General features: G+C 59.8%; 52 protein-coding genes (2 of these 52 running past the window's edge). 18 read left to right on the top strand and 34 right to left on the bottom strand.

What is annotated here, in order from left to right; all coding sequences use genetic code 11:
* Both AC13C0_RS14890 and AC13C0_RS14885 read right to left on the bottom strand, forming a co-directional pair.
* Positions 1–820: the 5' portion of a magnesium transporter gene (locus tag AC13C0_RS14890; RefSeq protein ID WP_227539296.1), read on the bottom strand. Its footprint begins 359 nt before the window's first position; 820 of the gene's 1,179 nt are visible here — the first part of the coding sequence; its start codon is at positions 818–820; the stop codon falls past the left edge of the window.
* Between the two features lie 64 nt (positions 821–884).
* Positions 885–3,479, bottom strand: a complete 2,595-nt coding sequence (locus tag AC13C0_RS14885) for an EAL domain-containing protein (protein WP_341580999.1) — start codon at positions 3,477–3,479, stop codon at positions 885–887.
* Positions 3,480–3,839: 360 nt separating this feature from the next.
* On the opposite strand from AC13C0_RS14885, the gene ahpC reads away from it, so the two are divergent.
* Positions 3,840–4,403 carry an alkyl hydroperoxide reductase subunit C gene (ahpC, locus tag AC13C0_RS14880; RefSeq protein ID WP_117618994.1) on the top strand — a complete coding sequence of 188 codons (564 nt, stop codon included), beginning with the start codon at positions 3,840–3,842 and terminating at the stop codon, positions 4,401–4,403.
* A 78-nt stretch (positions 4,404–4,481) separates the two neighbouring features.
* Here ahpC and AC13C0_RS14875 read toward each other — a convergent pair whose 3' ends face one another.
* Positions 4,482–4,958 carry a peroxiredoxin gene (locus tag AC13C0_RS14875; protein ID WP_117618995.1) on the bottom strand — a complete coding sequence of 159 codons (477 nt, stop codon included), beginning with the start codon at positions 4,956–4,958 and terminating at the stop codon, positions 4,482–4,484.
* Positions 4,939–5,694 (bottom strand): DUF3581 domain-containing protein, encoded by a 756-nt coding sequence (locus AC13C0_RS14870; RefSeq protein ID WP_341581001.1) that lies wholly within the window; start codon positions 5,692–5,694, stop codon positions 4,939–4,941. Before AC13C0_RS14870 ends, AC13C0_RS14875 begins: the two co-directional genes overlap by 20 nt.
* A 259-nt stretch (positions 5,695–5,953) precedes the next feature.
* Between AC13C0_RS14870 and ahpF the strand changes: the two genes are divergently transcribed.
* Together ahpF and AC13C0_RS14860 are read left to right on the top strand one after the other, a co-directional pair.
* Positions 5,954–7,540 (top strand): alkyl hydroperoxide reductase subunit F, encoded by a 1,587-nt coding sequence (gene ahpF / locus AC13C0_RS14865; RefSeq protein WP_341581003.1) that lies wholly within the window; start codon positions 5,954–5,956, stop codon positions 7,538–7,540.
* A gap of 100 nt (positions 7,541–7,640) precedes the next feature.
* Positions 7,641–8,813: an ABC transporter substrate-binding protein gene (locus AC13C0_RS14860; RefSeq protein ID WP_227539297.1), complete on the top strand. Its 1,173-nt coding sequence runs from the start codon at positions 7,641–7,643 to the stop codon at positions 8,811–8,813.
* On the opposite strand, the gene AC13C0_RS14855 is transcribed toward AC13C0_RS14860, so the two are convergent.
* The 3 genes from AC13C0_RS14855 to AC13C0_RS14845 all read right to left on the bottom strand — a co-directional run bounded on the left by AC13C0_RS14855 (position 8,814) and on the right by AC13C0_RS14845 (position 11,965).
* Complete coding sequence (locus AC13C0_RS14855; RefSeq protein WP_341581004.1) at positions 8,814–9,485, bottom strand: transglutaminase-like domain-containing protein; 672 nt, start codon at positions 9,483–9,485, stop codon at positions 8,814–8,816.
* 117 nt (positions 9,486–9,602) lie between these two features.
* Complete coding sequence (locus AC13C0_RS14850) at positions 9,603–10,331, bottom strand: TrmH family RNA methyltransferase (RefSeq protein ID WP_341581005.1); 729 nt, start codon at positions 10,329–10,331, stop codon at positions 9,603–9,605.
* A complete protein-coding gene (locus AC13C0_RS14845; protein WP_341581006.1) occupies positions 10,328–11,965 on the bottom strand; it encodes an NAD(P)/FAD-dependent oxidoreductase in 1,638 nt (545 codons plus the stop codon). Before AC13C0_RS14845 ends, AC13C0_RS14850 begins: the two co-directional genes overlap by 4 nt.
* Positions 11,966–12,134: 169 nt before the next feature.
* On the opposite strand from AC13C0_RS14845, the gene rlmE reads away from it, so the two are divergent.
* The 5 genes from rlmE (at position 12,135) to AC13C0_RS14820 (ending at position 16,242) form a co-directional block, all read left to right on the top strand.
* A complete protein-coding gene (gene rlmE / locus AC13C0_RS14840; RefSeq protein ID WP_341581007.1) occupies positions 12,135–12,755 on the top strand; it encodes a 23S rRNA (uridine(2552)-2'-O)-methyltransferase RlmE in 621 nt (206 codons plus the stop codon).
* A 134-nt stretch (positions 12,756–12,889) separates the two neighbouring features.
* A complete protein-coding gene (locus AC13C0_RS14835) occupies positions 12,890–13,927 on the top strand; it encodes an NAD(P)H-dependent flavin oxidoreductase (RefSeq protein ID WP_117620403.1) in 1,038 nt (345 codons plus the stop codon).
* On the top strand, positions 13,924–14,055 hold the full coding sequence (locus tag AC13C0_RS14830; RefSeq protein WP_341581008.1) for a hypothetical protein: 132 nt from the start codon (positions 13,924–13,926) through the stop codon (positions 14,053–14,055). The genes AC13C0_RS14835 and AC13C0_RS14830 overlap by 4 nt, the downstream gene beginning before the upstream one ends.
* Positions 14,056–14,171: 116 nt before the next feature.
* Positions 14,172–15,698: a flavin-containing monooxygenase gene (locus AC13C0_RS14825; RefSeq protein WP_117619002.1), complete on the top strand. Its 1,527-nt coding sequence runs from the start codon at positions 14,172–14,174 to the stop codon at positions 15,696–15,698.
* 88 nt (positions 15,699–15,786) lie between these two features.
* Positions 15,787–16,242, top strand: a complete 456-nt coding sequence (locus tag AC13C0_RS14820; protein ID WP_117619003.1) for a DUF302 domain-containing protein — start codon at positions 15,787–15,789, stop codon at positions 16,240–16,242.
* A gap of 58 nt (positions 16,243–16,300) precedes the next feature.
* Here AC13C0_RS14820 and AC13C0_RS14815 read toward each other — a convergent pair whose 3' ends face one another.
* Positions 16,301–16,615 carry a hypothetical protein gene (locus AC13C0_RS14815; protein WP_341581010.1) on the bottom strand — a complete coding sequence of 105 codons (315 nt, stop codon included), beginning with the start codon at positions 16,613–16,615 and terminating at the stop codon, positions 16,301–16,303.
* Between the two features lie 436 nt (positions 16,616–17,051).
* Between AC13C0_RS14815 and AC13C0_RS14810 the strand changes: the two genes are divergently transcribed.
* The gene (locus AC13C0_RS14810; protein WP_117619005.1) at positions 17,052–18,374 is read left to right on the top strand and encodes a DEAD/DEAH box helicase; all 1,323 of its coding nucleotides are present in this window, start codon (positions 17,052–17,054) and stop codon (positions 18,372–18,374) included.
* Positions 18,375–18,523: 149 nt separating this feature from the next.
* Here the strand turns inward: AC13C0_RS14810 and AC13C0_RS14805 are convergent, their stop codons facing one another.
* Together AC13C0_RS14805 and AC13C0_RS14800 are read right to left on the bottom strand one after the other, a co-directional pair.
* Positions 18,524–19,171, bottom strand: coding sequence for an OmpW/AlkL family protein (locus tag AC13C0_RS14805; protein WP_341582809.1), 648 nt, complete (start codon positions 19,169–19,171; stop codon positions 18,524–18,526).
* Positions 19,172–19,316: 145 nt separating this feature from the next.
* Entirely contained in the window at positions 19,317–19,799 is a 483-nt protein-coding gene (locus AC13C0_RS14800) for a winged helix-turn-helix transcriptional regulator (RefSeq protein ID WP_117619007.1), read from the bottom strand.
* A gap of 89 nt (positions 19,800–19,888) precedes the next feature.
* Between AC13C0_RS14800 and AC13C0_RS14795 the strand changes: the two genes are divergently transcribed.
* Positions 19,889–21,001, top strand: a complete 1,113-nt coding sequence (locus tag AC13C0_RS14795; protein ID WP_341581012.1) for an NADH:flavin oxidoreductase — start codon at positions 19,889–19,891, stop codon at positions 20,999–21,001.
* Between the two features lie 149 nt (positions 21,002–21,150).
* Positions 21,151–21,456, top strand: coding sequence for an outer membrane protein assembly factor BamE domain-containing protein (bamE, locus tag AC13C0_RS14790; RefSeq protein ID WP_341582810.1), 306 nt, complete (start codon positions 21,151–21,153; stop codon positions 21,454–21,456).
* A gap of 30 nt (positions 21,457–21,486) precedes the next feature.
* On the opposite strand, the gene pntB is transcribed toward bamE, so the two are convergent.
* Both pntB and AC13C0_RS14780 read right to left on the bottom strand, forming a co-directional pair.
* Positions 21,487–22,881 carry a Re/Si-specific NAD(P)(+) transhydrogenase subunit beta gene (gene pntB / locus AC13C0_RS14785; protein WP_341581014.1) on the bottom strand — a complete coding sequence of 465 codons (1,395 nt, stop codon included), beginning with the start codon at positions 22,879–22,881 and terminating at the stop codon, positions 21,487–21,489.
* 12 nt (positions 22,882–22,893) lie between these two features.
* Positions 22,894–24,471 carry a Re/Si-specific NAD(P)(+) transhydrogenase subunit alpha gene (locus tag AC13C0_RS14780; RefSeq protein ID WP_341581015.1) on the bottom strand — a complete coding sequence of 526 codons (1,578 nt, stop codon included), beginning with the start codon at positions 24,469–24,471 and terminating at the stop codon, positions 22,894–22,896.
* Positions 24,472–24,738: 267 nt separating this feature from the next.
* Here AC13C0_RS14780 and AC13C0_RS14775 point away from each other — a divergent pair, with 267 nt between their 5' ends.
* Positions 24,739–25,362, top strand: a complete 624-nt coding sequence (locus AC13C0_RS14775; RefSeq protein WP_117619011.1) for a MarC family protein — start codon at positions 24,739–24,741, stop codon at positions 25,360–25,362.
* A 36-nt stretch (positions 25,363–25,398) separates the two neighbouring features.
* Positions 25,399–26,007 carry a gamma-glutamylcyclotransferase gene (locus AC13C0_RS14770; RefSeq protein ID WP_341581017.1) on the top strand — a complete coding sequence of 203 codons (609 nt, stop codon included), beginning with the start codon at positions 25,399–25,401 and terminating at the stop codon, positions 26,005–26,007.
* Here AC13C0_RS14770 and AC13C0_RS14765 read toward each other — a convergent pair.
* Complete coding sequence (locus AC13C0_RS14765) at positions 25,980–26,921, bottom strand: DMT family transporter (RefSeq protein ID WP_482954642.1); 942 nt, start codon at positions 26,919–26,921, stop codon at positions 25,980–25,982. The genes AC13C0_RS14770 and AC13C0_RS14765 overlap by 28 nt on opposite strands.
* 228 nt (positions 26,922–27,149) lie before the next feature.
* On the opposite strand from AC13C0_RS14765, the gene AC13C0_RS14760 reads away from it, so the two are divergent.
* Positions 27,150–28,097, top strand: a complete 948-nt coding sequence (locus AC13C0_RS14760; protein ID WP_482954641.1) for a LysR family transcriptional regulator — start codon at positions 27,150–27,152, stop codon at positions 28,095–28,097.
* Here AC13C0_RS14760 and lhpI read toward each other — a convergent pair.
* From lhpI to AC13C0_RS14700, 12 genes are all read right to left on the bottom strand, one after another.
* Positions 28,094–29,032 (bottom strand): bifunctional Delta(1)-pyrroline-2-carboxylate/Delta(1)-piperideine-2-carboxylate reductase, encoded by a 939-nt coding sequence (gene lhpI, locus AC13C0_RS14755; RefSeq protein WP_482954640.1) that lies wholly within the window; start codon positions 29,030–29,032, stop codon positions 28,094–28,096. The genes AC13C0_RS14760 and lhpI overlap by 4 nt on opposite strands.
* A gap of 5 nt (positions 29,033–29,037) precedes the next feature.
* A complete protein-coding gene (locus AC13C0_RS14750) occupies positions 29,038–29,958 on the bottom strand; it encodes a branched-chain amino acid ABC transporter permease (RefSeq protein WP_303287557.1) in 921 nt (306 codons plus the stop codon).
* Positions 29,959–29,963: 5 nt separating this feature from the next.
* Entirely contained in the window at positions 29,964–30,854 is an 891-nt protein-coding gene (locus AC13C0_RS14745; protein ID WP_162893788.1) for a branched-chain amino acid ABC transporter permease, read from the bottom strand.
* A gap of 45 nt (positions 30,855–30,899) precedes the next feature.
* A complete protein-coding gene (locus AC13C0_RS14740; protein ID WP_341581021.1) occupies positions 30,900–32,117 on the bottom strand; it encodes an ABC transporter substrate-binding protein in 1,218 nt (405 codons plus the stop codon).
* 64 nt (positions 32,118–32,181) lie between these two features.
* Positions 32,182–32,901: an ABC transporter ATP-binding protein gene (locus AC13C0_RS14735; protein WP_341581022.1), complete on the bottom strand. Its 720-nt coding sequence runs from the start codon at positions 32,899–32,901 to the stop codon at positions 32,182–32,184.
* Positions 32,891–33,679: an ABC transporter ATP-binding protein gene (locus AC13C0_RS14730; RefSeq protein ID WP_205422204.1), complete on the bottom strand. Its 789-nt coding sequence runs from the start codon at positions 33,677–33,679 to the stop codon at positions 32,891–32,893. The genes AC13C0_RS14735 and AC13C0_RS14730 overlap by 11 nt, the downstream gene beginning before the upstream one ends.
* A gap of 191 nt (positions 33,680–33,870) precedes the next feature.
* Complete coding sequence (locus AC13C0_RS14725) at positions 33,871–34,641, bottom strand: ABC transporter permease (RefSeq protein ID WP_117619019.1); 771 nt, start codon at positions 34,639–34,641, stop codon at positions 33,871–33,873.
* A 2-nt stretch (positions 34,642–34,643) separates the two neighbouring features.
* Entirely contained in the window at positions 34,644–35,627 is a 984-nt protein-coding gene (locus AC13C0_RS14720; RefSeq protein ID WP_482954639.1) for an ABC transporter substrate-binding protein, read from the bottom strand.
* Entirely contained in the window at positions 35,624–36,394 is a 771-nt protein-coding gene (locus AC13C0_RS14715; protein WP_117619021.1) for an ABC transporter ATP-binding protein, read from the bottom strand. Before AC13C0_RS14715 ends, AC13C0_RS14720 begins: the two co-directional genes overlap by 4 nt.
* A 214-nt stretch (positions 36,395–36,608) precedes the next feature.
* Positions 36,609–39,110 carry an acyl-CoA dehydrogenase gene (locus AC13C0_RS14710; RefSeq protein WP_482954638.1) on the bottom strand — a complete coding sequence of 834 codons (2,502 nt, stop codon included), beginning with the start codon at positions 39,108–39,110 and terminating at the stop codon, positions 36,609–36,611.
* A gap of 118 nt (positions 39,111–39,228) precedes the next feature.
* Positions 39,229–40,119 (bottom strand): prenyltransferase, encoded by an 891-nt coding sequence (locus AC13C0_RS14705; RefSeq protein WP_482954637.1) that lies wholly within the window; start codon positions 40,117–40,119, stop codon positions 39,229–39,231.
* 42 nt (positions 40,120–40,161) lie between these two features.
* Positions 40,162–41,049 carry an AEC family transporter gene (locus AC13C0_RS14700; RefSeq protein ID WP_482954636.1) on the bottom strand — a complete coding sequence of 296 codons (888 nt, stop codon included), beginning with the start codon at positions 41,047–41,049 and terminating at the stop codon, positions 40,162–40,164.
* Between the two features lie 203 nt (positions 41,050–41,252).
* Here AC13C0_RS14700 and AC13C0_RS14695 point away from each other — a divergent pair, with 203 nt between their 5' ends.
* Positions 41,253–42,458, top strand: a complete 1,206-nt coding sequence (locus tag AC13C0_RS14695; RefSeq protein ID WP_341581028.1) for a MalY/PatB family protein — start codon at positions 41,253–41,255, stop codon at positions 42,456–42,458.
* Here AC13C0_RS14695 and AC13C0_RS14690 read toward each other — a convergent pair.
* The 4 genes from AC13C0_RS14690 to AC13C0_RS14675 all read right to left on the bottom strand — a co-directional run bounded on the left by AC13C0_RS14690 (position 42,452) and on the right by AC13C0_RS14675 (position 47,262).
* Complete coding sequence (locus tag AC13C0_RS14690) at positions 42,452–42,994, bottom strand: carbohydrate-binding protein (protein WP_117619026.1); 543 nt, start codon at positions 42,992–42,994, stop codon at positions 42,452–42,454. The genes AC13C0_RS14695 and AC13C0_RS14690 overlap by 7 nt on opposite strands.
* The gene (locus AC13C0_RS14685) at positions 42,987–43,955 is read right to left on the bottom strand and encodes a DMT family transporter (RefSeq protein ID WP_117619027.1); all 969 of its coding nucleotides are present in this window, start codon (positions 43,953–43,955) and stop codon (positions 42,987–42,989) included. The genes AC13C0_RS14690 and AC13C0_RS14685 overlap by 8 nt, the downstream gene beginning before the upstream one ends.
* Positions 43,956–44,001: 46 nt before the next feature.
* Entirely contained in the window at positions 44,002–45,387 is a 1,386-nt protein-coding gene (locus AC13C0_RS14680) for a succinylglutamate desuccinylase/aspartoacylase family protein (RefSeq protein ID WP_117619028.1), read from the bottom strand.
* 237 nt (positions 45,388–45,624) lie between these two features.
* Complete coding sequence (locus tag AC13C0_RS14675; RefSeq protein WP_341581030.1) at positions 45,625–47,262, bottom strand: MBL fold metallo-hydrolase; 1,638 nt, start codon at positions 47,260–47,262, stop codon at positions 45,625–45,627.
* A gap of 293 nt (positions 47,263–47,555) precedes the next feature.
* Between AC13C0_RS14675 and AC13C0_RS14670 the strand changes: the two genes are divergently transcribed.
* Complete coding sequence (locus AC13C0_RS14670; protein ID WP_117619030.1) at positions 47,556–47,981, top strand: thioesterase family protein; 426 nt, start codon at positions 47,556–47,558, stop codon at positions 47,979–47,981.
* A 39-nt stretch (positions 47,982–48,020) separates the two neighbouring features.
* Here the strand turns inward: AC13C0_RS14670 and AC13C0_RS14665 are convergent, their stop codons facing one another.
* From AC13C0_RS14665 to AC13C0_RS14650, 4 genes are all read right to left on the bottom strand, one after another.
* The gene (locus AC13C0_RS14665) at positions 48,021–49,313 is read right to left on the bottom strand and encodes an MATE family efflux transporter (RefSeq protein WP_482954646.1); all 1,293 of its coding nucleotides are present in this window, start codon (positions 49,311–49,313) and stop codon (positions 48,021–48,023) included.
* Between the two features lie 277 nt (positions 49,314–49,590).
* The gene (gene tpx, locus AC13C0_RS14660; RefSeq protein WP_117619031.1) at positions 49,591–50,088 is read right to left on the bottom strand and encodes a thiol peroxidase; all 498 of its coding nucleotides are present in this window, start codon (positions 50,086–50,088) and stop codon (positions 49,591–49,593) included.
* A 240-nt stretch (positions 50,089–50,328) separates the two neighbouring features.
* Positions 50,329–51,549 (bottom strand): Bcr/CflA family multidrug efflux MFS transporter, encoded by a 1,221-nt coding sequence (locus tag AC13C0_RS14655; protein ID WP_117619032.1) that lies wholly within the window; start codon positions 51,547–51,549, stop codon positions 50,329–50,331.
* A 225-nt stretch (positions 51,550–51,774) separates the two neighbouring features.
* Positions 51,775–52,686 carry a LysR family transcriptional regulator gene (locus tag AC13C0_RS14650; RefSeq protein ID WP_117619033.1) on the bottom strand — a complete coding sequence of 304 codons (912 nt, stop codon included), beginning with the start codon at positions 52,684–52,686 and terminating at the stop codon, positions 51,775–51,777.
* Between the two features lie 143 nt (positions 52,687–52,829).
* On the opposite strand from AC13C0_RS14650, the gene AC13C0_RS14645 reads away from it, so the two are divergent.
* Both AC13C0_RS14645 and AC13C0_RS14640 read left to right on the top strand, forming a co-directional pair.
* Entirely contained in the window at positions 52,830–53,507 is a 678-nt protein-coding gene (locus AC13C0_RS14645; RefSeq protein ID WP_482954635.1) for a haloacid dehalogenase type II, read from the top strand.
* A 280-nt stretch (positions 53,508–53,787) separates the two neighbouring features.
* The gene (locus tag AC13C0_RS14640) at positions 53,788–54,681 is read left to right on the top strand and encodes an acyltransferase (protein WP_117619035.1); all 894 of its coding nucleotides are present in this window, start codon (positions 53,788–53,790) and stop codon (positions 54,679–54,681) included.
* A 76-nt stretch (positions 54,682–54,757) separates the two neighbouring features.
* Here the strand turns inward: AC13C0_RS14640 and AC13C0_RS14635 are convergent, their stop codons facing one another.
* On the bottom strand, positions 54,758–56,438 hold the 3' portion of the coding sequence (locus AC13C0_RS14635; RefSeq protein ID WP_341581034.1) for a ribonuclease R family protein. It continues 305 nt past the right edge of the window; 1,681 of the gene's 1,986 nt are visible here — the last part of the coding sequence; the start codon falls outside the window, past its right edge — the gene reads right to left on this strand; the stop codon is at positions 54,758–54,760.

Raw genomic sequence — 56,438 nt, 5'->3', positions numbered from 1 at the left:
TCGCCAGCGCTTGACAACCGGTATTTCCGCTCTGACCGGCAAGTACGGGCAGGAAGGCGGCGAGGGCGACGATCTGGGCGATAGTGTTCTCAAACATGCCTACCACGAAGGCTGCGGCAAAGGCGGTGATCAGATTCACCTGCAGCCAGGGGTGGCGCATGCGAAAGGCGGCAAGCACGGGTGTGTTTATCTGCTCTTCTTTCGCGACACCATACTGGGAGCCGGCCTGGGCGCTCAGTTCCGAGGCCATGCGTTCATACAGTTTCCAGCCGCGCACCTCACCCACCACGTGCTGTGCGTCGTCCACCACCGGGTACATTCGGTAGTGCCGGTAAAGCACTTCGCTAATCGCTGCTTCGATCCGTGTGTCCTGTTGAAAGGCGAAGGGCTCGCGCACCATGATGCTGGACAAGGCTTCGGAGGGCTTGGCAAGAATGAGGTCGCGCATGCCCACGACACCGACCAGGCGGTGATTTTCAGTCACAAAGATGTAACTGATCTCGGAAACATCCGCGCTCTTGACCATAAAGGTCAGCGCTTCTGCGACGGTATAGCTGTGCGGTAACGTCGCTGTAACCGGTGTCATCAGTTCACCGATGGTGTCCTCCATACCTGAGAGCACCGCACGGGTGGCCGCGTTGTTCGGCGCCGCTACCTCTCCGAGGTGAGAGGCGATAGTCAGAGCCTGTTCCGTGGGCAACCCCGAGAGAATGAACTGGATATCGTCCGCCGGCAGCGGAAACAGCTCTTCGGCGGCAGCCAGGGGGGTGAGTTCGCGGATGTGTTCAATCCGCTCGGTCAGTTCCATACTCTGCGACATGTCACGCTTCCGTATCCGTGTTGGAGTTCTGACTATAACAGGGGGTGGCGAGCGCGGGGAGAGACTAGTCTGTGTGCTGGAGGCGGGGAGACTGTCTTTCAATCACCAACCAGTTGCTTAACTCGCTGAGGGCTATGGGGCGACAGAGCCAGTAGCCTTGTAACAGGCCAGCACCCATGCCCTGTAGCAGACGGGCCGTCTGCTCTGTTTCCACGCCTTCCGCCACTACCTGAAAGCCCAGGCCGCGGCCCATATTGATCGCCGTTTCCACAATCATTCGGGAGCTTTCACTGGAATCGATATCCTGCACCAATGCCCGGTCCAGTTTGATTTCCGTGGCCGGTAGCCGTTTAAGGTAAGACAGGGAAGAGTAGCCGGCACCGAAGTCATCAATCGAGATTTTCAGTCCGGTATTGGCCAGCCCTTCCAGCGCCGCGAGCCCTTTCTCGGGGTCATCCATGGCTGCGGTTTCGGTGAGCTCCACGGTAATCTGATCGGGGCGCAGCTGGTAACGCTTCATCCGGGTTTCGAACAGGCCTTTCAGCTCCGACGAGATCAGATCCCGGGCGGATACGTTGACTGACACGGTCAGTGCCGGATCAACCTGGTGGAGGGTTTTGAGGTCGTTCAGGGCCTGGTCCACAACCCATCGGGTCAGATGTTTGATAACGCCGGTTTTTTCGGCCAGTGGAATAAACTCGATGGGAGGTACCCAGCCCCTTTCAGGGTGGTGCCAGCGGATCAGGGCTTCCACACCCACGACCTGCCCGGTTTTGAGGTCCAGTTTGGGCTGATAATGCAACTGGGTCCGGTTGTGGTGAAGGGCGCCCCGAAGATCAGACATCAGGGTCAGCCGGCTCTCACTGTAGATGTCGTTCTTGCTGGAGTAAACGCCGGTTTCGAAGGAGCCGTGGGGTGTCATTTCCATGCCGACATGGGCATTCCGGATCAGCATTGCGGCCTTTCTGCCATGCTCCGGGTAGCTGGCGGCCCCGAATTTCAGGTTGGGTTCGATGGCAAGATGATCCAGTAACACCGGGTCGGCCAGCCGTTTGAGTGCCTCGTTCAGGGTCTGGAAGTCGCCACCGGCTTTGCTGACATTGACGAGCAAGCCGAAACTGTCTCCCGAGAGCTGGTACACGCGTTCCTGCCGGCCCTGATTGTCACGGGTTGCGTGGACCATCGGCAGGCTTTCGGCCAGTTCGGTCATTTGCTCCGCCTTGCGCTTTAGCAAGCGCTCACTTCGCTCCAGGCCGAGCGTGCGGTTGATTTCCTTCAGCCGTGACACCCGGGCCACGCCGACCATGTAGCGCCCATCGGGGTTGCGTTCCAGTTGCTCGTCGACCATCCGTTCGAATCGGTTCCGGTTGGGCAGGCCGGTAACCGGATCATGGGTGAGTGCCTCATTCAGTCGGTCCTGGATCTCGCTGCGGGCTTTTTCTTTTTGAAGGTTATCGGCCTGGGCCTGTATTTTCTGTTCCCGCTCACGGTAAAGCCGATCAGCAAGTGCGAGGGTCAGTATGAATGCCTCAAGCCCCGAGCCGATCTGCATGGCGTATTCGGTGAAGAAATTCTCCGGCAACAGACCAAGCGCCAGGCCGGCGGTTGCAGAAACGCCCAAGGCAAGTGGCGACCAGGCGATGGTGAAAAAGACACCTGCCCGAACACCGGCCGCCCAGGCGATGGGCCCGGCCACCAACAACAGTGAGAAAAAGATAAAAGCGGAGACCGCTGCGATTCGGACTCCAGTCTCATAGTCGAGCAAGGGCGCGCTCAGGAAAAACACAATCTCGAAGGCCAGCATTCCCAGTAACACCCGTCGCAAACGTGGGCTGTGGGAGCGTATTTTCAGGAACTCCATGCAGAAGAGAATCGAGAATATGGCCAGGAAGGGTATGGACAGCAACAGCACATGGGTATGGAGAAATGGGGCGTTCGGGTAGAGATGCTGAAGGGTGAAACCCCGGAAGGAGGCAAAGAACACGAGGTAGCCGAAAATGGCCAGAGCGTAGAACAGGTACAGCTTTTCCTGCAGTGTGAGGAACACGGCCAGATTGATCAGGATAATGACCGTCAGGCTGCCGTAGTAGAAGAAATGCAGTTTCTCTTCAATGGCAACGGCTTCATAGAAGTCCTTTTGGCGCCAGAGTCGCAGGGGCACTACCATGGAGCCCGCAGTGGCTACGCGGATATAGAGGGTTTTGGTGGTGTCCTGCGCAAGCTGGAATCGCAGCAGCATATTGGGGTGGTCGACATCCCTCGGATAAAACGGGCGGGTATCGCCGGTTCGGAATTCGCGGAGCAGGGTGTTTCCGGAGAACTCGTGGAACACGACGTCATCGAGTAGGGGGTAGGCAAGCTCGGCGATCAGAAGCTGGTCCTGGCCGGTCTGGTTCTGTACCGATAGCCGAAGCCAGTAGGCGGAGCCGGTAATACCGAATGAGGCCTTGCCCGAGGGTTTGAGCTGCCATTCTGACTCGGGAATTGTCAGGACTTCGTCTATCCCTGCATCGGCGCCTGGGTCTTCCCAGTACTGAAAATGGCTTTCGATGGGCGCATCCGGGGTAATAGTGATCGTGCCTGAGTTTGCGCTGGCAAGTTGCAGGGCGCAGGAAGCCAGAATCGGAATAAAGATACGCAGAGCTTTGTTAAGGATCACGAACAGCAAACCCCGTTTGGTGGCCGTCAGACTTTTCTTGCTATCGCATAATTCAGCTTACTCGCCTTTCCCCGGCAAGAAAGCCGGAATCCGATATTTAACGTCGTGATTTGCGCCACATCACCAAGTTTCTGGTGCCCTTCCTTTGTTAAGACTCCATAGAGGGGCGGCGGCCGGTTCAGCGGATAGGAACCGCTGCCTTGGCGCCCGGCAGGGACTGTGTCTACGCCAGGACGACCCTGATAGGCACAGCCTATCTTTGGCTTGGAAATTATCAATTTTATTCGGTCGTCAAATCTCCGTATTGTTCGCGGCGTATATTCAGTAACGTATGAATCCATCAACAAGGAGTTAGCTTTAATGGGCATCATTAACAGCGAGATCAAGCCGTTCAACGCCACCGCCTTTAAGCAGGGCGAGTTTGTTGAGATCAGTGAAGCAGACGTCAAAGGCAAGTGGGCTGTATTTTTCTTCTACCCGGCAGACTTTACGTTCGTTTGCCCGACCGAGCTGGGCGACGTTGCAGACAAGTACGAAGAGCTGCAGAAGCTGGGCGTTGAAGTGTTCTCCGTGTCTACCGACACCCACTTCACCCACAAGGCGTGGCACGACAGCTCCGAGACCATCGGCAAGATCAACTACTACATGGTGGGCGACCAGACCGGCACCATCACCAACAACTTCGGTGTGATGCGTGAAGGCCAGGGCCTGGCAGACCGCGCGACCTTCCTGGTCGACCCGGATGGCGTTATCCAGGCCATGGAAATCACTGCCGAAGGTATCGGCCGTGACGCTGACGACCTGATGCGCAAGGTTAAAGCGGCCCAGTACGTTCGCAACCATCCCGGCGAAGTGTGCCCGGCCAAGTGGAAAGAAGGCGAAGCAACTCTGGCGCCGTCCCTGGACCTGGTTGGCAAGATCTGAGTTTCTCCCTCAAGGGAAGCTTACGGACAAAAAACCCCGGATTTTTCCGGGGTTTTTTGTATCTGGAAAAAGGTTTGCTCAGAGCGCGTCGAGAATGGTTTCGGCGCTGGTCTGGTCCAGGCCCTGGGCATCGATGTTGAGCAGTTCCACCTTGCCATCATTGACAATCATGGCGTAACGCTGGCTGCGGATGCCCATCTGGCTCGCGGTCCGGTCCTGGGTCAGGCCGATGGCCCTGGCGAACTCTCCCAGGCCATCGGCCAGCATGGTGATGTCGTCTGCGTTATGGGCTTTACCCCAAGCGTCCATCACGAAGGTGTCGTTGACGGACGTGCAAATGATGCTGTCGACGCCTTTGGTGCGAAGCTTGTCGGCGTTTACTACGAAGCCGGGCAGATGGGCCGCCGAACAGGTGGGCGTGAAGGCTCCTGGTACGGCGAACAGCACCACTTTTTTGCCGGCAAAGAGGTCACCGGTGCGAATCTTCTCGGGGCCACTGGTACCCATCACCTGAAGCTCGATGTCTGGCAGGGTATCACCGGGCTGGATCGGCATTGCTCACACCTCCGTTGTTGTCGTTATTGAAGTAGTTCGCGCCACGGGCTTTGAGGCGATAGAACTCCTCAATGACGCCGGCCATGGCCTCCGCGCAATAAGGCCGAAGGCCGCTGAGAACCAGGCGTTTGGTGACTTCGCCCACGGTTTTGCCGTCTGCGGTCAGCTGGTACTCAAGGAGAACGTTGCCCCGCTTTCCGGCTGCATCCAGGGTCGCGTTGTGCAGCTCAAGGCCCGGCGACGGCAGATCCAGGTTGTCCAGGGCCACGCTCATGCTCTCGTACATCACCATCGGGCGGTCGGGATTGAACATCACCCCATTAGACTCCATTAACGGCTTCAGGGTATGGGGGAAGTTCTTGCCGGAGGCCGCCACGTAGGCGCGGGTGATGTCTTTAATCAGTTGCTCGTCCTGGGTCCGGGCGCCACTGCGGGCCACTTCAATGTAGACTTTTCCCGCATCATCGCAGACCTCAATGGCGTCCTCGGTCTCCACGAACTTGAGCGGTACACCCTCGCCGAGCAGGCTGCGGAACCGGAAGGTCATGTTTTCCGAGAGCCCGAAGCGCGCCAGAATAAGGGCGAAGAGCAGGTCCCCGGGGACGCAGAAGCGGCGGGCATCCGGATCGTGGATGGGGTTGAAGTCCCCGGCGACCTCCTTGGCGAACTGACTGGCCTGCAGGGCCGAGATGATTACGTGTCCGTCCTGGACGGAGTGGAAACGGTCTAGAAACATGCGTTGCCTATTCTGGTGCCTGAGAGTGATGTTGCGACGTCCTTGTAACATGATACGTCGACAGGCTTCGGGTGGATATGCGCTATTGGTCAAGCCCCAGGAGACCTTCAATAAATCAGCATAGCAAAGTTCTATCAAACAGTTTGTGGCAATTAATTTGAGCGTACGCTTGCCACGCCGTATTGTTGCGCCATCTTCGCTTGGCGACCCGTTTTAAATTCAGATGCTTAGTTTCAACCTCTAAAGGAGAAGCAGGAATATGTTGGATGCCAATATCAAGGAACAACTGACGGCGTACATGGACAAACTGCAGCAGCCGATCGAGCTGGTGGCAGCTTACGACGACAGCAAGAAGTCCCAGGAACTTCGGGAGCTGCTGGAAGAGCTGGAACCGATGTCTTCCAAAATCAGCCTGCGCACCGAAGAATCCGATGGTGTGCGTCGTCCTTCCTTCACCATCAACCGTGTAGGTACCGATATTGGCGTTCGCTTTGCCGGCATTCCCATGGGCCACGAGTTTACCTCGCTGGTGCTGGCGCTGCTGCAGGTGGGTGGGCACCCGTCCAAGGCTTCCCAGGAGGTGATTGAGCAGATTCAGTCACTGGAAGGCAAGTTCGAGTTTGAAACCTATTTCTCCCTGTCTTGCCAGAACTGCCCGGATGTGGTTCAGGCCCTGAACCTGATGAGCGTGCTGAACCCGGATATCAAGCACACCTCCATCGACGGTGCCCTGTTCCAGGACGAAGTGGAGCAGCGGGAAGTGATGGCGGTGCCCAGCGTTTACCTGAATGGTGAGCCCTGGGGTCAGGGCCGGATGACGCTGGAAGAGATCGTTGCCAGGCTGGACACCAGCTCCAGCGAAAAAGAGGCCGAAAAAATCAATCAGAAAGACACCTTTGAGGTTCTGGTGATTGGTGGTGGCCCTGCCGGTGCCTCTGCCGCCATTTACGCTGCCCGCAAAGGCATCTCTACCGGTATTGCCGCCGAGCGTTTTGGTGGCCAGGTGGCCGACACCATGGGCATCGAAAACCTGATCTCCGTGCCTTACACCGAGGGCCCGAAGCTGGTGGCGGCCATGGAGCAGCACGTGAAAGAGTATGACGTCGATATCATGAACATGCAGCGCGCCGAGAAGCTGATCCCGGCCTCACGCCCGGGCATGCCCCACGAGATTCGACTGGAAAATGGCGCGACCCTCAAGGCACGCAGCCTGGTGCTGTCCACCGGTGCCCGCTGGCGCCAGATGGGCGTGCCGGGCGAAGCGGAATACCGCAACAAGGGCGTCGCCTATTGCCCGCACTGTGACGGCCCCCTGTTCAAGGGCAAGCGTGTTGCCGTGATCGGTGGTGGTAATTCCGGTGTAGAGGCAGCCATCGACCTGGCCGGTATCGTTGGCCACGTGACTCTGATCGAGTTCGGTTCCGGGATGCGCGCGGATGACGTATTGCAGAAGAAACTGCGCAGCCTGAAGAATGTGGAAATCATCACTTCCGGACAGACCACTGAAATTACTGGTGAGAACGGTAAGGTCAACGGCCTGAACTATACGGATCGCAACTCCGGCGAGCAGCACCACGTCGCGTTGGAAGGTGTGTTCGTGCAAATCGGCCTGGTTCCGAACACCGAGTGGCTGAAGGGGGACATCGAGCTGAGCCAGCATGGCGAGATTATTGTCAATGATCGCAACGAGACCTCCATTCCGGGGATCTTTGCCGCCGGCGATGTCACCACTGTGCCCTACAAGCAGATCGTGATTTCCATGGGCGAGGGTTCCAAGGCAGCTCTGAGCGCCTTCGACTTCCTGATCCGCAATTCCGTGGATGACAGCGAGAGCGAAGCGGCGTAAACGAAAACTGAGATGTCGGTTTCTCTTCCCTGCTTGCCTGTGAGCTGGCTGCCAGGTAGCTTATCCTCCTGAACGCCAGTCATGCCGGATCATCCAGGGGATGAGTAACTATATGATGTTCCGTACAGCCCTGATTCTGCTCAGCCTGCTTTTGCTATCGGGATTTCGTGTAGCAGATGCCGGGCCTCGTCCCAGCGTTGTTTTCCTCTCGCCGGATGACTCCCGGTTCTGGCAAATGGTGTCGGAGTTCATGGCCGAGGTGGCAACTGATCTGGATATGGACCTTGAAGTCCGGGTCGATCAGGACAGCCACCGCTTCAGTTACCTGAGAATGGCCGAACAGGTTCTCCGCCGTGAGGACAGGCCAGACTACCTGCTGTTCATTTGCAGGGAGCTTGTCACCACCCAAATGCTGACACGTGCGAATGATCTGGGAGTAAAAGTTTTCACCTTCAATACCGATGTGCCTGCCGATACCAGGGTTGCGGTCGGCCTGCCCAGAGAGACCTTGCCAAACTGGATCGGGCATATGGCGCCAGATAACGTCGGTGCCGGTCGCACCCTGACAGCACTCCTTGAGCAACGAGCCGAGCGACTGGATTTAGGCGAGCCGGGGCAGCCGTTGCCAATGATCGCCCTGTCCGGAACCCTGGATTCATCTGCAGCAAAGGACCGGAACCGGGGGCTCGAAGCCGCTGTAGATGACAAGAGTAGCGAGATTCTGCAACTGGTGTATGCCGATTGGAGCGATCGGCTGGCGAAAGAAAAATCGTTGGTACTGCTGAAACGATACCCACAGGTTGCCTCCATCTGGAGTGCCAGTGACGGCATGGCCATGGGGGCCATTGAAGCGGCAAAAATGCACGGCAAGCAACCAGGACAAGACGTTGTAGTCGGTGGGGTGGATTGGGAGCCCCGGGCTCTGGATGCAATACGCCGTGGAGAGCTTGCCACCAGTCTGGGGCGCCACTTCATGGGGGGAGGTCTGGCTCTGCTGTTACTGCACGATTTTCATCATGGTTACGACTTCGCGAAGGGGGTGTCTTCCGCTTCTTTGAGCTACCAGCTTAAGCCGGCCACTGAGGATAATATTCACAAGGTTGAACGGATTTTGGATCCGGAAAACTGGCGGCAGTTGGATTTCCGGCGTTTCAGCCGTGCCCATAGTCTGGCAGAGCCCGAACTATCCCTGAATGCTGATCAGCTTATGGATCGCTTCACATCGGTGCTCTCGGAGGAGAAGGGCGGCGGGCAGGTCGTTAGCAACCGATAGCTACTCCAGATCCGCTTCCAGACTACCTGCTTCAGAAAGAGAAGGTTCTTCCCCTCCCGATTCCGTAAAAAGATGGGGGTAGGCGTTCCGTATACCCGCCACGATAAAGGCGTGGGGCACGTCCTCGAACAGGCCGTGGTCGTTGACGTATTCCATGTGGGCCTCACCGGATTCTGTGTACTCCTGGAAGATCGAATCGTGAAGGCCATCAAACTCCAGAGGCTCCACATTCATCAGTTCACAGAGTTGCCGGTTGAAGGCCGGGGTGGCCTTCAACCATTTACCGTTCAGGTATAACTCGATAAACCCGTGCATGCGGAAAATGTCCGACTGCAGCCATTCGATCAGCCTGGGGCTGGACAGATGGTTGCGCACATCCGCCAGGCCCAGCCGGCTGGGGATGCCAATGGAGCGGGCAGCGGCACCCAGCAGAACCGCCTTGGGAATGCAGTAGGATTCGCCGGCTTCCAGGGCGTAGCTGGCGCTGAAGGTGTTCGGAGCGGTCTGGAACACGTAGGGGTTGTAGCTGATACTGTCCCGTACCGAGAGGTAGAGTGCCTTGATCTGCGCCAGCGGGTCGTCAGGCGCTCCCTCCAGCTGTGCTTCAATCCAGGCCTTCAGCTGGGGCTGGTCGTAGTCAAAGAAGGTGGTTGGCTGGAGATAGGGTTCCATAATCAAAAGTCCGGTATCGGTATCAGCCCCTGATCGTCACCAAATCCCCGCCGACAGGCAATGGCGGTATCCGCCAGAACGATTGCCGAAATAGCTCATTGCTCTGGTGCTGGCGGTTTACTGGCCGCGCATTAGTTCGTAGGTGCACATGTTTACCGCCGAGGCCAGGTTCAGGGAGTCGATCTGGCCCCGACCGTGAATGGTATAGGGCGCCGCCTGAAGCTCAGCCAGTGCGTCCCGTGGCACGCCCCGAGCTTCGTTGCCAAACAGGTAACAGTCGTGCTGCCGGAAGGCTTCCGACATCATCGAGTCGCCATTCAGGTCGAGGCAGGCAAGGCTTTGGTACCGGCCGGACAGGCTGGCCAGGGTAACCTCGGTTTCCAGGGAAACGTGGAAGAGCGCCCCCATGCTGGCGCGAACCACTTTCGGGTTGTAGGGATCCACACTGCCCGGGCTCAGCAGGCACCGGAAACCGCCAAACCAGGCGAGGGACCGCAATATCGTGCCCAGGTTGCCCGGATCCTGAACCTCGTGCAGGTAAATGGCTTTTTCGCCGGGTTCCGGCTCAGGAGGGCTGTCCGGCATGGGGACCACGGCCAGAATTCCCTGTGGTGTGCGGGTATCGGCGAGCTGTGCCATCTGGCGGTCGTTGATGAGATGGGTTTTGAACGGGCTTTGCCAGTGCCCGTAGGCACCGGTCACATACAACTCCGAGGCCCGCAGCGCTGGCTGGCGGGTAGCTGCTTCCTGCAGCTCGAGCACCAGGTGCTCCCCCTCGACCAGGTAGTGACCGAGTGACTGGCGGTATTTTTTCTGTTGCAGTTTCCTTATATCAGCCAGATTCACGCGGGGGTTCCCTCACTGTCCTGGAGGTCTTCCAGCATGGCCTGAGCCAGCGCCTCGGCGACCTTGATGCCATCCACTCCGGCCGAGAGAATACCTCCGGCATAGCCTGCACCTTCGCCTGCCGGATAGAGCCCGCGGGTATTCAGGCTCTGAAGGCTTACCCGGTCCCGGGTGATTCGCACCGGCGAGGAGGTTCGGGTTTCAATGCCGGTCAGGATGGCGTCGTGCCGGTCAAAGCCCCGGATCTGCTTGCCAAAGGCCGGCAGGGCCTCGCGGATGGCTTCGATGGCGTAGGGCGGCAAGGCAGGCGCGAGGTCGCCCAGTTTGATGCCGGGCTTGTAGGAAGGCTCGACCTCGCCCAGTTCGGTGGAGGGTTTGCCTTTGATGAAATCACCCACCAGTTGGGCTGGCGCGCAGTAATCGTTGCCGCCCAGCGTGTAGGCCCGGGATTCCAGGGCCTCCTGAAGGTCGATACCGGCCAGCGGGCCGCCCGGGAAGTCTTCCTCCGGGTGAATGGCCACAACAATACCGGCATTGGCGTTGCGCTCGTTGCGGGAATACTGGCTCATGCCGTTGGTGACCACTCGGCCCGGTTCGGAGGTTGCTGCCACCACCGTGCCGCCCGGGCACATGCAGAAACTGTAGACAGCGCGCCCGTTGCTGGCGTGGTACACCAGTTTGTAGTCTGCCGCGCCCAGGGCCGGGTGGCCGGCGTATTTGCCAAGGCGGGCAGTGTCGATGAGCGATTGCGGGTGTTCAATGCGAAAGCCGACTGCGAAGGGTTTGGCCTCGATAAAGACATCATTACGCTGGAGCATGCGGAAGGTCTCCCGAGCGCTGTGGCCGAGGGCGAGCACCACATAACGGCTGTCGAGGCGTTCGCCACTGGCCAGTTCCACACCCTCGACCCGGCCGTTGCGGATGCGCAGGTCGGTAACCTTGCTTTCAAAACGGATTTCTCCGCCGAGGCGGATGATTTCCTCGCGCATGGCAGACACCACGCCGGTCAGCCGGAAGGTGCCGATATGGGGCTTGCTGAGGTACAGGATTTCGTCCGGTGCGCCGGCCCGGACAAACTCATGCATTACCTTGCGGCCGTAGAACTTCGGGTCCTTGATCTGGCTGTACAGTTTGCCGTCCGAGAACAGGCCGGCACCGCCTTCACCGAACTGCACGTTGGATTCCGGAGACAGCTGCTTGTTCCGCCACAGGGCCCAGGTGTCTCTGGTGCGGCGCCGCACGTCCTTGCCACGTTCCAGCACAATTGGGCGGAACCCCATCTGGGCCAGAAGCAGCGCGGCAAACAGACCACAGGGCCCGAAACCGATTACAATCGGACGCTCGGTGAGACCGGCGGGTGCCTGTGCGACCGGGTGATAGTCGGTATCGGGTGCCGGGCGTACGTGCTGGTCTTTTTCAAAACGGGCGAGGATGGCTTCTTCGTTTCGGGCGCGCAGATCTATGATGTAAACGAACTTGATTTCGGAGTTTTTCTTGCGGGCGTCGTAGCTGCGTTTGAACACGACAAAGTCGGTCAGATCGGCATCGCGAATGCCCAGCCGTTCGACAATGGCAGCACGCAGGGCGCTTTCCGGATGGTCCAGGGGCAGCGCCAGTTCAGTAAGGCGGATCATAGTCAGTCCTGCCCGGCTCTTGCCGCTAATGGAGTGGACGTTGCCGGGTAAAGAGGAATCGGAGAATGTTGGGTGAATTGTACGTGTGCCCGCCCCGGTTGTCAGGATTTTGCCGCAGGCGGGCCCGGCACGTACAATTGGCGCAGGCTTTCCCGTTTGATGAGTCCCTATGGCCCGATCCAAAAGCAGTAACCGCTGGCTTGAAGAACATGTGAACGACCCCTTCGTGAAGCAGGCGCAGGTGGACGGCTACCGCTCCCGTGCCAGTTACAAGCTCCTTGAAATCAACAGGAAGGACCGGCTGATCCGCCCCAGCATGGTGATCATGGACCTCGGCTCGGCACCGGGCGGCTGGTCTCAGGTGGCGGCAAATCTGGTGGGCCATAAGGGCCGCGTGATTGCCTCTGACATTCTGCCCATGGATGCCATTGCCGGTGTGGAATTCATTCAGGGGGACTTCACCGAGAATGATGTGTTTGAGGCCATCATGGCCACCCTGGGTAATGACCCCGTGGACCTGGTGATTTCCGACATGGCACCCAACATCAGTGGGGTCACCGTAGCCGATCAGGCTTCGTCCATGTATCTGGTAGAACTGGCGCTGGACATGGCCTGTCAGGTGCTCAAGCCCAAAGGCAGCTTCCTCGCCAAGGTGTTTCAGGGTGAGGGTTATGACGAGTATCTGAAATCAGTACGCGCTGTGTTCGACAAGGTCGTGGTACGCAAGCCCGACTCCTCCCGTGCCCGCTCCCGGGAAGTCTACGTCCTGGGCAAGGGCTTCAAGGGCTGACTCAGCCTGTTGCCCTTTCGAAACCCTGCATCCAGGAAGGCGACATAGTTGTCGGTGTGCACCCGGCACTCCGTGGCTCAATTGCGATAATTGTGGCAGGCTGAAGCCTTTTTCAGGGAGAGGGGATGACCGTTATGACGCTGCAAGATTTGCTGGGTACCGAGTTGCCGATCATTCAGGCACCCATGGCGGGTGTTCAGGGAAGTGATCTGGCTCTGGCGGTATCAAACGCTGGCGGACTGGGTTCGCTGCCCTGTGCCATGCTGGGCCCCGGGGCGCTCAGATCCGAGCTGGAGGCCCTGCGGGCCGGTACCGACAAACCCTTCAACGTCAATTTCTTCGCCCATACCTCGCCAGTACCGAGCGACGCCCGGGAACAGGCCTGGCGGGAGGCGTTGTCCCCTTACTACAGCGCGTTCGGTATTGACCCCCAGACCATTCCTGCCGGGGGTGGCCGCACGCCTTTCAGCGCGGAAGCCGCTGCTCTGGTAGAGGAGTTCCGGCCGGCGGTGGTGAGTTTCCATTTCGGGCTACCGGATGCCACATTGCTGCAACGGGTCAAGGCGGCCGGCGCGAAGGTATTGTCGACAGCTACGACGGTTGAAGAAGCGCTTTGGCTGGAGCAGCAAGGGGCAGACGCCATCATCGCCCAGGGGCTGGAAGCCGGTGGCCATCGCGGTATTTTCCTGACCAGGGACATGTCCACGCAGATGGGCACCTTTGCCCTGTTACCCCAGGTGGTGGGCGCAGTAAAGGTTCCGGTAATCGCAGCAGGCGGCATTGCCGACGCCGGTGGTATTCGTGCGGCCATGGATCTGGGGGCGGTAGGCGTTCAGCTCGGGACCGCTTTCCTGCTGTGCCCGGAGGCTACCACCAGGCCCATTCACCGGGAGGCACTGAAAAGCCCGCAAGTCCGCCACACCGCTATCACCAACCTGTTTTCCGGCGGCCCGGCGCGGGGCATCATGAACCGAGTGATGCGGGAGTTGGGGCCGGTCGCAGAGGTGGCGCCTGAATTCCCGCTGGCGACCTCGGCCATCGCTCCGCTCCGGGCGGCGGCTGAAGCCAAAGGCTCCGGTGATTTCACCCCCCTGTGGTCGGGACAGAACGCCAGCGGCTGCCGGGAGATTCCCGCCGGGCAGCTGATCCGGCAGCTCGCCGGCGAGCTATGACTGATCTGATCGCAGAACTGTCCCTGGCCGAGGGGCTGGGCCAGCTTTTTTGGCCTGGTTGCCTGGGTTACCTGGAAATCGATCACGGACGTCTTTCCGAGCACTACGTCCCCGGGTCAGACGACTGACTGAAACAACCAGGGTCCGAGACCACTTTGGCCAATTTCCGCATAGCCCGGCCTGAGCTATCTTGATTGCAGACCATTGATTACCAAAAGCGGACTGGAATCCGAGAGGGCAGGTAATGGGCAAGCAGCATTTCGATGTACTGATCATCGGCGCCGGCGTTTCCGGCATTGGCATGGCGTGTCACCTGAAGCGTGAGTGCCCGGGCAAGTCGTTTGCCATCCTGGAGCGCCGGCAGTCCCTGGGTGGCACCTGGGATCTGTTCCGTTATCCCGGTATCCGGTCCGATTCGGACATGTTCACTTTCGGCTACGACTTCCGGCCCTGGACCGGCGGCAAGGTGCTGGCGGACGGTGCCTCCATCAAGGATTATGTGCGCGAGACGGCCAGAGAGCATGATGTTGAGCGCCACATCCGCTACGGACTGGCGGTGAAAACGGCAGACTGGTCCGGTATGGACAAGTGCTGGAAGCTCTCCGCCCGCAATGAAGCTACCGGTGAAACCGCAACCTTCACCGCCAGTTTCCTGATCGGTTGTACCGGCTATTACAACTATGACCAGGGCTATAAACCGGATTTTCCGGGTGAGAACGATTTCCGCGGCCGGATTGTGCACCCGCAACACTGGCCGGAAGATCTCGATTACACCGGCAGGAAGGTGGTGGTAATCGGCAGTGGTGCAACCGCCATTACCCTGGTGCCGACCATGGCGGAGAAGGCCGCCCATGTCACCATGCTTCAGCGCTCGCCCACCTACCTGATATCCTTGCCATCGACCGACAAGGTTACCCTGGCCCTGCAGAAGTTTTTGCCAGAGAAGACCGCTTACCGGCTTACCCGGGCCCGGAATATTGCGATTTCCCGTTTTCTTTACCTGCGTTCCAGAAAAAGCCCCCGGTTCATGCGGCGCCTGTTTCTCGGAATTATCAAGCGGCAGGTGGCCGGAAGGGCCGACATGCGGCACTTTACACCGGACTACAACCCGTGGGACCAGCGCCTGTGCGTGGTGAAGGACGGGGATCTGTTCCAGGCAATGAAAGCCGGCAGGGCATCTATCGCCACTGATCACATTGAGTGTTTCACCGAAACCGGGATCCGCCTGAAATCCGGTGAAGAGCTTGAGGCAGACATCATCATCCCGGCCACCGGCCTTGATATCCAGATGCTGGGAGGCATTCGGCCGACGGTGGATGGCCAGGAAGTGGTGATGAAAGACAAGGTCATCTACAAGAACGTGATGGTGGAGGGCGTCCCCAACGCCGGCATGATCTTCGGCTACACCAATATTTCCTGGACCCTGAAGGTGGATGTTGCGGCGGAATACCTGTGCCGCCTGATGAATCTGATGGACAGACAGGGTTACCGAACCGTGGTTGCCAGGGATACGGAAAACAGCCGTGCCGAAGACACCATCCTTGGTTCCCTCAACTCCGGCTACATTCGCCGCGCGGCCGACCGCTTGCCTCGCCAGGGCACCCATGGTCCCTGGAAATCTTCACAGAATTATCTGGAGGATGTGAAAATCCTGCGTTTCGAGCCGATTGAAGACGGCTATCTGGAGTTCGACGGCACACGAACCCCTGCCAGAGCGAGTGAATCCAGTGGCTGCCTGCGACCAATCCGCTCGGCTCTGTTTGGGGCCTGATCAGTCAACGGCGGAATGAATCACTTCCCGGCGTACCGCGGCCAGATGTCCTATGCTCAAACTGTCATCACAAGCTTTGGAGGATACTATGCGCTGCATTCTGAAATCGGTTCTGGTGGTTTCGACCCTGTTTTTTGCCACCCTGACCCTGGGTGCTGAAGGTCTGGTAACCGTCAAAAGCAGTCACGACGTCAAGGCCACGGTGGACAAACTTGAGTCCGTATTGAAGGACAAGGGCATGACCGTAATGGCCCGTGTGAATCATCAGCAAGGCGCCAAGAAGGCAGGGCTGGAGCTTCGCCCGACCGAAGTGCTGATTTTCGGAAACCCCAAAGTCGGCACGCCGCTGATGCAGTGTGCCCAGAGCGTGGCCATTGATCTGCCTCAGAAAGCGCTGATCTGGGAAGATGAAAATGGCGATACCTGGCTGGCTTACAATGATCTGGACTACCTGAAGTCCCGCCACGGTATCGAGGGTTGTGACGAGGTGCTTGAAAAGGTGAGTGGCGCCCTGGCCGCATTCGCCAAAGCCGCCACGGAATGATCCTTCGCACCCTACATTGTTAGATTGTTACGACTGGATAATGGCGAGCCTGATTGTCTCATCCTCCACGCTTTGGCTGGCGTGAATTCGGAGGCCTCAGGGGCGCGGGCCCATCATGCGGTTCGTCCATCAGGGTGCCAACGATAACGTGATCCCCATCGGGCGTCAGATAGAAGGCCAGGGAGCGTCCTCTCATTTCACCCACATAGCCGGTCATGCCACCGGGTGCCTCAAAGCTGTCGATAACCTCCACACCCTGTTGTTCCAGTTTCTGAATGACCGGCGGGAAATCCCCGGCCTGAACGTTGGCTGCAGCGATGGCGGTGGATAGCAGTGCACCATGCAGCACACGGCGAGATGGGGAAAGGCTCATTGGGTTGTTGCCTCCTTTGGTGATGATTCGAGATGGCTGGCGTCCAAAGTAACGGACTACAAAGCCAAGGCGGGCGCCCACCCTGACTTCTCCGGTCATCGGATGATTTTCGTTGCAGCAAGGCGAGTAGTGACCACTGACATAGGCGTGAGTTCCATCTTTCTGCTTTTCGCTGAAAAATAAAGAGCCTGCTAACTAAAAGCATCTATGGCTATTTCGAAGGTCCTCTGTTACTGTGCCCGCATCCTGCCTCTAGGGATTCCGCAGTTCAAGGCTTTAAGCCCGTGCGACCTTTCCATACGACCTGTCAGAGGACGTCACCCCGATACCGGCGCGTGACTGTAGTCGTCTTTTATTCCATGAATGTTCATGGTATCTGCCCGCATTCGCCGAAACCGGTGTTCGTGGAGGCAGAACAATCAAGAGTTGATTCTATATGAGTTTTTCTTCACTCGGTTTGTCCGAGCAGCTGGTCCGTGCCACCACCGATCAGGGTTATGAAACACCGTCCCCAATTCAGGCCCAGGCCATCCCCGCCGTTCTTTCCGGCCGGGATGTGATGGCTGCCGCCCAGACTGGCACCGGCAAAACCGCCGGTTTCACCCTGCCGCTGTTGCAGCGTCTTGGCGAAACCTCCCGTACCGGCAAGGGGCCCCGTGCCCTGATCCTCACGCCGACCCGGGAGTTGGCGGCACAGGTTCACGACAGCGTGAATCTTTACAGCAAATACGTTCCTACCAAGGCCGCTGTGGTTTTCGGTGGTGTGAAAATCAATCCGCAGATGATGAAGCTGCGCAAGGGTCTGGACGTATTGGTGGCAACACCGGGCCGGCTGATGGACCTGTATCAGCAAAACGCTGTGCGCTTCAACGAAGTGGAAATTCTGGTGCTGGACGAAGCCGACCGAATGCTGGACATGGGCTTTATCCGCGACATCCGCAAGATTCTTGCGCTGTTGCCGGCCAAGCGCCAGAACCTGCTGTTCTCCGCCACCTTCTCTAACGAGATCCGTACTCTTGCGGAAGGCCTGCTGGATAACCCGGTGCAGGTGGAAGTAGCGGCCCGTAACACCGCTGCGGAAAACATCAGGCAGTCTGTCTACCCGGTGGATCAGAGCCAGAAAACGGCGCTGCTGAGCAAGCTGGTACGTGACAATAGCTGGGACCAGGTACTGGTCTTTACCCGTACCAAGCACGGCGCCAACCGCCTGACCCAGAAGCTGGAGAAGGACGGTATTACCGCCGCCGCCATTCACGGCAACAAGTCGCAGGGTGCCCGCACCCGTGCGCTGGCTGACTTCAAGGCCGGCGAAGTGCGTGTGCTGGTGGCGACGGACATCGCAGCCCGTGGTCTGGACATCAAGCAACTGCCCCAGGTAGTGAACTTTGAACTGCCCAACGTACCGGAAGATTACGTGCACCGTATCGGCCGTACCGGCCGTGCTGGTGAGAGCGGTCATGCGTTGTCACTGGTGAGTGCGGATGAAGGCAAACTACTGACGGGTATCGAACGGCTGATCAAGAAGCAGTTGCCGCGCAAGAGCATGGAAGGCTTCGAGCCCACCAACAACCTGCCGCTGAAGCCCAAGGCCAAGGCAGACCCCAGCCGCGCCCGTACCCGCAGTAGTAACGGCGCTGGCAATGGCCGGCCCGGAGGCAAGCCGAAAAGCTTTGGGGACAAGCCAGGTGGCCGCAGTGGTGGCCGGAGCCAGAATGGCGGCGGTCAGCGAAGCCGCTCAGCCCAGCGCCAGAGTGCCTGAGGCCGGTCAGGACAGTTCAGGAAGGCGGAGCAGATGCTCCGCCTTCCTGTTTCTGGCGGACAAAAAAAGGCGGGGCCGGAGGGCCCCGCACAGGAGAGCGCACCTTTCGTCAGCCCACAGATCATGGAGGCTGGCGGAGGGCACGGGGATCAGAATTTGTAGGACAGGCCGACCATGTAAACCAGGGGATCAATTTCCACATCCACGGTCTGGTTTACAGCTTCAATTTTCGCCTCGGTGTCGATGTCTATCCACCAGACTGCCGCGTTAACACCGATGTTTTCAGTGATCATGTAATCCAGGCCAACCTCCGCAGCCAGGCCGAAGCTGTCATCGAGTTCAATATCGGTGCCTGCAAGAGCGCCAGCGGTTTGTTCATCAAAAAAGATGGTATAGTTCACACCCGCTCCAACATAGGGTTGCAGCTTGCTGCCGCTCGGCATCGGGAAATACTGAAGTGTGATGGTTGGTGGCAGCTGTTTTGTCTCGGCCAGCTTGCCAAGACCAGCCAGATCACCGTCACCTTTAATATCGTGGCTGAAGGGCGTTGCTGCGAGCACGCCCAAACCCAGTTGATCTGTAAGCATATAGCTCAGGGTCAGACCTAGTTGGGTGTTGTTGTCTACGTCAACTCTCGCGTCGGAGCTGAGGTTGGTAATAGGGTCACTCGAAGCGTCTGGTGCAACAGTCACCACGCCAACGCGGCCAATAAAATCACCAGCTTCGTACGCTTGAACAGCCGGCGCCGCAGCCATAACCGCTGCAGCCAGAACACCAAGTTTAAATGTGCGGGACATATCCATCTCCTTAACCTGAATCGTTGATGGCTTCAGATTAGTGGCAGCGGAGAAAGGAAACTTGATTTAGCGCAAGATTGGCCGGGCAGGGGGCCTGGTTTGATCGCCAGATTGACGTAGCTCAAGAAATCGGGCGGCGCTGCGATTACTGCGGAGAGTCAGGCTGAGTTCTTTTGCCTTCGGGCAGACTCTCGTCTGGTACGAACACATCACGGATAGTCAGGGGATTACCGTCGGCATTCTGGACTTCAACCGCCTGAATCGGGCGGCCGGTGGCACGGTCGCGCAGGTCCAGGAGTGTCTGGTCCGGGGCGGGATTCCATTTGTCGCCCCACTGGCGCAGGGCAATCACCACCGGGAACAGATCCCGGCCTTTCTCGGTCAGGCGGTATTCAAAGCGGGAGCCGTGTTCGCCGACATCCACCTTGCGCAACACCTCGTTATCCACCAGCCGGGCCAGGCGATCGCAGAGGATGTTCTTGGCAATGCCCAGTTCCTGCTGGAAATCCACGAATCGGCGGGTGCCGTACATGGCGTGCAGCACAATCAGCAGGGACCACCAGTCACCCACTTCATTGAGGGCACGGGCGACGGAGCAACTGGAGTCATCAAAACGTTTTCTGGCCATGGTGGGAGTGTACTGAATAGGGTTGCATTTTAAAACCAGATTCAATAGGGTTGCTTAACGAAACCAAATTAGTGAGGTTGCACATTACCATGAGTATAAATCTTGGCCCGCTTTTCGAACCGTTTGAACTCCACAACCTCAAGCTGCGTAACCGGGTCGCCATGGCGCCGATGACCCGCAACTTCTCGCCTGATGGTGTTCCGGGCGAGGACGTGGTGGCCTACTACCGTCGGCGTGCCGAGGCCGGCATTGGCCTGATCATTACCGAAGGCACCACGGTGAATCACCCGGCGGCCAGTGGTTACCCTAATGTTCCAGCGTTTCATGGGTCCGACGCCCTTCAAGGCTGGAAAAACGTTGTTGATGCCGTGCACGAGGCGGGGGGCACCATTTTCCCACAGCTCTGGCACGTTGGTGCTGTGCGCAAGGAAGGTACACCTCCGGATCCTTCGGTGCCCGGCTACAGCCCGTCCGGCCTGTTCGCTCCCGGCAAGCCCAACGGCAAAGCCATGACCAAAGAGGATATTGACGATGTGGTCGCCGCCTTTGCCGATGCGGCGCAGGATGCCAAAGCCCTCGGTTTTGACGGTGTAGAGATCCACGGCGCCCATGGTTACCTGCTGGACCAGTTCCTCTGGGAAGGCACCAACCAGCGTGACGACGAATACGGCGGCGGCATGGAGAACCGCCTGCGTTTCGTGGTCGAGGTTGTTGAGGCGGTTCGCCACCGGGTAGGTCCGGACTTCCCGATCATGCTGCGTTTCTCCCAGTGGAAGCAGCAGGATTATGAGGCGAAACTGGTGAACACCCCGGAACAGCTCGAGCAGTTCCTAACGCCCTTGGTGGAAGCCGGTGTGGACATTTTTCACGCCTCCACGCGCCGTTTCTGGGAGCCGGAATTCGAAGGTTCGAACCTGAACCTCGCCGGCTGGACCCAGAAGCTGTCCGGTAAACCGACCATGTCGGTTGGCAGTGTCGGGCTGACGGAAGACTTTATCAGCGGAACCTTTGCCAGCAAGCAGGAAGCCGTTGAGAAGGCCGGCGTCGATGAGCTGGTGGAGCGCATGAACAACCATGAGTTCGAGTTGATTGCCGTGGGTCGTGCGCTTCTGCAGGACCCGGAGTGGCTGGTCAAAGTGAAGGAAGGCCGCCTGAACGAGGTGGAATCCTTCGCCAGGAAGTCCCTCGCCAAGCTTTACTGATCGCCCCTTCGATCAGAACCTGCCGCAGCGCTTTCGGGCCTGCGGCTTTTTTGTGGCCCCCGGCGAACCTGTCGTCTTCGTAATCGCGTCTGAACTGAGACACGTTATGATGGATGAAATTCACCCAAAAGTGAGGGGCCCGTATGTCGATGATTGGTTCGGTTAAAGTACTGTTTGTGGCACTGGTGATGGCGGCGATGGTGGGCTGTGCGACCGTTGGAAAGGATTTTGCCACCCACAACATCGATCAGATACAGGTTGGTGAAACCACAAGGTCAGACATCCAGGAGATGTTCGGCGAGCCCTGGCGCACCGGGATCGAGGACGGCAAACGGACCTGGACCTACGGCAAGTACAAATGGTCGGCCTTCGGTGACGCGGAAACCACCGATCTGGTGGTGCGATTCAACCAGGACGGAACCGTGTCCTCCTACGTTTACAACACCACCGAATAAACTCCGTAGAAAACAGGCGTGGGGCTGTCCTCAGCCCCGCAACCCTCCTACCAGTTTATCGATGCTTTCCTTGGCATCGCCGAACAGCATGCGGGTGTTGTCCCTGAAGAACAGCGGGTTCTCAACACCGGAATAGCCTGTGGCCATGCCCCGCTTGAGAACAACCACCTGCCGGGCTTTCCAGACCTCCAGCACTGGCATGCCGGCAATCGGGCTGCCCGGGTCTTCGGCGGCTGCCGGATTCACCGTGTCGTTGGCGCCAATTACCAGCACCACATCGGTTTCCGGGAAATCGGCGTTGATCTCGTCCATTTCCAGCACAATGTCGTAAGGCACGTGGGCTTCAGCCAGCAGCACGTTCATGTGCCCGGGCAACCGGCCGGCCACCGGGTGGATGCCGAACCGCACGTTCGCGCCCCGCTCCCGGAGTATCTTCGTCATCTCGCTGACGCCATTCTGGGCCTGGGCCACCGCCATGCCGTAACCGGGCACAATAATCACCGAGTCGGCATTGCGCAGTTCTTCACAGACATCATCCACGCTGGATTCATGGACCGTCTGGTCCGAATCGGTCGCGCCCGCGCTGCTGGTGGTCTGGCCGAAGCCGCCAAGAATCACGCTGATGAACGAGCGGTTCATGGCCTTGCACATGATGTAACTGAGGATGGCGCCGCTGCTGCCCACCAGTGCACCGGTCACGATCAGCAGATCGTTGCCCAGCATGAAGCCGATGGACGCCGCTGCCCACCCGGAATAGCTGTTGAGCATGGACACCACCACCGGCATGTCGGCTCCGCCGATGGCCATGATCAGGTGAATACCGAGTACCGAGGCGATGGCGGTCATCAGCACCAGGGCAACGATGCCCAGCGCCATGCTGTCGGTGCCCAGGAACCAGACTCCCAGCAATACGCAGGCGATGATCGCCGCCAGGTTCATCAGGTGGCGGCCGGGCAGGGTCAGGGCCTTGCTGTCGATGCGGCCATCCAGCTTACCGCAGGCCACCAGTGACCCGGTGAAGGTGACGGCACCGATAAAGATGCCCACAAACACTTCCACCAGTTTGATGGTGTGCTCGGCTCCGGACGTTGCGCCCAACGGTTCGATATAGCCGGAGAAGCCCACCAGCACCGCCGACAGCCCGACAAAACTGTGCAGCAGGGCCACCAGTTGCGGCATCTGGGTCATTTCCACCTTGTTGGCGATGGGAATGCCAATGCCGGCGCCCAGCAGCACCGCAATCACGATGGCGATGATGCCGCCATCACCCACGCTGGCGAGGGTGGCCCCCACCGCGATGATGATGCCGGCGACCCCGTAGAGGTTGCCCCGCCGTGCCGATTCCTGGTGGCTGAGGCCGCCCAGGCTGAGGATAAAGCAGATACTTGCGACCACGTAGGCCACGCTCACCAGTCCTGTACTCATATCGGGCGTCTCCTACCTGCGGAACATTTTGAGCATGCGATGGGTGACCCGGAAGCCGCCCCCCACGTTGATGCTGGCAATCAGCACCGCGACAAAGGCCATGATGCCGACGGCAAGGTTCTCCGCCTGGGCCAGGTGCAGCATGGCACCGATTACGATGATGCCGCTGATGGCGTTGGTTACGCTCATCAGGGGGGTGTGCAGGGAGGGTGTCACGTTCCAGATCACCTGCCAGCCGATAAAGCAGGCCAGCACAAACACCGTGAAGTGTTGCAGGAAGCTTTCCGGCGCGTAGGCGCCAACCCCATAGAGCGCCAGCGCTGTTACCACCAGAAGCGTGCTCTTGCCAATCAGGCTGCGACGGTCGGCGTTCTTCTTTGCCGCGGCTTTGTCGGCGGCCGACGGTTCCTCTGTTCCCGGCGGCGGTGCGGAGCTGACGGGCGCCTCCGGCTGGGGTGGCGGCCAGGTAATGCTGTTGTCCCGAACCACGGTCAGGCCCCGGATGACGTCGTCCTCCATATTGACCAGGGGCTTACCGTCTTTCTCCGGGGTCAGTTCGGTGAGCAGGTGCAACAGGTTGGTGGCGTAGAGATCGCTGGCCACCTTGGCCATGCGGCTGGGCAGGTCGGTGTGGCCGATCAGCGTCACGCCGTGGTGATGGGCCACCTTGCCGGGTTCGGTGAGTTCGCAGTTGCCACCGCGCTCGGATGCCAGGTCGACAATCACACTGCCGGGTTTCATGGATTTGACCATATCGGCGGTGATCAGTTTCGGTGCCGGCTTGCCGGGAATCAGCGCGGTGGTGATGATGATGTCCACCTCCTCAGCCTGCTCCGCAAACAGCGCCATCTCCGCCTTGATGAACTCGTCGCTCATCTGCTTGGCGTAGCCGCCGGAACCGCTGCCATCCTCATCGTCGAAATCCAGTACCAGGAACTCGGCACCCATGCTCTCGACCTGTTCCTTCACCTCCAGCCGGGTGTCGAATGCCCGCACGATGGCACCCATGCTGTTGGCGGCACCAATGGCGGCAAGTCCCGCCACGCCGGCGCCAATCACCATGATCTTCGCCGGCGGCACTTTGCCAGCCGCCGTCACCTGGCCGGTAAAGAAACGCCCGAAGTGATTGGCCGCCTCGATTACCGCCCGATAGCCGGCGATGTTCGCCATGGCGCTGAGTGCATCCATCTTCTGGGCCCGGCTGATGCGGGGCAGGCTGTCGATGGCAAACGAGGTAATCTTCTTCGCCGCCAGCTTTTCCAGCAGCTCCGGATTCTGCGCCGGCCAGATATAGCTGACCAGAAACGCCCCTTCCTTCATCAGGTCCACTTCATGCCTGTTCAGGGAAGGGTTTTTCATCGGCGCGCGGACTTTCAGGATGAAATCCGCGTCCTGCCACAGCGACGTGGTATCGACCGCTATGGCCGCGCCCACTTTCTCATAGGCCTCATCGGAGTAATTCGCGGCCTCGCCGGCGCCGCCTTCAACGACCACCTCGTAGCCAAGCCCGATAAGTTTGTGAACGGACGGTGGCGTGGCTGCCACCCGCCGCTCATCCTTGAAAATTTCCCTGGGGATACCGATTTTCATTGTTGGTATGTCCTCCGGATTGCCCGATGAACCAGTTACCTGGATACCTACATACCTACATACTAGTGCAGGTTGCCAGATCTGCCCGAAACTGCCGGTTGATGAAATGCCCGGTTTCCCGCTGTGCCGGTTCTCAATTGTTCAGGCGAACCGTGGGCTGCACCATGGAACAGTATCGCAAGCGCTTCATACGTCCACTTCCTTACGGCAGAAACCGTTGCAGCACGCTATGCTTGCCGGCTTTCTTTGAACCTTGGACTGCCCGGAATGCTTGAGACGTTTTTCTCCACCTTTATCAGCAGTACTGTTCGCTTTTTGTTCCTGCTGGCACCCTTTTTCGTGGTGACCATGTTCCTGGCACTGACCAGAGGATTGCCGGCACCCGAGAAGTCGTCGATCATCCGCCGTGCCTGTGTCTCGGCGTTTGTTCTGGGCGTGATTCTGTTCTTTGCCGGTCCGCTGCTGTTCAGCGCCATTGGTATCACCCTCAACTCCTTCCGGATCGGCGCAGGCAGTTTGCTGTTCCTGACCGCCATCAGTCTGGTCACCAGTGGCACCCGCAATCACGCCACCGGCTTGCCGGATGAAGACCGTGACGACATCGCCGTGGTGCCCCTGGCGATTCCGGTGATGATCGGCCCGGCGACCATTGGTGCGATTCTGGTGTACGGAGCGGAGCTGAAAACCGTCGCCGAAGTGTCCGGTGGGCTTCTCGGGCTGGTGTCCGGGTTGCTGATCCTCGGGGTTCTTTTGCACCTTTCCGGCTATCTGGAAAAGGTTCTGGGCAAGACCGGCCTCAACATTCTCTCGAAAATCAGTGGGCTGATTCTCTCCGCCATGGCTGCTGAAATTGTGCTGACGGGCATTGCGGGATTCATCGCATCCACCTAGAGTATCGCGGGTCTTTTTTCCGCAGTGGGGTCTGTGATGTCCGCCAACACCATTGAGCATAACCGCAACCGGTACAACTTCTCCGGCGTTGAGTCGATCTGGCTGTTCGGCTACGGCTCGCTGATCTACAAGGTGGATTTCCCGTTCCTGGAGCGGCGCCCGGCCTCGATTCGTGGCTGGGATCGGCGGTTCTGGCAGGGCTCCCACGATCACCGGGGCACGCCGGAAGCGCCGGGCCGGGTGGTGACCCTGGTGGAGAAGCCCGGTGCCGTCTGCAAGGGCATGGCGTTCCGGGTGTCGCCCAATGTCTTCGAGCACCTGGACGTACGGGAAAAGAACGGTTACCTCCGCTTCAGCACTACCCTCACGTTCGAGGACGGCAGCCATGCCGGAGGTCTGGTTTACATTGCTACTGAAGACAACGAAGCCTTCCTCGGCCACGCGCCGGAGGCAGATATCGCCCGTCAGATTGCCACGGCGACTGGCCCCAGCGGCCCCAATGCGGAATATCTTCTGAGGCTGGCGGAATCGCTGCGCGCCCTTGGCGCCGATTGTCCCCACACCTTTGCCATTGAATCCCATCTTCGGTCTTCCGCCAGAGGCGCGGATTGGCCGGATCATTCACGACACTCATGTGCTGATTGAATCGTCGCGCCGCTGAGTGAACCAGAGCTATGCCGCGGCACCGGGGCGGGATTGAAACCCCGGGCCGGTGACCTGCGCCGCTGCTGCAGGCCGATCAGCAGCAAGGGCACCACAATCATCAGGCTGCCGGCCAGGAACCAGAGGTCCGGCACTTCTCCGAACCAGATCCAGCCAATGCCCACGGCCCAGATCAGCCCGGTGTATTCGGCGCTGGTGACCTGGTTGGCATCCACCTGGCGGTAGGCCAGCAGCACAGTGATGTTGTAGCCCAGGATGAACAGGGCAGACCCCATGGCGCTGATGAGCATGCCGGAATCCCATGGGGCGCCTTCCCACCAGGCCAGGGCACCGGCCGCTGGCAGAATCAGCAGGTAGTTCAGGAACAGTTTGTGGACGGTGCTCTGCTGTTTCGGCAGCTGGCGAACCAATACGGCGTTGATGGCCAGGGCAAAGGCGGCTGCCAGCGCTGCGACGGCGGCCCAGTTGAATTCCACCGGCCGGAGGATCAATACGATGCCGGCAAAACCGCTGAATACGGCGGTGACACTCAGAGGGGTCAGTTTCTCCCGGAACAGGAAAACGGAGAGTGCCATGACGAGTATGGGGGCGGCGTAGAAGACGGCGTTGGCGGTGGCCAGGGGCAGGTTGCCCAGGGCGATGACCATGCACAGGATGCCCGCCAGGTGGATGTGGGCCCGGAAAGCGTGGATTTGCAGGCCAGCGAAAAGATTCTTCCGGTCCAGCTGGCCTGCCAGGGGCAGCAGGAATGTCAGTGTGATCAGACTGCGCAGGAAGGCAAACTGGAACACCGGAGCGCCGGGTTCGAGCAGTTTTATGAATACGTCAGAGATCAACGCCATGGCATTGCCGATGATCAGCAGCAAAATGGCACTGTTTACGGTTTTTCCTGACATATCCTTTCTCTTCGCTCTCAAACTCTGGGTGCGTGAGGCCAGGCAGGAAATGGCTTCCGAAAACCGCTGCAAGTACATCCCTGTACGCTTGCTTTCCGCCATCCATGGCTCCAAGCATTTCCGGAAGCCATTTCCTGCCTGGTCTCCCCTAACTCGCAGTGAGAGTCTATTTGGGTTTTAATATCCGATAAAATGATCTTTATTTAACCGGTATTAGAAAAATAGATAATGAAGCTGCCGCCCCTGAAAGCCCTGCCCGTATTCGAAGCCGTTGCCCGCCTCAACAGCTTTTCACTCGCTGCCGATGAACTGGCGGTAGGCCAGAGTGCGGTCAGTCATCAGATCAAACAGCTGGAAACCTACCTGGGGGAGCAGTTGTTCTGGCGCAGTGGGCGAACTCTTTCGTTGACCGACGAAGGCCGGCAGTACCTGGATGCGGTCAGTTCGGCCCTGTTGCAGATTGAACGGGCCAGTGAACAGTTGCTGGGGCATGAGGAGTCGCGGTTGCGGTTGTCGGTGTTCAGTTCGTTTGCAGTGCGCTGGCTGGTGCCAAGGTTGCCGGATTTGCAGCGCTTGCATCCGCAGCTGGATCTGGCGCTGGAGATGAGCAGTGAGAATCCGGTGTTGTCGGACCGGGTGGCGGACTGCTTCATAACCATCCACAAGGACTCACCGGCTTACAGCTATGAGTTGCTGTATGTGGAGCGTCTGTTTCCGGTGTGCAGTCAGGATTACTGGCAGAAAATCCGCCGGGAGCTGGGCCTGGAAGGGGTCGATGGTGATGATATCTCACTGACACCCGTGGACATTTCCCGCTTCCCGTTGTTATCGACCCACAGCATTTTCGACCGTGCCGCGGGTGACTGGGAGGTTTGGTACAAGGCCGTCGAACAGCCAATTCCTGTGCACGCCCGGGTTCAGCATTTCAGCCACATGTTGCTGGCGCTGGAAGCGGCCCGGTTCCATCAGGGTATCGCGCTCACCAACGACTACATGCTGAGCACGCGCAAGGATTCGGAGGATTTTGTCCGCTTGCCCTGCCATCCGGTGATGACTGGGGATCAGTTCTACTTTGCCTGGAAAACCAGCCGGCGCCAGGAGCGGGGTATTCAGTTGTTGCGACGCTGGCTGGTGAGTCAGGCCATCGAGGGTGGGCTTCGGGGTGAGGCGGACTAGCCGCGTTCCAGGGTTTCCCAGACTTCGATGGCGGCGGCCAGGTCTTCCAGCGAGGCGCCCACGGATTTGAACAGGGTGATGGCGTCATCACTCGTGCGTCCCGGTTTGTCGCCCCGCAGCAGTTCCGCCAGTTCGGCCCGCAGGTCGGTCTTGCGGAACGCGCCTTCGTCGATGGCCTGGAGAATGTCGCCGGCCTCGCTCAGGGCACCGGCGTAGGTGTCGACAAAGACCTGGCTGTGGGCCAGGCACTGACTGTCGGTTTCCCGCATGGTCGGCCGGAAGGCGCCCACCAGATCCAGATGGCTGCCGGGCTGCAGCCATTCACCCCGGATCAGCGCTTCGGTGGACAGGGTCGCGGAGCTGATGATGTCCGCCTTGGCGGTGGCGGCTTCCAGGTCCGTCACCGCCTCACAGTCAAACCGGTTGCGGAAATGCTCGGCCAGCGCCGCCGCCTTGTCCGGATTGCGTCCCCAGATCCGCACCTTACGGATAGGCCGTACCGCGGCATGGGCTTCAATCAGCATCGGCGCCAGCTTGCCGGTGCCCACCACCAACAGCGCTGTGGCATCCTCGCGGGCCAGCTCCCGCGCCGCCAGGGCCGAGGCGGCCGCCGTCCGCCGGCTGGTCAGGGCGCTGCCGTCAATACAGGCGAGCGGAGTGCCATGCTCGCCCTCGCACAGGATATACAGACCCGAGATGGCGGGCAGGCCGGCACTGGCGTTCTGGGGAAACACGTTGACCATCTTCATGCCGATATAACCCGCCGGTTCCCAGGCCGGCATCAGCAGCATGGTGGCCTCACCGTCCGGGCGGTGCATGGTGTGATGATGTCGTGGCGGCGCTTCCACGCCCTCGCGAAACGCGGTGGCGAGACGTTCGATCAGTGCCGGCCATGCCAGTGCGCCGGCCACCTCCTGTGCAGAAATAACTCGCATAGGCCTCAACCCTGTTTACGACTGGCCAGCCGCTGGATTTCACCGATGATGCCGCGGCGGAATACCATGACACAGACCACGAATATGGTACCGAGTATGACCTGTACCCAGGAGCCAAAGGCGGACAGCTCGTGGCTGAGGGCTCCCACGGTGATGGCACCAACCACCGGGCCGAAGACTGTGCCCAGCCCGCCGACCAGGGTCATCAGGATGACTTCGCCGGAGGTTTGCCAATGGGCGTTGGTGAGCGCGGCGAACTGGAAAATGATCGCCTTGGTGGCACCGGCCAGCCCGGCCAGGGTGGCGGATATCACGAAGGCCAGCAGTTTGAAGTGATCCACGTCGTAGCCCAGCGACAGGGCCCGGGATTCGTTTTCCCGGATTGCCTGCAGCACTTCGCCGAACGGCGAATGGATGGTGCGGTAGATGATGCCGAAGCCAACGAGGAAGATGGCGAACACGAAGTAATACATGGCGAGGGAGTTGTTCAGGTCGATCAGGCCGAACAGGTGCCCCCGGGGAATGCCCTGCAGGCCGTTCTCGCCACCGGTGAAGGGCATCTGCAGGGCCAGGAAGTAGATGATCTGGGCCAGTGCCAGGGTCACCATGGCGAAGTAAATGCCCTGGCGGCGTATGGCCAGGAACCCGAAGGCCGCGCCGAGCACCATGGCAAACCCCGCGCCGGCGAGTATGCCAAGCAGCGGGGTAAAGCCCCATTCCTTGGTGACGTAGCCGGTAATGTAGGCGGCGCCGCCAAAGAACGCGGCGTGGCCGAACGAGAGCAGGCCGGCGTACCCCAGCAACAGGTTGAAGGCACTGGCGAACAGGGCAAAGCACAGCAGGTCCATGACGAACACCGGGTAGGCGAACAGTGGCGCTGTCAGGCCTGCCACCAGCATGAGGATAAAGAGGATGCGGTTGGTCATGGCGCTTACTTCTCCTTACCAAACAGGCCGGCGGGGCGGAACAGCAGAACCAGCACCATGAGGAAGAAAATCACGGTACTGGCGGCGGGCGGGTAGAACACCTTGGTCAGCCCTTCAACCAGGCCCAGGGCCAGGCCGGAGAGGATGGCGCCCATGATCGAGCCCATGCCGCCGATGACCACCACGGCAAACACCACGATGATCAGGTCGGCCCCCATCAGCGGGCTGACGGAGTAGATGGGAGCGGCCAGAACCCCGGCCAGGCCAGCCAGGCCAGCACCGAAGGCGAAGGTCAGGGTGACCATGAGGGGAACATTCAGGCCGAAGGCCTGGGTCAGGTCGGGGTTTTCTACGCCGGCCCGCAACCGGGACCCGAGCTTGGTGTGTTCGATGACCCACCAGGTGAGGAAACAGACCACCAGGGAAAACACAATGGCAAACAGGCGGTACGTGGGGAAGTACATAAAGCCAAGATTGACCACGCCACTGAGGCTCTCCGGCTGGCCCGGGTAGGGGGTGCCGGAGACGTTGAAATAGTTGGAAAACAGACCCTGCAGAATCAGCGTGATACCGAAGGTCAGCAGCAGCCCGTAGATGTGATCCAGAGCGTACAGACGCCGGAGCAGAAGGCGTTCAATGAGAACCCCCAGCAGCCCGACCAGCACGGGCACCAGAATCAGGGACGCCCAGAAGCCGATCTGAACGCTGATACCAAACCATTGCTCCAGAAAGGAGTAGCCAATCAATGCGATGAAGGCACCGAGCATGTACATGGCGCCATGGGCAAAGTTGATGATATTGAGCAGTCCGAATATCACCGCAAGCCCGAGGCTCAACATGGCGTAGAACACACCGACATTAAGCCCAAGCAGCGCCTGGGCCAGGATGACCTGCATCGACACGTTGGCTATCTCCTCTTTAAGTGGTGGTCAAACCGTGTGTTAGTTAACCAGCGAACATTTGGTGTCTGCCATCGAGATGTAGGCCTGGTCGGCGGGAATCTTCGAGACCACGTTCAGCAAGTCCCACTCACTTTTCGATTCCGACGGTTTCTTCACTTCCACCAGGTACATGTCGTGCAGCATGGAGCCGTTGGGCGCGATTTTTCCGCCCTTTACGAACATGTCGTTCAGGGTCATTTCCCCCAGCTTGGCGCGAACCGTGTCGGTATCGTCCGTTCCGGTCTCCTTAACCGCGTTCAGGTAGTTGGTCACCGCCGAATAGACACCCGCCTGGACCATCGTTGGCATGGCACCATGGCGCTCATTGAATCGATTGGACCACGCTTTGGTTTCGTCGTTCTGGTTCCAGACAAACGCGGTGGTGAACTGCAGGCCCTGGGCAATGTCGAGACCCATACTATGCACATCGGTTAGAAATACCAGCATGCCAGCCAGTTTCTGGCCACTCTGGACGATCCTGAACTGGTTGGCCTGTTTGATGGCGTTCACGGTGTCCTGGCCCGCGTTGGCAAGCCCGATGACATCGGCACCGGATGATTGCGCCTGCAGCAGATAGGAGGAGAAGTCGTTGGTGGACAGCGGCGCGTTGACGTTGCCAACCACTTCACCGCCCAGGCTCTCCACTACCGCGCCGGTGTTGTCCCGCAGGGAGTGGCCGAAGGCATAGTCAGCGGTGATAAAAAACCAGCTCTTACCGCCGTTCTTGACCATGGCCGTGGCCGTGCCCACGGGTAACGCGTGGGTGTCGTAGACATAGTGAATGCCGTAGGGCGTGCACTGCTCCTCGGTGAGGGCCGTGGTGCCGGCGCCGGTGTTCATGGTGATGATCTTCTTGTCCTTGGCCAGTCCCTGAACCGACAGGGCCACCGAGGAGTTGTCGAGGGCGGTGATCATGTCGACTTCCTTGGCGTCGATCCATTCCCGGGCAGTACTGGCGCCGATGTCAGGCTTGTTCTGGTGATCAGCAGAGATGATTTCGATTGGTTTGCCCATAACCGAGCCACCGAAGTCTTCGATGGCCATTTGGGCCGCGATAACGGCGCCCGGGCCCTCCAGGGACTTGTAGACCCCGGACATGTCACTGAGTACACCGATTTTGACCTTGTCGTCAGACAAAGCTCCGGCTGCGGTTAGCGGCAAAGTTAGTGTTGCTGCAGTCACAGCGCCGACCAGTCCTTGTTTCCAGTGCTTGAACATAGTGGGTATCCTTTTGTTATTAGATTCCGGGTCGGACCGGCGAAGGCGGTCCAGGCCCACAGGCTCAGACACTCAGGTGTCTGTTCAACTGCTCTTTTTTGGCCTCGAGATCGGCCGCATCAATCTGCTCTACCACCTGACCATGCTCGATCACATAGTGTCGATCGGCCAGAGGCGCGGCAAAGCGGAAATTCTGCTCCACCAAAATGATTGTGAAGCCCTTTTCCCTCAGTTTGCGAATGACATCATCCAGGGCTCTCAGGATCACCGGAGCAAGCCCCTCGGTAATTTCGTCCAGCAACAGCAGGTTGGCACCGGTGCGCAGGATGCGGGCAATGGCCAGCATCTGCTGCTCACCCCCGGAGAGCTTGGAGCCCTGGCTTTTCCGCCGCTCCCTGAGGTTCGGGAACATGGTGTAGATGTCATCCACCGACAGGCCACCCTCGGCGACCATCGGGGGCAGTTCCAGGTTTTCGTCGACATTGAGTGAAGCAAAAATGCCGCGCTCTTCCGGGCAATAGCCGAGCTTGCCGACATGGGCAATCCGGTGTGTGGGCATGTTGATGATTTCAGTGCCATGGATCTTGATAGAACCGGTGCGACGGCCCACCAGGCCCAGAATGGCCTTCAGGGTGGTGGTGCGCCCGGACCCGTTACGGCCCAGCAGCGTAATCACCTCGCCTTCGTGCAGGGTCAGGTTCATGCCGTGGAGAATGTGGGACTCGCCGTACCAGGCGTGCAGGTTCTCGATTCGGAGTAACTCCGGGCGTTGATCAGGCGGCATCGGTGGTCCCCATGTACGCTTCCATCACGGCTGGGTTGGTGGATACGGTGTCGTAATCACCTTCCGCCAGTACCTCGCCCCGGTTAAGCACGGTGATGGTGTCGGCCAGGGTGGCGACCACATTCAGGTTGTGCTCTACCATCACAATGGTCCGGCCCTCGACCACTCGTCTGATCAGATCGGTGACCGTACCCACATCCTCGGAACTCATGCCCTGGGTGGGCTCGTCCAGCAGCATCAGCCGGGGCTTCAGGGCAATGGTGGTGGCAATTTCCAGGGCCCGCTTCTGGCCGTAAGGCAGCTCGACCGCCCTGGTGTCGGCATAGGCGCCAAGCTCGACCAGCTCCAGGGTTGCCTGGGCTTCTTCATTCAGTTGGTCCAGCACCCGCTTGGAACGCCAGAACTGGTAAGAAACCCCCAGTGTGCGCTGCAGGGCAATGCGTACATTTTCTCGGGCAGACAGGTGCGGAAACACCGCCGAGATCTGGAACGAGCGAATCATGCCTTGCTGGGCGATGCCGGCGGGCCGGGAGTGGGTGATGTCTTTACCGTCGTAGATGATCTGGCCGGCACTGGGCCTGAGAAACTGAGTCAGCAGGTTGAAAAAAGTGGTTTTGCCGGCACCGTTGGGGCCAATGAGGGCATGGATGCTCCCCGTCTCCACTTTTACGCTGACGTTGTTGATGGCGGTAAAGCCCTTGAAATCCTTTTGCAGATTCCGGGTTTCGAGGATGATCGGGGAAGGCGTTGTCTGTTCGCCCGCAGCCTGGTCGTTCACGGAAATACACCCCTTTCGGTTCAAGTCGGCGACGGGTGCGCCGTAGGTTCGTTATTATTTGTTATTCAAAATTTTTCTGAAAAGGTTGCAGATACTGCCAATTGAACTGACATTCAGTAATAGTCGGGGAGTGTGGAGTCTGTCAAGAAAAGAGGGGAGGCAGGGCGCCTCCCGGAGAGCGGAAACCGGTTTTACAGATACTGGTAACGCAGCAGCCGGTGCTTGATGCGTTCGAGGACGACCTGGTCGATCACCGCAGCCAGCACCGCGATTACCAGAATGTTGGTCATTACACCGGTCATGTCGGCGATTTCGCCGGAGTAGGCCAGGGATTTGCCCAGGCCGGCACTGAAACCGACAATCATTTCGGCGGAAATCAATGCCCGCCAGGCGTTGCCGAAGGCCAGTTGAGCGCCGGTGATCAGTTCCGGTGTCACCGCCGGGAAATAGACCCGCTTGAGCATCTGCAGCTTCGAAGCGCCCATCACCCGGGCGGCGGAGATATGCACTTTTTCCACGCTCTCGGTGGCGTTCATCACGCTCAGAGCGGTGGGGAAAAAGGCACCAATGGCCACCACCACGATGATCGGCAGGTTGCCGAATCCCATCAGGATCAGGAACAGCGGCACCCAGGCAATGGAGGGAATCGACTGCAGAATGATGATGGCGGCTTTCAGTGGGCTGCGAACCGCGTTCAGGGTGCCGCCCACCAGCCCGATCAGGATGCCGAGCACGATTGCGGAGCCGTAACCGGCACCCAGGCGGGTCATGCTGTTGCCCAGCCCTTCCCAGAAGGTCGGGTTGTTGAACTCTTCCCACAGACGGACAAAGGCGGCGGGAACGTCAGGCATCAGGAAGTCCGGCAGGAACCAGGCCGCCACCTGCCAGAAGAACAGAATGACGGCGATGGCGACCACATAGGCCCGTTTGCTGGCGACGCCGGCGGTTTGATTAGTACTCATGCTTAAAGCTCACGGGCCTTCTGCCAGGACAGATCGAGCAGCGAGTCAACGTCGAAATCGCTATCTGCCGGAAGAATGCCCTGGGCCTGCATGATGCCGGCCAGTTCCTTCATCCGGTTGATGTCATCCTCAGTCAGTTTCGCGCTGAAATCATTGGTCTGGATGGCCTGGGTAATGACGTCCACCGCAGGAACCTTGCCCTGGTTGCGTGATTCGACGAACTCATCCTTGATGAAATACCCGGTGATCAGCGGGGCCGCTGTCGCGGGCTCGCTTTCAAGCATGTCAATGGCCTCGCGCTGGGCATCCAGCGCCGCCCAGAGAACGTCTTTCCGGTTCTTCAGGGTGTCGGCGGAGGTGATGACCACCATGCACGGGAACGGCCAGACTTCGCCGATTTCATAGATCTGCTTGACCGGCGCCACCAGCCGGGCGATACGGTCGTAGGGTTCGAACAGGAAGGCCGCATCCACCCGGCCGCCAACCAGGGACTGAACGGCGACAGCCGGTGCCACACCCATGATGTTCAGATCACCGGGCTGAAGGCCGGCGTTGTCGAGCATCACGCCTTTGAGCACGATGTCGGCGGTGCTGCCCTGCTTCTGGGAAGCCAGGTTTTTGCCTTTCAGGTCCGCCACCGATTCAATGCCGGAATCGTCACGCACCAGCAGGGAGTGGTAGCCGCGCTGGGCGCCACCAACGATTTTCAGGTCCGCCCCGCGGGACGCCCAGGTAAAGGCGTTGGAGAAGCCAAGCACACCGATATCGAGCTGGCCGCCCACGATGCCCTTGATCAGGTCAGTGCCGGAGCTGAATTCGATCAGTCTGGCATCCAGGCCGTACTTCTCATACAGCCCGGCCTCATAGGCCAGCATGGCCTGGGCATCGTCCATAACCCGGACGTAACCGACCCGGAATTCTTCTGCCGCATTAACCGGACTGGCGATCACCAGTGCCAGGGCAGCCGTAACTAACCAGCGAATCATACAGTTTCTCCTTTCTCAACAGGGGTTGAGGTTGTGTCGGTGTCGATACCGAGCAGGTTCAGAACGTCGCGACGGATATCGGCGAATGCTGACAGGTCGTGGGTTTTGGGAATGTGGCCCAGGGTAATTTCCTTGAGCACAACGGCTGGGCGGTTGCTGAACACCAGCACCCGGTCGGCCAGGTACAGGGCTTCGTCGACATCGTGGGTGACCAGGACCACCGTCGGACGCTCTTCCTCGATCAGGTCTTTCAGCACGCTTTGCAGGGTCATTCGTGTGAGGGCATCGAGGGCGCCAAACGGTTCATCCAGCAGCAGCACCTGGGGCCGGGCAATGAAGGCCCGCGCCAGGGCACAACGCTGGCGCATGCCACCGGACACCTGGTGCGGGTAATAGTCCTCGAAACCGGTGAGTTTTACCCGGCCCAGCCATTTGTGGGCATCTTCCCGGGCGGCCTGCTTTGGCTGGTTCTGGAATTCCAGGGCCAGAGCCACGTTCTCGAGCAGCGTCATCCACGGGTAGAGAGCGTGTTCCTGAAACACCAGGGTCCGCTCCGGTGAGGGGTTCGAGACACTTTTGCCATCGGCCGTCAGGGTGCCGGTAGAGGCACCCTGCAAGCCCGCGACCATGTGCAGCAGGGTGGACTTGCCGCAGCCGGACGGGCCAACGAGCGCCACTATTTCTCCGGTTTGGATGGTGGTGTCGAACTGTTTGATCACGTTCAGGTCGCCAAAGCTTTTGGTCACCTGGTCGAAATGGAGTTCCATATAACCCGCCAGAATATGTTTATATTCTAAAAAAGAATAAACAATCTCTATTTTATAACTACGAAGCGTTGTATAAAAGTGGATTATGCACTTTTACCTATTCGAGGACACTGACGGGGAATCCCGGCTGGGGAATTGCGCCAGTTCTGCAAGGAGATAAGATCAGAGTGAAGTGGCCGGGCTGTGAGAGCGGCCCGGCGGGCAGAGACTGGACTCACTCCCGGGCGGGTCGCTCAACGACCTTGCGTTTGCCCTTGGCACAACGGGACAGGGCCTTAAGGCCATCACCATCGAAGGCATCCACACGGATAACGTCGTAGAGTGCGGTCAGCGCCTCCAGCAGCTTGTCGCATTCGTCTGCCTTGACGACGCCCTCGGCGCAGGCCCAGTCCACCAGTTCCTTGCGTTCGTGGCCCATCAGCAGGGCGATGCCATCCAGTTCGTCTTCGTTCCGGTTGCGGATTGCTTCATGCAGCCGGCTGCGCATCTCTGCGGTCTCGTTGGCCAGTCTGTAGGCATTGAGTACCCGCCCCAGGGGATCTTCCGGGTCCATGGTGGTGTAGGCGCCACGGCTGATCCGCTGACGCACGGGGGTGTCCTTCACAATACTTTCAGCCACTCTGGCGCCGAGTTTGTCGTCCGGACCATTGAGCCCGGTGGCGCCCAACGGGAATACCAGCAGGCGCAGTGGCCAGCGCAGGGCCGTTACCGGAAAGTTGATGATGGCTTCGCGCATGGAACCCTGAAGATCCCGCAGGCAGGTTTTCAGGCACCATTCCACCAGTGGCCGCTGGTCATCCGGGTAGCCCTCCTCGTGCCATTGTTTGATCACGGCAGTGGCGTAGTACAGGTGTACCAGGCAGTCCGCCATGCGGCCTGAGAGCCGTTGCCGGGCCTTCAGGCCGCCACCTACCGTCAGCAGGGTTACGTCGGTCATCAGTGCGAACGCGGCTGAGAACCGGGCCAGTTGCCGGTAGCAGGGCTTGATATCACCCTGGCGCGGCACCGATTCGATCCAGCCCCGGGTCAGGCCCAGCAGCAAGGCCCGCAGGGCGTTGCGGGTGGTATGAGCCAGGTGGCGGTAGAAAATGCCGTCGAATGTCTTCGCGGCCTTGTCTTCATCCTCCATGCCGGCCGCTTCGATTTCCTCCACGATAAAGGGATGGCAGCGGATGGAGCCCTGGCCGAAGATCATCAGGCTGCGGGTGAGGATGTTGGCGCCCTCCACGGTGATGCCAATGGGCACCGCCTGGTAGGCCCGGGCCAGGAAATTGCGCGGGCCGGTGATCACGCCCCGGCCCGCCACAACATCCATGGCGTGGTTGATCACTTCCCGCATCAGGTCAGTGTTGCGGTACTTCAGCACGGCCGAGGGCACGGAGGGCCTGCCCCCCCGGTCGAGCATACCGGAAGTGAGCAGCCGGGCCGCGTCCATCATGTAAGTGTAGCCGGCAATTGGCTCCAGGGCTTCCTGTACGCCCTCAAACTGGCTGATGGAACGGCCGAACTGCTCCCGGGTGTAAGCGTAGGACCCGGTGGCAAGGCTGGCCACCTTGCCGGCGCCGGTGCCCAGGGCGGGCAGGGAGATGGAACGGCCGATGGAGAGGCACTCCAGCAGCATGGTCCAGCCCTTGCCGAGCATGTCCTGGCCGCCGATGACCTGGTCCATGGGAATGAAGACATCGCTGCCCCAGGTTGGCCCGTTCATGAACACAGTGTTCATGGGCAGGTGGCGGGCGCCGGCATTGACGCCCTCGGTCTCCCGCGGGACCAGCACGCAGGTCACACCGATCTCATCATTATCGCCGAGCAGCTTGTCCGGGTCATAAACCTTGATGGCCAGGCCAATCAGTGTGGCCACCGGTGCCAGGGTAATGTAGCGCTTGTTCCAGGTGACCTTCAGGCCCAGTACTTCCTTGCCGTTCCATTCACCCTTGCAGACGATGCCCTTGTCGGGAATGGCGCCTGCATCGGAGCCGGCCACCGGCGAGGTCAGGGCAAAGCACGGAATCTCGTCGCCACCGGCCAGTCTTGGCAGGTAGTGCTTTTTCTGCTCATCGGTGCCGTAGTGCATCAGCAGCTCGCCGGGGCCCAGCGAATTGGGCACCATCACGGTGACGGCGGCCGACACACTGCGGGTGGAGATTTTCATCACGATTTCCGAGTGGGCGGTGTTGGAGAAACCCAGGCCACCGTCCTCTTTCGGGATCACCAGGCCGAAAAAACCCTTTTCCCGGATGAATTTCCAGACCTTGTCCGGCAGGTCGTACTGTTCGTGGGTAATTTTCCAATCGTCCAGCATGGCGCAGAGCTTTTCCACCGGGCCATCCAGAAAGGCCTGCTCGTCGCTGGTGAGGTGTGCCGGTTTGGCGTCCAGCAGTTTGTTCCATTTGGGCTTGCCGGAGAAGAGTTCACCGTCCCAGTCCACCGAGCCGGATTTCAGGGCTTCGGCCTCGGTATCCGAGAGTTTCGGCAGGCGGCTGCGAACCCAGCCAAGCAGTGGCCGGCTGAGCTTGTCGAGCCGTAAATCGCCGGGAATCGCCAGAATCAGGGCCAGGGCCAGCAGAGCGCCACCGAAAAGGATGCTGAGAATGTGCCAGTCATCCTGAAACAGACCGATAACTGTGGCAATGGACATCACCAAAGCAGCTGTGGTGCCGCCGATACCCAGATAAATCAGTATCAGGGCACTGATCAGCAGGAGCAGAACACTCATGGGGCAGACCTCCGTATCGTGAATGCAATCAGCCAGATTGTGCTTCTAACCATCGGTCAAAGTCCCTGCAGTTGCAAGGAGAGCCGGCGGGTGCAGGGCTTGGTTGGTATGATCGGCCTTAAAAGCTGAGGCCAAAAATCAGTAACGCCAGAGTGGTCAGCAGCACCGCCACGTTCATTCCAAGAACAGAATTAAGCCGCGGAGGGTCCGCCAGGGCGCCCGGCAGCCTGAGGCTGACCCACAGAGCTGCGGGCGCCGGAGCGAGCGCGATGGTGGCCCATACCGGCAACCAGCCTACCAGTATGCCGGCCCCCAGAACGCCGTAACTTCCCAGCAGCAGAATGCCCACCAGTCGGGCAGCGGCAGGCTGGCCCAGGGTTATCACCAGGTGTCGGCGCCCGACTTTCCGGTCTGCTTCGGCATCCGGTATCTGATTGATCAGCAGTAGCTCGCTGACCAGCAGCAAGCTGATGGCGGACACTGCAATGGCTGCAGCGTCGATGCGGGCACCCAGGGCAATCAGGCTGCCCAGTATCATCACCGGCCCGAATCCAAGCCCCGGGGCCAGCAGGCAGAGGATGGGCGAGCGGGTAATCCAGCGGGTGTAAGTCAGTACCAGCACCACGCCCGCGGCCCCGAGCACCAGCATGGGCAGCCCCCGGAGCCAGAGAAAGTACAGGCCGATGGCCACCACCAAGGCGAGCGTGCCGAGGGCCGCCAGCAACACACGTTTTACGGCGGCGGGAACCTCCGGAAGCGCCCCGCTGCCGCCGGAAAAGGGCGTGCGCCGGGTGATCAGGTCCAGCCCGGAAACAAAGTCCTCGTATTCATTGAGCAGGTTGACCGCCGCGTGGGCGAGCAGGGCGCCGACCAGAACCAGAAAGGTATCCAGTAACGCCGGTGGCTCGCCCTGTTGCCAGGCCAATGCCACACCGAGGCCCGCACACAGGGGGGCGAGCACCAGAAAGTTGGGGCGGGCGGCACGCACCACCGCGACGGTTTCAGACATGGGGTCCTTCCTCAACGAAACAGGGCTGACTTGATCCGGTGGTCAGATGTAACCGGCTGCGAATACCAGCCCGAGCACCACGGGCATCACAACGAGACTACCAAGATTGCTCAATAATACCAGTGAAGCCACCTTATGTGGCTCCTGGCGATACTGTTCTGCCACTATGTAGTTCAGTACCGCCGGCGGCAGGGCGGCGAATACCCACAGCGCCGCGACCTGCATCCCCGGCAGGTCGAGGATGGCGATCATGGGCCAGGCCAGCAGCAGGCCACTGGCCGGGCAGGCGATTGCACCGAGCATGCCCAGTTTCCAGTCGCTGAAATCCACATCCAGCATGCGGACGCCCAGAGCAAACAGCATCAGCGGAATGCTGACACCACCAAGCATGTTCAGTGTCTCCAGCAGCCATTCCGGTAGAGGAACGGCAGCAAGATTCACCGAGAGCCCGGCAACACTGGCGAGCACAATCGGCAGTTTCAGGCGTTTCACAATGGAGGCATGGTGGTCCAGTATGTACAGACCGACAGAGAAGTGCAGCAGCATTTCCACGATGAACAGCACAATTGCCGCTGGCAGGGCCCCGTCACCAAAGGCCAGCACCAGTAGGGGAATGCCCATGTTGCCGGAATTGTTGAACATCATGGGAGGCAGGAAGGTTTTCAGGTTCAGCTTCAGAACCTTTGCCAGCGGATACAGCACGATACCCGAACCAAGCACCACCACCGTGGCCGCCAGCGCCAGCTGGGCATAGTCCTGCAGGGGGGCCTTCTGGTCCGCCAGCACCGCAAACACCAGCATGGGCACGAACAGCTCCATGTTGAGAACGTTGAGTCCCTGGATATCCGGGGTGCGGTAACGGCCATAAAGGGCACCGCAACCGGTGATCAGGAAAACCGGCAACATGGTGGACAGAATCTGGCCGATCATTGAACAGGCTCCGACAGGCGTAAGAGAGATAGTGAATGAATAATCCGTTAGGTTCGCAAGTATCGAGCCGGTTGGGCAAGCATTAATCGCAAACGTTCGACCAAAGCCGGAGGCAACATGGTGTGAGCGGACCAGGTTGCGGTGGCCGGCCAGGCCCACCAGAATACCGGCCTGAGATTCTTAATCTGCTGCGGAGAGTCCCTGTGTCCAGTCCCTTTGATCAGCCTGTTTTCCGGGAACACACCTGTTCGGTCAAATTTGATGCCCGAAGGGCGGTGTTTGGCCGCGATGACGTTATTCCGGTGTGGGTTGCCGACATGGATTTTGCCGCTCCTGAGGCTGTTACCCGGGCGCTCAGCGAGCGGGCTACACACCCGGTGTATGGTTATACCCTGTTTCCGGACAGTCTTTATCGGTCCATGATCGACTGGTTCGCCGACCGACACGGCTGGCAGATCCAACGGCAATGGATCCTGATGGCGCCCGGTGTGGTCCCGTCCCTGAACGCGGCTTGCATGGCCTATGCCGGGCCGGGCGAGGGTGTCATCATCCAGCCACCGGTGTATCCGCCGTTTTTCAGTTCGATCCGGCACAGTGGCCGGAAGGTGATCGAGAACCCCCTGGTGCCGGAAGACCCTGACACCGGTGACCCCGGCCATTACCGGATGGATCTGGACCACCTTGAACAGTGCGCCGCGCGACCGGATGCCCGTATCCTGTTGCTGTGTTCACCCCACAACCCGGTTGGGCGGGTTTGGTCTGATGACGAGCTCAGGGCCGTGCTCGCCATTGCCCGACGGCACCAGCTGGTGGTGGTCTCGGATGAGATTCACTGCGACCTGACCTATCGGGACAAGCCCCGCCACACCATGTTGGCCAACCTGGCCGGGCCGGAGGATGCCCTGGTGATGGCGGTGGCACCCAGCAAGACTTTCAATATGCCCGGCCTGGGGCTGTCCGCGCTGGTGATCCCCGATTCGGACCGGCGCAGCGCCATGAAAGCCGTGTTCGCGTCCATGCATCTGCCCCAGTGCAACCCGTTCAGCATCGCCGGCTTCGAAGCCGGTTATCGCCACGGCGGTCCCTGGCTGGATGATCTGATGGCATACCTTCAGGCAAACCGGGATTATGTGGTGGAGGCGGTCAGCCAACGGCTGCCGGGCATTCGGGTATCGGCTCCCGAGGGAACCTACCTGATGTGGCTGGATTGCCGCGGGCTGGATCTGGACGATGCCGGCCTGAAGCGGTTTTTTGTCCGGGACGCCGGTATCGGCATGAATCCCGGGGTATCGTTTGGTGATCAGGGCAGCGGCTTCATGCGGCTCAACATCGGCTGCCCCAGAGCCGTGCTTGAAGAGGTTCTTGATCGAATCGAAACCGCACTCGGGAACCTCGGACCGGATCACTGATCCTTCATGGAGCAGTGATTTTGCACCGGTTTCCAGTGGGGTGGTTCGGCTATGCCGGGCAGGTCGCCACTGGTGGGCCGGATTGCCTCCCAGATCTTGCCTCCGTGGCGGGTCAGGCTGCCGACGGTGTAACTTCGGGAGAACAGCCATGGCTCGGGTTGTTCGCACGGCTCCTGAGCCGGGTTACGGCTCTGGGCAGTCGACCGCTCACTGTTGCCGGTTTCTGACATGCTTGCATCAGTGTCGACGCGGGCGCCGGACTTGCCGCCGGCGTTGTCGCTTTTGGCGCCACAGTCCGGAACCGAATCGAGCCGCTTCCAGTTAAATGCCGTTCCCGGTTCCTGCCCTTCGTGCAGTTCACGGGATTCAAACCAGTTTCCCTGATGAAATACCACAGTGCCTGCCGGGTAGTAGCGGGTAGGCACCCACTTGGCCTGCTCCGGATCACAGGGCTTAGCGGCAGCCGGAAGTGAGAGGCCAGGCATCAGCAGCACCAGAAAGAGAAGGCTGCGAAAGCGTCGGATGGATTCAGTCATGGTTGTCTCCTTTTGCTTGCTGTTCTTTGATCCGGTAGTTCGCACGTTTGCCGGTCTGAGTTGCCAGTAGCAGTCCGGCGAGAATCAGCAGACCACCGATGATATGAAACACCCCGAGGGACTCCCCCAGAAAGACACCCGCCAGCACGGAGGCGAAGACCGGCGTCAGGTACATGAAGATGGCCGCCCGGGCCGGGCCGATTTTATGCACACCGTGATTCCAGAAACCGTAGGCCAGAATGCCCGGGAAAATGGCGAAATACAGCAGGGGCAGGGCTGTGTCCCGCGACAGATCGAAACCACCTGCGAAGAAAAACAGATCGGTCAGGTAAAAAGGCAGTATCACCAGGGTACCCAGAAGTATCTGGGTAGTCAGAAAGGTCAGGGCCGGCAGCGGCACCGCCTGGCGTCGCAGCAGGACTGAAAACAGCCCCCAACTGAAAACCGCCGCCACCATGATCAGGTCCCCCGGCTGCGCCTGCAGGCCGGTGAGTACCGCAATGTCGCCCCGGGCCACTACGGTGATAATCCCGATGATGGCCAGGGCGATACCGAGGGCCTGGATGGGGCGGGTCCGGTCGCCGAGCAGAATCCAGGCCAGCAGTGCCACGAAGATCGGAATGGTGGCGTTGATCAGGGCGATGTTGGTGGCCGTGGTGGTGGTCGCCGCGAAGTAGAGTAACGAGTTGAAGGCCGCCACGCTGAAGGTCGCCAGGGCAAGCATGGACCCGAAACGCTGGCGGATAACCTGGCGGTGGCGCCAGACACCCGGAAACCCGAAGGGCAACAGAATGGCGAGTGCAATGATCCAGCGCCAGAAGGACATGGACAGGGGCGGGATGTTCTCAACCGTGCCCCGGGCGACAACGGCATTGCCGGCCCAGAACAGAGGCGTCAGGACCAGACCAACGTAGGCCAGCCCTGGAGTTCGGGGCAAGATTCCGGCGCTTTCCGCAGACACACACGCTCCTGTTGGTTGGGTACTGGCCGATAAAACGCATAGGATACTACTCTCCCGGAACTTCTGCCTCCGTACCAATGTGGTAGGCTGCGAAACCAGCCATTACCACCTGGTCGACCGCCATACCGATAACCCGCCCATCACTGGAGGAACGGATGGGATGCTGGGCATTGGTGATGGGGTCGGAGACGTAACCGAGAATCTCTCCCTGCGATACCCGGGCCCCAAGCTCGATCTCGCTGAACAGAATGCCGCCGTGATCAGCGCGGATCCAGTCGGAATCGTAGTAGACCGGCTCCGGATCCCCCCACACGAACATCCGCGAAATCATGCCCTGGCGTTCCATCAGGCTGGTCAGGCTGTTAACCCCGGCGCTGATCTGGTGTTGCTGAATCCGGTGGGATTCCCCGGCTTCCATGGTCACGGTGCGTATGCCGGCAGCAACCGCGGCGGTGCGAAGCATGCCGGGGGAGCCGGTGCTGTGAACCACCGCCATTCGGTCAAAGCCCCGGGTGAATTCGGCCACTTCCGGGTTGTTCATGTCGGCCCTGAGCTGGGGCAGGTTGGTGCGTTTCAGTGAGCCAGTGTGAATGTCCACCAGCATGTCGCAACGGCGGATGACGTTTTCGAACAGCGAATAGGCAATCCGGTCGGCCAGGCTGCCCTCCGGGCTGCCGGGGAAATGCCGGTTGAGATCCCGCCGGTCGGGCAGATAGCGGCTGCCTTGTTGGAACCCCGGCAGGTTGACGATGGGAATGCCTACGACCCGGCCAGAGAGTTTTTCCGGGTTCAGGTCATACACGGTCTGGCGAATAATCTCGATGCCGTTGAGTTCATCACCGTGAACGGCACCGGTGAGGCACAGGGTCGGACCTGCATTGACGCCATTAACCACCAGCACCGGTGTCGGCTGGGATAAACCGGCAATCTGGATGCCCGGCGCCCAGGCCAGACGGGTCGAGGTTCCCGGCATGACATCATTACCAAGGAGGGTGAAAGCTTCTCCTGGCCGAAGCTCGGGTCCGGGCTCCGATTCTGTCCCGGCGCCAGCGTCCGGCAATTCAGATCCGGTGGTATCCGCAGTGTTCTCGGCCGGGGCTGTCGCCTGTGCCTCGGGCGCTGGCGCAACCTCCTTGAGGTCAATATTCGGAGCCACTTTGCGGGCAGGCGCCGAGGGCGTATCGATACCAGCCCCGGTCCGGGACGGATGTGGCTTCAGGGCCTTGTTTTCCCGTTCCGCGGTTGTCCGTGGCACCGATTGTTCAACGTCCTCCACGCTCTCGTCTTCGGCGAGTTCCGCGACCAGGACTTCGGATGCCTTGCGGGATTTGGCGGGATCGGGATTGGCGAACAGGGGCGCCGGCAGCGAGATTGCAAGCAGGCCGGTCAGCAATATCAGGTGGCTCGGTTTTTGAAGCCGCTCAAACAGCATAATTCCTCACGGATCGTCCGTATGCGCCCAAGGATAGAGGGTCTCTGGCGGTCATGGATACGGCTGTAACAAAGGTTTAATGCCCCTTCCATGAAGTCTGGGCAAACCCGGCGCGGCAGTACCTGTCCAGCCAGTGTCAAATGCATTGGTTTGCATGAAGGTGATCGTTATACGCCGACAGGGCCTGTAACAATAGGGGTTGATCGCGACATCCGGTGTGCTTCTGTTACTGCCCTGTTAGTTCGCGTGTACAACCTGCCACAGGTCGTCCCTGCGGAACGCCCTGTGCTCGGCCTCCAGCTTCAGCAGGTGCGCCAGTGCTGACCGTTCGGCCACCCCGTGAATCGCCGCCGGCACATCATCGTATGCCTTTGCTGTCAGCGTTTTGAGATTCACCGGGGTCAGCGCTTCCAGGGCACGAGCGACCTTGTGCTCCCGAGACAGTCGGTGGGTAATCAGGAAATCAATGACCGCTTCCGGTTGTCCCATTAAGAATCCATGGGCCGGGGCAATGTAGCGGATGGACTCGGCCAACAGGTCGTACAGGGACTCAATGTAGGCCTTCATGTCCCCGTCCGGCGGATTAATCACTACCGTGGACCCCTGCATGATGTGGTCGCCGGAGAAAAGCAGCTCCTGATCCGTCAGCAGATAACACAAATGATTCGAGGCATGGCCCGGGGTGTGCAGTACTTTCAGAATCCCGGCTTCGGTAACAATCAGGTCACCGTGCTCCGGTTCGTCATCCGCACGGAACGTCTGGTCCTGACTCGCGCCTTCGGGCGCCGGCCAGCCGTAAACACGGCAACCGGTTCGCTCCTTGAGAGCCGCAACGGCCGGCGAGTGATCCTTATGGGTGTGGGTAACCAACACCTGATCAATCACCCCACCGGTCACCTCCAGAATCCGCTCAATATGGTTGTCGCTCGCGGGGCCGGGGTCAATCACGGTAAACCGCTCATGACCCAGTACATAGGTGTTGGTGCCCGGCCCGGTCATCATCCCGGGGTTGGGTGCCGTCAGCCGGATCACCCCCGCCGCCACTTCAACCGGCTCACCGGGAATAATCTCTGCCCGGGTTGAGCCCTCCCCTTCCGGATCCAGCTTGGCCGCCTCATCATAGGCCGGCGCCCCCGGCTCCAGCGTCACCGGCTTGCCTTTCTTCAGCCCCGGCCAGGGTTTGCTTGGATGAGGTTCAGGCGGATTGGCGTGGGCATAACGCATTAGCGCATCCGTGGTTTCGAAATCACTGAGCACCCGCAGCGTCCGGATCGTCGGCAACCCCAATAACCGCCGGCCACCGCGGTGATCCTCCAGTGCTTTCTCCGGCCGGATCCAGACATGATCAATGGTCTCCACCCCATCATGACTGGCCAGTTGGCCTTCAGGCGCGGTGGTCACAAAGAACCGTGTATCAAACCGCCGGGGCGGTCCCGGCGGCGTAACCCAGTGGCCCAGGTAGGCCAGCCGGTCCAGCGGAATCGACAGCCCATGGTTATTGCACAGACTGGCCAACGACAAATCGCCCCTGAACAAAGCTTCCCGGTCGCCATGGGCCGGATGGTCCCCGGAAACCGGATGCCCCTGCGCATCCACCGCAACCAGAATCCCGGCTTCCTCAAAACACTCCCGAACGGCCGCCAGCATGTAATCCGCGCCACCCTCGTCGACACTCATGGTCTGACTGACCTCGGCATCTCCGGGCCCAAGGGCGTGTTCCCGCCCGCTGGGCTCGTGTTCTTCGACCCTTCCTCCGGGGAACACAAAATAGCCGGGCATGAACACCGCATCCCAGGTACGTTGCAGCAGCAGGACTTCAAGGCCTTCGGCAGTGTCGCGAATTAAAACCAATGTGGCGGCAGGGCGGATATCCATAAAACTCCAAATGCGATCTTTATTATTCGGTGCGCGAAGAGAGTACGAACGACATCAGGAAAGAGCCTTCCAAAACTGTGTGGAGCCAGGGATGGCGGAACTCAAGCGTCACAGGGACGTGCCGCAAGGAGCGTGTTTTGGAAGGCTCTTTCCTGATGTCGCTGCACCAAAGCTTACAGCGCAAAGGTCCAATAGCAAGATAACCGATTTAAAGCAGAACGTCTTGAGATGAACACTAAAGTCGAACAGCGTATGATTCGCCCCCAGAGACCCAGCGAGAACAGGAACCCAATGTGGCCCGAATCAAACTCTCCTTCCCGGACGACGCCTTCCGCTTCGAAACCAGAATGCCCGTCAGAATCACCGACATCAACGGCGCCAACCACCTGGGCAACGACGCCCTGATCTCCATGCTCTCCGAAGCCAGGGCCCAGTTCCTCGTCAGTTACGGCCTCCAGGAAGCGGGCAAGGATGGCACTGGCATCATCGTCACCGACCTGGCCACCATGTACCAGTCCGAGTCCTTCTTCCCGGAAATGCTGCGCTTCGAAGTCGGCCTGATGGACTTCAACAGGTACGGTGGGGATTTCGTGTTCCGGGTCACCAAGGCCGAGAGCGGCCAGCCCGTTGCGCTCGCCAAGTACGGATTCGTGTTCTTCAACTACCAGCGCAAGGAAGTGGTGCCTGTGCCGGAAAGCTTCCGCTCACGCTTTGCCTGACCCAGCACTGGACATGAAGGCGGGGTCAGATGAACCCTTTCATCTGACCCCATTCTGTCTCGTGCTGTTCCGGAGCCGTTTCATGCCGGCCCGATAGAAGCCGTAAGCCATAACGCCAGCGAGGAGATTGCCCACCAGTGCGCCACTCATGAGGCCAAAGATGCCACTGATCTGGCTGCCCAGCCAGAGTAGCGGCAAGTAGCAAAGAAACAGCCGCAAAGTGGATACCAGCAGCGCCCGCATCGCCAGTCCCAGGGCGTTGCACACCGACACCATCAGCATACACACGCCCAGGCCGCTGTAACTGAGCGGCACCCGCACCAGATAGGCGGCCAGCACCTCCCGGACGTCGCTGTCGCTTGAGAACAATTCAGACACCAGCCCTGAAGCCAGCACCCAGGTCAGGCCAATGGCAAGCTGCCAGACCACCACGAACCGGACCGCGATGCGCACCAGTTTTCGGATCTGTTCAATATCTCCGGCACCCAGCAACCGGCCAATCATCGGCGGCATCGACATGGTCAGTGCCAGCACGACCACAATGGAGAAAAACTCCAGGCGGGTGCCGAGGCCCCAGGCGGCTACGGCTGCGGAGCCGAAGCCGGCGACAAGGGCTGTTGCCAGCATCGCCGAGGCGGCAGGCATCAGCTGACTGACCATGGCCGGTGCCATGATGCCGTTGAGCTGCTTGAGGGCCCGCCAGAGGGCAAGCTGGCGCAGATCAAACCGGACCCAGTGACGCTTCAGAAGTTTCGGGTAGATCACCAGGCAGCCGATACCGAACGAGGTGACGGTGGCCCAGGCGGCGCCGGGTAAACCCCAGCCAAAGGTAAAAATATAGAGCGGATCCAGGGCGATGTTGGTCAGACTGGTGGCCACCATCATGTACCCCGGCAGTCTGGTGTCGCCGTGGGAGCGGCACACACTGTAGCCGAAGTAGAGAACCGCGCCGGTCCAGGCGGCGATCAGCCAGGGAATCCAGTAGCGTCTGATCAGCGGCAGCAATGTCTCTTCCGCGCCGAGTGCGGTCATGATGTGGCCCTGGAGAAGCCACAGGGTCACACAGATCAGGAAAACCAGGGTTCCACCTACGGTAATGATCAGGCCGCCCAGACGATAGGCGCGGAGTTCGTCACCGGCACCCAGTGTGCGGGAAACGATGGCGGTAGTGGCAATGCCCAGGCCCACCTGAAGACCGATGATCAGCTGCTGCATTGGCAGGGTGAAGCCGAGTGCCGCCAGCGGATCCCGGCCAAGCTGACCCACGAAGGCACTGTCGGCCAGTTGGAATGTCATCAGGGAGAGTACCCCGAACAGCATGGGCCAGGTCATGCTGTAGAGCTGGCGGGCCAGGCTTGGGGTTTGGGCGGTTGTTTGCACGGGGTGTTTGGGGCCTTGGGTTGGGGTTCCGGCTTTGGGCGGGGATTCTAACAGGTTCTGGTTTGGGTGTTAGCAAAGCTGCTGGCACGGCTTTCCAGGACACGCCGTGAACCCATCCATGGGGGCTTGGCATTGCCATCCCTGGCAATGCACAGTCCTGGAAAGCCGCGCCAGCAGCTTTGCTCGAGCTCAGGCGTTACGGCCAGCGCCTGATTACTGATCCAGTGTTTTAAAGGGCGTTCAGTGCTGCGTCGTAATCCGGCTCGTTCTTGATCTCGTCGACCAGCTGGCTGTGCAGAACCTTGTTGTTCTCATCCAGTACCACTACTGCCCGGGCGCAAAGGCCGGCGAGGGGGCCGTCCTGGATGGCGACGCCGTAGTCCTGCTGGAAGCTGTAGTTCCGGAAGGTGGAGAGGGTTTCGACATTTTTCAGGCCTTCGGCACCGCAGAATCGGGCGGCGGCAAAGGGCAGGTCGGCGGAGATAACGAGTACCACGGTGTTGTCGAGGTTGCCGGCTTTTTCGTTGAATTTCCGGGTGGAGGCGGCGCAGACGCCGGTGTCGATGCTGGGGATGATGTTCAGGATTTTGCGTTTGCCGGCCCAGTTATCGAGTTTGACTTCTTCCAGGCCGCTGTTGGTCAGGGTGAAGGGTGGTGCGTTGTCGCCTGTTTCGAGGAATTTGCCGCTCAGTTCAATAGGGTTGCCGTCGAGGGTAACGTTGTTCATGGGGTTTGCTCCTTGTCGTCTGGTTTAGAGTCTTACGTACTCTGTGTAGACCACTTTGGATGATTTTGCATGTGAGCTTTGGTGGCTGGACTGGTGCGGGGCGGTTATCCAAAACACGCTCCTTGCGGCACATCCCTGTGGCGCTTGGGCTCCGCCATCCATGGCTCCGCACAGTTTTGGATAACCGCCCCGCACCAGTCCCCGAGCCTCGGAGTGGCCTACCTTAGTGCTCAACTGATCTTAACCGCTGGTCGCACTTTGTGCTTCGAAACCCCTTGCAGGATAACGCTGAACCAGCAGCAGATAACAGCCCATGGCAATGGCGGCGCAGGCGGCGATGATGGTGGCCATGATCAGGGAGGTGCCGTCGTGCAGGTGGCCGACGAGCATGCCGGCGAAGGCGGCGATGGCCATCTGGGTGAAGCCGAACAGGGCGGAGGCGGAGCCGGCCATGGTCGGGAAGTTGGCCAGGGCACCGGCCATGGTTTGGGGCAGGACCATGCCGGTGCCGATCATGAACAGGGCCTGGGGCAGTATGACGGCCCAGACGCTGAAGACTTCGCTCAGGGCCAGCACGGCCATCAGGCTGCCTCCACCTACTGCGATTACCAGGCCACGAACCAGGATCTGGTCAGGCAGCAGGCGGCGGCCGAGCCGGACGGCGGTCAGGTTGCCGACAATGTAGCCGGCGACCATGCCGGCGAAGTAGAGGCCGAACTGTTCCGTAGGCACGCCCAGAAAGTCGATGAGCACGAACGATGAGCCGGACAGGAAAGCGAACAGGCCAGAGAAGATCAGGGCGTTGGTCAGGGTGTAGCCAAGGAAGCTGATGTCCCGTGCGATGGTGCGGTAGTTCCGGAGCAGGCTGCAGAGTTTCAGGGATTGGCGATGCTCCGGGCGCATGGGCTCGGGAAGGCCGATGGCAACCACCACAGCCATCACCAAGGCATAGCCGCCCAGTACCAGGAATACCGATGACCAGCCCAGGCTGGCAGTCATAAGCCCGCCAATGGTTGGTGCGATCGCCGGCGCCAGGGCCATGATGCTGGCCAGGATGGCGAGGATCCTGGCGGCTTCACGGGGCGTGTAAATGTCCCGGATCGCCGCACGGCCCAGTACCGGGCCTGCGGAGCCACCCAGGGCTTGCAGGAAGCGGAACAGGATCAGGGTTTCGATATTGGTGGCCAGCGCGCAGCCAATACTGGCGATGGCAAAAAGCACAAATCCGCCAATCATGATCGGTTTGCGACCAAAACGGTCCGCCAGGGGGCCGCAGACTAGCTGGGCAATGGCAAAGCCCACCATGTACAGACTGAGAGTCAGCTGTACCTGATCGGTGCCGGTACCGAAGTCTCTGCCAATCTGTGGCAGTGCCGGCAGATACATATCCGTCGCCAGCGGCCCGAGAGCCACAGCCGCAGCAAGAAGTACAGTTGTCCAGACACTGGTCAAAGTAAGCATTCGCTTCCTGAGTGCGTTATCGAGGAGTTACGACAGGTCAGGTTGGGGAGGTGGCTTTCCGAAACTGTGCGGAGCCCAAGCGTCACAGGGATGTGCCGCAAGGAGCGTGTTTCGGAAAGCCACCTCCCCAACCTGGCCGACCACCGAGTGTTGGCAGTCTAGGCGAGGGGCGACCAAAAGATAACGGCCTGCACGCTCATACAACCTATGAGTAAAAGTAATTGATTAACTCTTCAGGCTGTTGAGTGCGGCCGCAACGACGTTGATCTGATTGCGCAGCCACTTATGGGCAGGGTCGTTCTGGTTGCGGCGGTGCCAGAGCATCAGCAGGGTAAAGGGTTTGAAATCAAAGGGCAGGGGCACCCAGGCGAAGTCGCGGAGTAAGTGTTTGCTCATGCCTTGCGGGGCTGTGGCCAGCATGTCAGTACCACGGAGGAACTCGGGGAGGCCAGAGAAGTTGGAGACCGTCACCACGTTACGGCGGATCAGGCCCCGGGTGTCGAGCGATGTTTCCAGGCTCGGTTTCTCGCCGGTGGCGAACAGCAGGGCGATGTGGTCGGCCTTCAGGTAATCCGCCAGATCCGCCGGAGGCTCCCGGTGCGCCGGGTCGTAGAACACCACCATGCGGTCCGCCATCAGGCCCCGTTGCATAATGTCCGTGGCTTCCGGGGCGTGGGGCGAGAGGATCAGATCACAAACGTCCTTCCGGAGCATATCCGCCCTTGGAATACCCGACGGAATGACCTGCAGGCGGATACCGGGAGCCTCCCGGCGCAGGGTGCGCACGAGGCCCGGCAACAGCAGGTCGCGCTGGTAATCGTTGGCAGCGATCGTGAAGGTGAACTCCGCGGTGGCGGGGCTGAAGGGCGGGCCGGCGGACAGGGACTGGAGGTCGTCCAGAATCTGGCGCACGTGGGGGCCGGCCTGGAGTGCATACCGCGTCGGGGCGATGCCCCGCCCGGATTTGACGAACAGCGGATCGCCGAGGGCGTGGCGGAGGCGCTCAAGCGTGTGGCTCACCGCGGACTGGGTGACGCCCAGCCGCACTGCGGCACGGGAGACACTGCCCTCGTCCAGCACAGCCAGGAAAGTGCTCAGGGCACGGAAGTCCAGGTTCAATGTATCAATTGGATTCATGAATGGCAGTGTAACCCGATACCAGCAGGTGGTGCCACGGTGGGTCTGCGTTCCTGTCTGTTCGTGTTGAGTGATCGTTCAAATCCCGATACTGTGGTTTCAGTACACGATCCCAATACCCGTCCGGATGAGGAGTCCCACCGATGACCATGACTCTTGCTTTTGATGTCTACGGAACCCTGGTCGACCCCATGGGCATGTCCCGCCTGCTGGCGGAAGATGCCGGAGACAAAGCCGAAGCAGTCGCTGCGCTCTGGCGCGAGAAGCAACTGGAGTTCTCGTTCCGGAAGGGCCTGATGAAGGTGTATGAGGATTTTGGCGTGTGCACCCGCCAGGCCCTGCGCTATGCCATGGCGGCCCACAAATTGCCGTTAACCGAAGAACGTGAGAACGCCCTGATGACGGCGTATCTCTCACTGCCCGCTTTTGACGATTCGTTGCCGGCACTGAAAAGCCTGAAGGGGCAGTATCCGTTGTTTGCGTTTTCCAATGGCAGCTACCCGGCCCTTGAGAAAGTGCTAGGGCACAATAACCTGCTTGATCAGTTTGAAGGCCTTGTCTCCGTCGACGACATCAAAAGCTTTAAACCCGACCCCGCTGTGTATACTTATGCGCGGCGTGTGACCGGAGCTTGGGAGAAACCTCTCTGTCTCGTTTCCAGTAACGCATGGGATGTCATTGGTGCGAGGGCGTCTGGTTTGTTGGCAATCTGGGTGAAAAGGGATCCTGATAAAGTATTCGAAGATTGGGGTATTGAACCTTCGGCGGTGATAAGCAGTCTTTTGGAACTACCATCAGCGCTACGAAACCTTAAAAGCTAGCGGAGGCGGGTGTTGGGTCAGGCTGTCCAAAACTGTGCGGAGCCATGGATGGCAATGCCGAGCCCCCAGGGATGGGTTCACGGCGTGTCTGGCAAAGGCCTGCGCACTGATCACCGGACTCCTGGCCTCGCAGGCTGATTATCCATGGCGATGAACAAAGCACCATGGCATTACTGTCACATCCGGTGGGCAAACCGGTCACTTCCGGCCACTGCCCAATCCTGCCTCTGGTTGATATGATTACACCCCACTGGAAACAACCACCAAAAACAGGACTGCCATGCTCAGCTTCCTCCCCGCCCCCGTTATCGGCGTACTTAACTCCATCCTGCTGGGACTCAACACCCTGTTCTGGTGCATCCTGCTTTACATCCCGGCCATCCTGAAACTGATCATCCCCATCAAGGGCTTCCGGATCCTGTGCACCAAAGCCATCATCTGGGTCGCCGAAGCCTGGGTCGCCTGTAACACGGGCTGGATGAAGCTGACCCACAAAACCAAATGGGAAGTGAAAGGCGCCGAAAACCTCAAACGGGAAAGCTGGTACCTGGTGCTGGCCAATCACCAGAGCTGGGTTGATATCTTCGCCATGCAGCGGGTCTTCAATCACCGGGCGCCATTCCTGAAATTTTTCCTCAAGCAGCAACTGATCTGGGTGCCGGTTATCGGCCTGGCCTGGTGGGGGCTGGACTTCCCGTTTATGAAGCGATACACCCGCGAGTATCTGATCAAACACCCTGAAAAACGGGGCGAAGATCTCAAGGCGACCCGCCGGGCCTGTGAGCAGTTCCGACATACCCCGGTCAGCGTCATGAACTTCGTGGAAGGCACCCGGTTTACCCAGGCCAAGCACGACAAGCAGAAGTCCCACTACACCCACCTGCTTACCCCCAAGGCCGGCGGTGCCGCCTTCGTGCTGGACGCCATGGGCGACTCGATCCAGACCCTGGTGGATGTCACCATCGCCTACCCGGGTGGCGCGCCGACCTTCTGGGAGTTTATCTGCGGCCGGGTGAGCGAAGTCAAAATGGAAATCCACACCGTCGACATCCCGGAACACCTGAAAGGCCGGGACTATTCAACGGATGCCGAGCACCGCCGGAATGTGAAAAACTGGCTGCGGGATCAGTGGCGGGCGAAAGATGAGCGGCTGGAGCGAATGCTGGCCCAATAATAACACCGGCGGAGGGTGTCAGCTCTTGCTTTCGTCCTCCTCAATCTCATCCGGATGCGCCTGCCACTGCGGTTTTTCAACCGTTGGCGGAGCCGTTCCCGGTTGGGATTTCTTCGGCTGCGACCAGCTTGAAATTGATCTGTCTGCGCTCCTCATCCACGCCGGAAAAACTCACGGTTACGGGCTGCTCCAGCTGGAAGATGCGACCGTTCTTGTTGTGGATCAGGCGGAGGGTGACCGGATCAAAGCCGTATTTACCCTCCAGATCCTTGCAGCTGACAAAGCCTTCCAGTCCGTTTGCGTCCAGGCGCACAAAGAATCCGGCTGGCACGGTGCGGCTGATGACACCGGCCATGGGCTCGTCGCCCAGGGTTTTGGCAAAGTCGCTCTTGAGCCAGGCTTCCAGGCTGTTTGCGGCCTGGCGGGCGCGGATCTGGGCAGCCTGCAGGGCCTCCAGCTGATCCACGGTCAGAGCCTTCATGGGTATATCCCAGAGAGCGGCCTTGATCAGCCGGTGCACATAGAAATCGGAGAACTTGCGCAGCGGTGACGTGAAGGTGGTGTAGGCCTCCAGTCCCATGCCGTGGTGGGGCTCGGGCCTGAAGCCCAGCTCGGCCCTCGCCAGCTGCCTTGAAAGGATGGCCTTGACCGGCACCTCCGCTTCCAGTGCGTCGGTTTCCTTCATCAGGGTCCTGAAGCCGTCAGCCTGATGGGCGTCCACTCCGGAAAGGTGCGGTGCATGGCTGTCGATCAGCGCCCGGATGTTGTCGGCGCGATCATCCCGCAGGCCGGGATGCCGGATGAACAGGCCGTCAGTCTGGCGAGTGAGGAAATCGGCGGCGCAGCGGTTGGCGGCGACCATGCATTCCTCTACCAGACGATGGGCCTCGTTCTGCACGGACGGCTCAATCAGGCGGATGCGTTTGTTCTCATCCAGCCGTAACCGGAATTCCGGCCGGTCACCGCTAAGCAGTGCATGCTCGCTGCGCCATTTTCTGAGGGCGGTAGCCGCCTGATGCAGCTGGTCCAGGCTGTTGCCTACGGCATCCGGCAGGGCCTTGATGTCATCGTCTATCCGGCCTTCGATCAGGTTGGAGACCAGCTCGTAACTGAGCTTGCCTTTGGACTGAATCACCGCCTGGTGAAAGCTGTAGTCGCCCAGGCTGCCATCATTATTCACCTGCAGGTCGCAGACCAGCGCCAGACGTCTCGCCTCCGGCATCAGGGAACACAGGCGGGTACTGATACTGTCCGGCAGCATCGGCAATGGCTCGCCGGGGAAGTAGATGGCGGTGGCCCGGTTGAACGCCTCCTGCTCGGCCGGGCTGTCCGGTTCAATCACCGCGGTCGGGTCGGCAATGGCGATGGACAGAGCCCAGCCGGTGGCATTGGGCTCGGCCAGCAGGGCGTCGTCCATGTCCTGGGTGCCCGGGCTGTCGATGGTGACATAGGCGCGGTCTGTGCGGTCTTCCCGCCCGGCTTTCCGGGATTCGATATCGCGGTCACTCAGGCTGTCGGCCTGCTTCTGTACGGCGTCCGGCCAGGTGTCCGCCAGGTCAAATGTAGCCAGGGTGAAGGCGCGTTCAATGCCAGGTTCCCCGGCCTTGCCGATGACCCGCAGCACCTTGGCCTGGCCCTTGCCATCCTTGATCGGATGCTTGTGAATCTGGCAGTAGATGTAGTCATCCGGCTGGGCATTCATCCGTTCTTTGGGCGGAATGAAGATCCAGCGATTGATACCCGGGGTCTCGGGTACG

The sequence above is a fragment of the Marinobacter sp. B-21 genome, assembly GCF_056857895.1.
The sequence above is the reverse complement of the archived record's forward strand: the minus strand, read 5'-3'. Positions and strand labels throughout refer to the sequence as shown.

Coding starts and splice junctions, on each gene's coding strand:
- ahpC (WP_117618994.1), top strand. CDS start 3,840: ATGGGCATCATTAACAGCGAGATCAAGCCGTTCAACGCCACCGCCTTT.
- AC13C0_RS14875 (WP_117618995.1), bottom strand. CDS start 4,958: ATGCCGATCCAGCCCGGTGATACCCTGCCAGACATCGAGCTTCAGGTG.
- AC13C0_RS14870 (WP_341581001.1), bottom strand. CDS start 5,694: ATGTTTCTAGACCGTTTCCACTCCGTCCAGGACGGACACGTAATCATC.
- ahpF (WP_341581003.1), top strand. CDS start 5,954: ATGTTGGATGCCAATATCAAGGAACAACTGACGGCGTACATGGACAAA.
- AC13C0_RS14860 (WP_227539297.1), top strand. CDS start 7,641: ATGAGTAACTATATGATGTTCCGTACAGCCCTGATTCTGCTCAGCCTG.
- AC13C0_RS14855 (WP_341581004.1), bottom strand. CDS start 9,485: ATGGAACCCTATCTCCAGCCAACCACCTTCTTTGACTACGACCAGCCC.
- AC13C0_RS14845 (WP_341581006.1), bottom strand. CDS start 11,965: ATGATCCGCCTTACTGAACTGGCGCTGCCCCTGGACCATCCGGAAAGC.
- rlmE (WP_341581007.1), top strand. CDS start 12,135: ATGGCCCGATCCAAAAGCAGTAACCGCTGGCTTGAAGAACATGTGAAC.
- AC13C0_RS14835 (WP_117620403.1), top strand. CDS start 12,890: ATGACGCTGCAAGATTTGCTGGGTACCGAGTTGCCGATCATTCAGGCA.
- AC13C0_RS14830 (WP_341581008.1), top strand. CDS start 13,924: ATGACTGATCTGATCGCAGAACTGTCCCTGGCCGAGGGGCTGGGCCAG.
- AC13C0_RS14825 (WP_117619002.1), top strand. CDS start 14,172: ATGGGCAAGCAGCATTTCGATGTACTGATCATCGGCGCCGGCGTTTCC.
- AC13C0_RS14820 (WP_117619003.1), top strand. CDS start 15,787: ATGCGCTGCATTCTGAAATCGGTTCTGGTGGTTTCGACCCTGTTTTTT.
- AC13C0_RS14815 (WP_341581010.1), bottom strand. CDS start 16,615: ATGAGCCTTTCCCCATCTCGCCGTGTGCTGCATGGTGCACTGCTATCC.
- AC13C0_RS14810 (WP_117619005.1), top strand. CDS start 17,052: ATGAGTTTTTCTTCACTCGGTTTGTCCGAGCAGCTGGTCCGTGCCACC.
- AC13C0_RS14805 (WP_341582809.1), bottom strand. CDS start 19,171: ATGTCCCGCACATTTAAACTTGGTGTTCTGGCTGCAGCGGTTATGGCT.
- AC13C0_RS14800 (WP_117619007.1), bottom strand. CDS start 19,799: ATGGCCAGAAAACGTTTTGATGACTCCAGTTGCTCCGTCGCCCGTGCC.
- AC13C0_RS14795 (WP_341581012.1), top strand. CDS start 19,889: ATGAGTATAAATCTTGGCCCGCTTTTCGAACCGTTTGAACTCCACAAC.
- bamE (WP_341582810.1), top strand. CDS start 21,151: ATGATTGGTTCGGTTAAAGTACTGTTTGTGGCACTGGTGATGGCGGCG.
- pntB (WP_341581014.1), bottom strand. CDS start 22,881: ATGAGTACAGGACTGGTGAGCGTGGCCTACGTGGTCGCAAGTATCTGC.
- AC13C0_RS14780 (WP_341581015.1), bottom strand. CDS start 24,471: ATGAAAATCGGTATCCCCAGGGAAATTTTCAAGGATGAGCGGCGGGTG.
- AC13C0_RS14775 (WP_117619011.1), top strand. CDS start 24,739: ATGCTTGAGACGTTTTTCTCCACCTTTATCAGCAGTACTGTTCGCTTT.
- AC13C0_RS14770 (WP_341581017.1), top strand. CDS start 25,399: ATGTCCGCCAACACCATTGAGCATAACCGCAACCGGTACAACTTCTCC.
- AC13C0_RS14765 (WP_482954642.1), bottom strand. CDS start 26,921: ATGTCAGGAAAAACCGTAAACAGTGCCATTTTGCTGCTGATCATCGGC.
- AC13C0_RS14760 (WP_482954641.1), top strand. CDS start 27,150: ATGAAGCTGCCGCCCCTGAAAGCCCTGCCCGTATTCGAAGCCGTTGCC.
- lhpI (WP_482954640.1), bottom strand. CDS start 29,032: ATGCGAGTTATTTCTGCACAGGAGGTGGCCGGCGCACTGGCATGGCCG.
- AC13C0_RS14750 (WP_303287557.1), bottom strand. CDS start 29,958: ATGACCAACCGCATCCTCTTTATCCTCATGCTGGTGGCAGGCCTGACA.
- AC13C0_RS14745 (WP_162893788.1), bottom strand. CDS start 30,854: ATGCAGGTCATCCTGGCCCAGGCGCTGCTTGGGCTTAATGTCGGTGTG.
- AC13C0_RS14740 (WP_341581021.1), bottom strand. CDS start 32,117: ATGTTCAAGCACTGGAAACAAGGACTGGTCGGCGCTGTGACTGCAGCA.
- AC13C0_RS14735 (WP_341581022.1), bottom strand. CDS start 32,901: ATGCCGCCTGATCAACGCCCGGAGTTACTCCGAATCGAGAACCTGCAC.
- AC13C0_RS14725 (WP_117619019.1), bottom strand. CDS start 34,641: ATGAGTACTAATCAAACCGCCGGCGTCGCCAGCAAACGGGCCTATGTG.
- AC13C0_RS14720 (WP_482954639.1), bottom strand. CDS start 35,627: ATGATTCGCTGGTTAGTTACGGCTGCCCTGGCACTGGTGATCGCCAGT.
- AC13C0_RS14715 (WP_117619021.1), bottom strand. CDS start 36,394: ATGGAACTCCATTTCGACCAGGTGACCAAAAGCTTTGGCGACCTGAAC.
- AC13C0_RS14710 (WP_482954638.1), bottom strand. CDS start 39,110: ATGAGTGTTCTGCTCCTGCTGATCAGTGCCCTGATACTGATTTATCTG.
- AC13C0_RS14705 (WP_482954637.1), bottom strand. CDS start 40,119: ATGTCTGAAACCGTCGCGGTGGTGCGTGCCGCCCGCCCCAACTTTCTG.
- AC13C0_RS14700 (WP_482954636.1), bottom strand. CDS start 41,049: ATGATCGGCCAGATTCTGTCCACCATGTTGCCGGTTTTCCTGATCACC.
- AC13C0_RS14690 (WP_117619026.1), bottom strand. CDS start 42,994: ATGACTGAATCCATCCGACGCTTTCGCAGCCTTCTCTTTCTGGTGCTG.
- AC13C0_RS14680 (WP_117619028.1), bottom strand. CDS start 45,387: ATGCTGTTTGAGCGGCTTCAAAAACCGAGCCACCTGATATTGCTGACC.
- AC13C0_RS14675 (WP_341581030.1), bottom strand. CDS start 47,262: ATGGATATCCGCCCTGCCGCCACATTGGTTTTAATTCGCGACACTGCC.
- AC13C0_RS14665 (WP_482954646.1), bottom strand. CDS start 49,313: ATGACCTGGCCCATGCTGTTCGGGGTACTCTCCCTGATGACATTCCAA.
- tpx (WP_117619031.1), bottom strand. CDS start 50,088: ATGAACAACGTTACCCTCGACGGCAACCCTATTGAACTGAGCGGCAAA.
- AC13C0_RS14655 (WP_117619032.1), bottom strand. CDS start 51,549: ATGCTTACTTTGACCAGTGTCTGGACAACTGTACTTCTTGCTGCGGCT.
- AC13C0_RS14650 (WP_117619033.1), bottom strand. CDS start 52,686: ATGAATCCAATTGATACATTGAACCTGGACTTCCGTGCCCTGAGCACT.
- AC13C0_RS14645 (WP_482954635.1), top strand. CDS start 52,830: ATGACCATGACTCTTGCTTTTGATGTCTACGGAACCCTGGTCGACCCC.
- AC13C0_RS14640 (WP_117619035.1), top strand. CDS start 53,788: ATGCTCAGCTTCCTCCCCGCCCCCGTTATCGGCGTACTTAACTCCATC.